This window comes from Pullulanibacillus camelliae, from assembly GCF_014642655.1.
Lineage (GTDB): Bacteria > Bacillota > Bacilli > Bacillales > Sporolactobacillaceae > Pullulanibacillus > Pullulanibacillus camelliae.
This window is the reverse complement of sequence record NZ_BMIR01000025.1, coordinates 1-51,014: the sequence shown is the minus strand read 5'-3', so window position 1 is coordinate 51,014 and position 51,014 is coordinate 1. Positions and strand designations below refer to the sequence as shown.

The window sequence follows — 51,014 nt, the reverse complement described above, 5'->3', positions numbered from 1 at the left end:
GTTGATGATCACTCATCAACCTTATGGTCAAAAGTTAAATCTTGGCGTCATTTAAAAGGTTTCCCTTTTTGCGCTTGGCTTTTGTTCAGTTTTAAAAGAACGATCACGCCGTTTTTTAACGACAGCTTAATTATTATACCAGATACAAAAATCGTTGTCAACAATTTTCTTGCTTCTAATTCGTTGTTTCTCAACAGCGACTTAAATAATATAGCATCTATTGAGCTTCATGTCAATGTTTTATTTCATTTAACACGTTTGTCGTCATTTATGCGACGCAAATAATATTACCATTTATAAAAATGACTGTCAATATCTTTTTATATTCTTTTTCTCATGACTAAATATATCCTATTAATTATGATTTATTATATATTCGAACCAAGAAAAACCGATATCGGCTATTTATAAGCCTATTAGCCGCATTGACCCTATACCCACTTGATCCCTTTTGAAGAGCGTTACTTTCTATTAAGGATATCTTTTGGTTAAAGAAGGGGTTGGGACACCTTATCAGAGTATAAACACGATGCAAAAGACTGAGATACTCTCACTAAACTTACATCGACATTTGGGCGTTCGCGTTTATTTTATTCTAAATAAAAAGAGGAGAGGCCGAACGCATTCACAAATTCGATGGCATGCGTTCGGCCTTTTGATTGAGTCATGAAGCACTCCGTCAAAATCCTTCTCTTTCCACGGGAACAGCCTCAGGTAAGAGGGTGATCTCTTTTAATTTTGTCTCACCCTCCTCTCCTAATACAACATTTATTCTCTATTTTTCATTTGCGGGAACAAGAGAACATCTCTAATAGATGGTGAATTGGTTAAAAGCATAACGAGGCGATCGATACCGATCCCTAGGCCACCAGTAGGAGGCATGCCATATTCCAAGGCCTCTAAGAAGTCCTCATCCATTAAATGCGCTTCATCGTTACCTTGAGCTCTTTCCTTTAATTGACCCTCAAAGCGTTCTCTTTGGTCAATAGGATCGTTTAATTCACTGAAGGCATTCGCATGCTCTCTGCCAACGATAAATAGTTCGAATCGATCCGTAAAACGGGGATCTTCTGTGTTTTTCTTTGCTAAAGGCGAGATAGCGACTGGATGACCATAAACAAACGTTGGTTGAATTAATGTTTCTTCTACCTTTTGTTCAAAAAATTCATTCACAACATGTCCATAGGTCATTTGATCAGTGATAGAAATATCATGCTTGCGAGCTAAGTCACGCGCTTCTTCGTCTGTCATCTGTTGCCAAAAATCCACACCCGTTGCTTCTTTTACGAGATCAACCATGTGGGCTCTTTTCCATTTGGGTTCAAGGTTTACTTCAACATCCCCATAGAGCACGGTGGTTTTTCCATAGATCCTTTTGGCGATATCGGCAATTAAATTCTCGGTAAGCGTCATAATATCCTGGAAATCTGCATACGCTTCATAGAGCTCAAGCATAGTGAACTCTGGATTGTGCCGAGTTGAAACACCCTCATTCCGGAACACCCGACCAATCTCATAAACCTTTTCTAGCCCACCAACAATGAGCCGCTTTAAATGAAGCTCAATTGCAATACGCATATAAAGTGGAATATCTAAAGCATTATGATGTGTAACAAACGGACGAGCAGCTGCTCCCCCAGGGATACTATGCATCATTGGCGTTTCCACTTCAAGGTAACCATGTTGATCTAGGTACTCCCGAATATAACGAAGGATTTTACTTCTCGTTATAAAGGTTTCCTTAGCTTCTTCATTCGTAATTAAGTCTAAATAACGCTGGCGGTAGCGTTGCTCAATATCCTTTAAGCCATGAAATTTATCAGGAAGCGGTCGAAGCGCCTTTGTTAATAGGGAGAAGTCTTGAACCTTAACAGAAAGCTCACCAACTTTCGTTTTGAACACAACGCCTTTTACCCCAACGATATCCCCAATATCAATACTTTGAAAAATAGCATATTGCTCATCTCCAACCGCATCCTTACGCACATAAATCTGAATGCGCCCGGTTAAATCTTGAATGTGAGCAAATCCTGCTTTCCCTTTTCCGCGTTTGGTCATAATCCGACCCGCAAGGATAACGGGAATTTCCTTTTCCTCTAACTCTTCTTTTGATAGCTCAGCGTATTCTTCATTCATTTTTTTAGCGGTCGATGTTCTTTCAAATCGGCCACCAAAAGGATTAATATCATTATCATATAAATTTTTTAGTTTTTCGCGACGGGCAAGGAGCAAATCATTCATTTCTACTTCCTGGCTCATATTGGTCATCTCCCTAGTATTCATTTTTGACATCCGATATAACTGTGTGATATTAACACCAAAAGCTTAATGCAACAAAGGCACTTCACATCACTAATAGAAATCTACTTAATCAAAAAGTACACGGCATCTCTCTTCTATGTAGGTCTATTGTATGGCTCTTCCTCAGACAAAGCAGAATAAAGCCAGACACTCCACTAGTAGTCAACTGCCGTTCTTATAGATAGTATGAAAAGACTGCTAGCTTTCACCAGCAGTCGACGTCTAGGTCGAATTATAGATAATGACAGCGTATATGTCAAACTATCAATAACGTTTCAAAGGCGAACTGTGTTTATAACTTCAATCATTAAACTTAATAAGCTCGTCAACAGTTATACCTAAAACCTGAGCAACTTGTTCGATAACCGTCTCATTGGGAAGGCGGTTTCCTCGCTCTATTTCACCTAAAATGGAAAGAGAGATGCCTAAGGATTCAGCAAGCTGCGCTTGTGTGTAGCCCTTTAACTTTCGAAAAGCCCGTATTCTCCTGCCCCATTCTTCCGCTTCCATAAACGCACTCCTTTTATTTCTTGAAACTCATTTAACAGATCCTTTACCCTCTGTTGTTTTCCCGGCACGATGATATCTGCATCCAATTCATGCAGCGGAACGAGGACGAATAACCGTTTTTCTATTTCTCGGTGTGGAATGACAAGTGATGCTGTGTCCATTTGAATGTCACCATAAAAAAGAATGTCAATATCAATCGTCCTCGGTCCCCAGTGAATGGTTCGTTCACGATTTAAACCCACTTCAACAGATTGAGTGTATTCTAATAATGCTTCAGGGACTAAGGTGGTCTCAATTTCAACGACCATATTTAAAAACTGTTCTTGCTCAACCGGTCCATAAGGATCTGTTTCATAGATGGAGGAGACATTTAAAATATTAATATCAGGGTGATCCTCAAGTGAATGGATGGCTTGTAATAAATACCCTTCACGATTCCCTATATTTGACCCCAATGCAAGGATACTCTTCACCATATTTAACGACCCCTCGTTAGTTCAATCGCCACAGAATCATAATGACCTGGAATAGGAGGGTCGGGTTTAATTACTTTCACTAGACATTCTTGCACCCGAGGAAAGGTTTTAAGCAATTGATCAGCAATTTCCTCTGCCACAGCTTCCACTAATTTTTTCGGCGGTCCTTCTATAATGCGCTTGGTTAAATTGTAAACATCCGCATAATTAATGGTTTTCTCTAAGTCGTCAGTCCTCCCAGCAGGGCGAAGATCAAGCTTTAAAATGATATCTGCATTAAAGCGTTGACCCAGTTTGTTTTCTTCTGAATAAACACCATGATAGCCATAGAAGGACATGCCATTAAGATAAATTTTGTCCATAGATACCTCTCTTACCTCCTGACCATTGCATCCATCATTTTCACCATTCTAGCAATCGGTTTGACATCATGAACACGCACCATTTGGCAACCCTTGGCAATCCCTAAACATACTGTGGCACCTGTCCCTTCCAGTCTATCCTGCACATCAAGACCGAGCGTTTCCCCTATAAATCTTTTCCGGGAGGTGGCTAATAGCATGGGATAACCGAGCTCATGCAGGCTTTCCAGATGTTGCATCACCTCAAGATTATGATCATGAGTTTTGGCAAAGCCAATTCCGGGGTCAATCCAAATCTGCTGATCGGTGACACCGGCAGCCTTGGCCATCTGAATGCTTTCAATCAAGTCACACTTCATATCCTCAAGTAAATCCGTATAATTCAAGTCATGCCGATTATGCATGAGAATAATAGGGACACGGTAAGCAGCAGCAACCTTGGCCATATCAGGATCGGCTTTAGCTCCCCAGACATCATTAATAACATCTGCACCTGCTTCAATGGCCTGCTTAGCTGTTTCCGCTTTATACGTATCAATGGATATGGGAATATCACTGACCTGGCGAATACCCTGAATAACCGGAAGCACACGCGCAAGCTCTATATCTACCGGAACAGGTGTATGACCCGGTCTTGTAGATTCTCCACCAATATCGATGATATCCGCACCTGCAGCACACATGTCCAAAGCATGCTCAACTGCTTTTTCAACATGATTATAGGCGCCTCCATCCGAAAATGAGTCTGGAGTAACATTAAGGATACCCATAATCAATGTTCTATCTCCAACTTTTATTTCCCGACTTCTTAATGGTAAAACTGTCGTCGGATGAACATGAACAGGCATGGACATTGCACCACCTTCTATTTTCTCTATCATAACAAAATTTCTAAGCCCGTGGGGAGGTTCCTATCACTTAATCGGTTAAGGATTGGTAGAGTTCTTTGAGCTCATCTTCCGAAAACTTATAGGTTTCATTGCAAAAGTGGCAGGTTGCCTCCGCCCCCTTATCTTCAGTGATCATTTTCTCAATCTCTTCTTTACCAAGCATGACAATTGCATTAGAAATAGCTTCCCTCGAACAGCGACATTGAAACTTAACATCTCCCTCATCAAGAAATTTAACATCGCTTTCGCCAAAAATAGCAATAAGCATCTCTTCAGGAGATAGACCTTGATCAATCATTTGTGATACAGTAGAAATTTCTGATAGACGTTTTTCAACCTTTGTGATGACCTCGTCTGAAACACCAGGCAACAGCTGAATTAAAAAGCCACCGGCTGCTTTTATTGAATTGTCAGGGTTAACCAAAACCCCCACACCTACAGCGGAAGGTACTTGTTCTGAATGCGCTAGATAATACGTAAAATCATCGCCAATTTCACCTGACACCAAAGGGACACGCCCTGTAAAATTTTCCTTCAAACCGAGGTCTTTAATAACGCTAAGATAGCCCTCTGTCCCAACAGCTCGGGCTACATCCAGTTTGCCCCATTTATTGAGATCAAAATGCACATGGGGATTGCTTAAATACCCCCTCGTCTCACCCTTAGCGTTAGCATCCACGATGATGGCACCGATCGGTCCTCCGCCCTCAATAGTGACCGTCATCTTATCTTCACCCTTAAGCTGAGCAGCAAGCATCGTCGTCGCTGTCATTGTGCGACCTAAAGCGGCAGAAGCTGTCGGCCAAACATTGTGCCGCCTCTGTGCTTCCCCAACCATATTTGTCGTACGAATCGCTTGCACGCGAATATTTCCATCATAAGCAAGCGCCTTTACAAGATAGTCCTTCATTCTGATGACTCTCCTTCAGAAACGTTTTTTTGATAAATGAGATAGAGTCCTTTTAAGGTTAAAAAAGGATCGAGATGGTCGAAAATATCTGTCTCCTTTGCTATAAACGACGCAAGGCCTCCGGTAGCGATCACTGTCGGCTGTTGCGTAGCAACGGCTTTCATGCGGTTAACAATCCCCTCAACCAGTCCAACATAACCATAAACAATGCCAGATTGCATAGCACCCACTGTGCTTGTCCCTACTACATGTTCAGGCGCTGTCAGTTCAATCCTCGGTAGCTTAGAGGCCTGTTTATATAATGCTTCTGTTGAAATGTTTACTCCCGGCGCAATGGCTCCACCCTTATAATACTCATTTTCATCAATATAGCAAAAAGTTGTCGCTGTCCCGAAATCAACTACAATTAATGGCGCTTTATATAACGCAGTTGCCGCTACGGCATTAACAATCCGATCGGCACCAATCTCTTGTGGATTATTGTATTTTAATTTTAAACCGGTGTTAATCTGAGGCGTAACCACAAGTGGTCGTTTGTGGAAATATTTTTCACATAACCTTTCTAAAGAAAACATAATTGAAGGAACGACTGAAGAAATACTGACTCCTTCAATATCCGAAAAACGCAATCCAACATCATTGAATAAATTTTTAATAATCATGGCATATTCATCTTCTGTTTTGTTGGCATTGGTTTCTAAGCGCCAATGGTGCTGCAAACGCTCTGATTTATAGACACCTAACACAATGTTAGTATTACCGACGTCACAAACAAAAATCATTTTATCACCGACCGTTCTATACATTTCAAACGTTTTTATCTTACCATAAAGCATGACATTCAATCATTATAATGCTCAGATGTTAATAAAGCAAAAAGCAATGGGTGCAGCCTTGTCACCATAAGAAAAACCGGGCGAAGAGCATGACCGGTCCTTTTTAAAACACGGAATAAGATTTTAATCCCAAAAGGCAGCGTCAGCAACCCAGTTGATCGGAATGGAAGGCGCTCTAGCTCCTTTGGGAACAGGGCCAGCGTTACTTCACGAATACACTTCGAGTTGTTCTGAGAAAGCTGACTTCGAAGCCATACTTGTAGACGCAGGAACAGGGGTTTTTATTCATAAATACTTGGAATACCATTCATCCATTCCAAAATGAGCTGAGGCCACTCAGGACGATCGGCTAAAAACGTCACGTCCTGTGACAACGCCGACCCTACCCACATCGTGTGGGCAATGTGGGAAGCGAGCGGCCTGGAGTGGAGATCCACACCGTTCTGCTGGCCAAAAATTTTATCTTACCTTTTAAGAAAACTTGGTTATCGCCAAGCCTCAGGTGGCGAAAGCCTAAGCCCGACTTATACTATCTTCCTTTGAGAGCATCAGCGAAGTCATAAATTCTGATAGTATAAAAAACGGATGCTCCACGAGGAGCATCCGTTTATATATAAATAAGCCTTATTCTTTTTTGTCATCTTCAGATGGGGCATCGGCTTCTGGAGCATCTGACGTTGTGCTCTCACTTGCCTGTTCACCTTCATCTTTTTTATTAATATTGACTTTAACATCATTTTCAAGCTGGCGGCGCTTTGACTTCGGCTCGATCAATTCACCCGTGTCCATCAAAGCGTGAATTTGATCGGCTTCCAGCGTTTCCACCTTAAGCAATGTTTGGGCCATGAGTTCTAGCTTATCGCGTTTTTCAGTAAGGATTTGCTTACAGCGTTCATAGCATTCCTTAATAATGCGTTGCACTTCAGAATCAATTTCATAAGCAATCGCATCGCTATAGTTAGGCTCATTCTGAATATCACGCCCAAGAAAGACTTGACTGTTTTGGCTCTGACCAAACTGCATCGGGCCGAGTTTTTTACTCATTCCAAATTCAGTCACCATTCGACGTGCTATACCCGTTGCCTTCTGGAAGTCATTCGATGCCCCTGTGCTCACATCGCCAAAAACAATTTCTTCGGCGACACGACCGCCGAGCAGCCCAATAATTTTTTCGAGCAATTCTGGCTCTGTTAAGAAGAAGCGATCTTCTTTAGGCAATTGTACAGCATAACCGCCGGCTTGACCTCTAGGAATAATCGTTACTTTATGCGTCGATTCTGCACTTGTTAAAGTAACACCGATAATCGCGTGACCAGATTCGTGATAAGCCACAATATCGCGTTCCTTCTTGGAAATCACTCGACCTTTTTTGGCCGGACCAGCGATGACGCGTTCAACAGCTTCATCAATATCTTCCATGTCAATGGCTTTTTTGTCTTGACGAGCTGCAACAAGCGCCGCTTCGTTCAATAGATTTTCCAGATCAGCACCTGAAAAACCAGGTGTTAAACGGGCAACTGTTGCGAGATCAACATCAGGAGATAACGGTTTATTTCGCGCATGGACCTTAAGGACATCTTCACGGCCTTTAACGTCTGGACGGTTGACAGGAATCTGTCTGTCAAAGCGGCCAGGTCTTAGAAGCGCCGGATCGAGAATGTCTGGTCTGTTGGTCGCTGCGATAATAATGATACCTTCATTGGCACCAAAACCATCCATTTCTACAAGCAATTGGTTCAGCGTTTGTTCACGCTCATCGTGACCACCACCAAGACCAGCGCCACGTTGACGACCAACCGCGTCGATTTCATCTATAAAGATAATACATGGAGCATTTTTCTTTGCATTTTCAAATAAATCTCTAACACGCGATGCACCGACACCGACAAACATTTCTACAAAATCAGAACCACTGATTGAGAAGAAAGGTACGCCAGCTTCACCAGCAACAGCTCGTGCCAATAAAGTCTTACCAGTTCCTGGAGGCCCGACTAAAAGCACACCTTTTGGAATGCGAGCTCCTAACGCTGAGAATTTGCGTGGATCTTTTAGGAATTCTACAACCTCAACAAGCTCTTGCTTTTCTTCGTCAGCTCCAGCTACATCTCTGAACTTGACCTTTTTCTTCTCCTCGGAATACAGGCGGGCCTTGCTTTTACCAAAATTCATCACACGGCCGCCGCCACCTTGGGCTTGATTGATCAAGAAGAATAGGAGGGCAAAGATGATAATGAATGGCAAAATAGAGATGATAGTACCTAACCATCCTCCAGATTGTTCAGGAGCAGAGAAATCTAAATCTGTTTTTTGATCGATAGCATCAAGAGTATTGTCTGTTCCAGGCACAAAGGTTTTAAACGCCTTTTCAGTTCCTTTTGTTTTGTACTGGCCATCTGCAGAGAAAACATTTCCACCCTGAGGCTGCAATTTAACGCTTGTAATTTCATTTTTATTTAAATGCGATTGAAATTGACTGTAGGTCATTTTTTCGACCTTACTATGCGAGCCATTCAGAAATGTAACAATACCTATAATGACTAAAAATATAAGTAACCATACTATGGTATTTCGAAAATATCGACTCATCCCTTACCTCCTCCCACGTTTAAAGGGGAACCATATTTTATAGTAACATAACAAATTTATGGGTCACAAGAAATTAGCCACGCTTAAATGGATATTCGTTCGATATAACTATACTCTTTCCAAAATTGGACTATCCATTATAAACTTCTGGTTTTAATATGCCTATATAGGGAAGGTTTCTATACCTTTCAGCATAATCTAATCCATAACCCACGAGAAAAGCGTCAGGCACCGTGAAACCTGTTAAATCTGGAACAAGGTCAACCTTGCGACCTGTCGGCTTATCTAAAAGCGTCACGATTTTAATGCTTTTCGCCTTTCTATATTTAAAAAGATCAACAAGATAACTCAATGTTAATCCGCTATCAATGATATCTTCTACGATAACGATGTCACGTCCCTCGACGGAAGTGTCCAAATCCTTAATGATTTTTACTTCACCTGAAGAGACCGTAGAATTACCGTAGCTTGAAACATCCATGAAATCAATTTCTAAGTGGACATCCACGCGTTTGATCAAATCAGCCATAAATGGCATGGCCCCTTTTAAAACACAAATCATTAACGGAAAACGTCCTTCATACTCTTTTGATAGTGACTCGCCAAGTTCTTTGATTTTCTTTTGCAGTACGTCTTCTGAATAAAGTATTTCCTGTAAATCGTCCTTCATGAATAGGTCCTCCCAAATGCACTTGCTTCAATTGTCAGCTTTAAAAAACACGTTGTTTCTGAGGTTGTCTTATAAATATCCGCACGACGTAAGTATGGAATCCACAGGATCGCATCGTTCTCATCAACGATCAGTGGCCAACGCTCTCTATCCATATGATTAATTTTATGATCTATAAAAAGATCTTTGACCTTTTTTGTTCCGTTCATTCCTAAAGGCTGAAAACGATCGCCCGGCCGCCTCAACCGGTAATAAATCGAACCCTTAAGCTGATGTAAATCACAAATGTATTCATTTGGCTTCAGAGCACGCGATGGATATGTATGTATAATCTCAGCTAATATATTCCCTATATCAGTAGGCGTCATTCCAGGAATCAGAAGCGGCACCCTTTGATTAAACTGTTGCACGATCATCCCTTTGTCAAAAGAAAATCGACAAAGATCATAAGAGCGTTTAACCAAAAGACCTTTAGGGAGATGCTTTTCACCAGAAGCCTTGGTTTCCCGAAGCCAATAGAGTAAATCTTCAATATGTATAGATTGGTGATCCGCATCGATATTAGCATGATTATATAGATAGTTTAATATTAGATGAATGATTCTCCTTTGTAAAGGAATGGGCGTGTCAATTAATCGACGAATTGAAATTGACACACGGTCATTATCATATTCGACAAGAACAGATTGGAAACGTTCCTTTGCCAGCTCATCTAAATAGAGCGCATCGTCGCGAATTTTCTCGCTATCTTCCTGAAATCTTAAGTGCACAAGAGGATTCTCTTTTTTCAAAAAAGGAAGGACATATTTTCTAAAACGGTTTCTTGTAAAGGCTTCAGAGCTATTACTTGGATCAATTCGCGGATCAATGCCTGCTCTTTTACAATAATCTAGAAGCTGCTCCTTCGTCACAGTTAAAAAAGGGCGGATGATTTGCCCACACGCGAAATCCCTTTTAACCGGAATACCAGCCTTAGCTGTGCCAAAACTCCCCCTGACCTGTCGCATGAGCATCGTCTCAATTTGATCGTCACCATGGTGAGCCAAAGCGAGGACATCGGCACGCCAGGTTTCCATGACCTCTTCAAATACCTGATAGCGCCCCTTCCTTGCAGCAACCTCTACACTTAGGCCCTCTTCCTTTTGAATGTGGGGAACATCGACACTTCTGCCCTCAAACTCAATGGCCTGCTGATCACAATAATGTCGCACATATAGAAGGTCGGCCTTTGCTTCTTCACCTCTGAGCTGATGATCAATACTACATGCTATAATTTTAATGTGCCAAAGGTATCGCCTTTGATGCAAAAAATGTAAAAGAGCCATGGAATCTGGCCCGCCAGATACACCAACGATTACGGTCGCACCTTTTTGGATCAGGGCATGCTTCTTAATAAATTGCTCCACCATGGTCTCCACGGTAGCTTCCACCTTTTTGTTTGAGACTTTCTATCCACCTAGAAGAATAGAAAAAGAAATCCTACATGTCAAACCATAGCCCTTGTAAAGTGTAGGGATATTGATTACATGATAAAAAGTGCGACATACAGGGTATAAGCCAATAATATGATACTGACTAAAAGAAATGTGCCTTTCCATTCTGCTTTCTTTTTTGACTTCCTTTTAGTCACCTGATTCTTTGTTATACGTTTAGCTTCACTTTGGGTTTCATTTATTTTTTTTAATAATGCCTTTCTCATTTGTTCAGCTGTTGAAAATTTCCCATACAGAGCTTGTGTAATCACATCGGCATAGGGGGCTAGTTTTCGGTGTGATTGAATATATCTGATTAAATTTTTTTCAGGATCCTGTCCCTTTTCCATCCTGCGCCCTTCAGCAGCATTAACAAAAATCATGGCGACCGCAAATAAATCATAAGAAGGCTCTGCCTTACGAGTGCCAAAGCCCCAATAGCCACGATCAAAAAACTCCGTATACTCTTTAATTGAACGCCCCATTTGCGTTGTGCCGCCAACGTCCAGCCAGCGGATTTTTAACGGAGGACCGGTCACTACTAAATTATCCGGCTTCAAATCCCCAAACACCCATCCAGCTTCATGTAATCTCCCGAGATCCTTTAACAGCTGCAAAACGAAAATTGCCGCCCATTCAAAGCCTCTCACGCGAATGCAGTCTAATAAAGGCGTCCCATTAATATATTCCATTGCATAAAAGGCATATGCCCCTTTTTTTGTTACCCAATCATCGACATCATATAAAGAAGGCCCTAGGGGTTCACCTTGGACCTTGGAAAATTTATTTAAGACATTGACCTCAGAAGTGACACCGGCATTATCAAAACCAAATTTCAAAGCCACTCTACCGTACTCTGAATGAGCAAGAAAAACTGTACCTCTCGCACCATAACCTAATGGCTTAATGATTTGATACTGCTTTTGATGCCACTTCCCAACAATGATGGTTCCAGGTGTGAACTTAATCGTTTGCTTCTTCGATAGGTGCTCCGTCATAAGCCGCTAAGTCCCTTCTCGATCGTTTGTCGAAGCTTTTTAAAGCCTCTTTAAGTGCTGGACCAGTTGGTGTAATGCCTCCAGAAGCCAGCTTAGAAAACACATGGCTAATTGAATCTATTTTAGGTGTCCAGGATAAAAGTTTATCAATGGGTTTGCGCTTACCGGGAAATGCATAGAGACAAAATTGATTGCTCCCCATCCTGGAATTAAGACTAATAGATAAATCAAGCAGTGCCTCATGAACTGTCGGCAGCTTCTTCTCCATACTGGCACTTGTATCAACGAGAATACAAACTTCTAGATTAACAGTTTCACCAAGCTCGTCCACCACTTCCATGACTTGACCTCGTTTTTCAGGTGGTAGGTCATCCATGGACTCGCTATCACCTAATATCTGTTGAAGCTCTTGATTAATCACACCCTGAATAGTCTGTGTCATCGCCTGTCTCGTTACCATTTGTACCGTTTGTGATAATTGCTTTGTGTGGACGATTTGACTGATGCCCCCTCCAGCTAAAGCAATATCCTCGACTTCCTGAATACCGCCGTCCATGGTTTGATCCTCACTGACAACTCCGATAACGTTCACTGCAATGCCTTGTTCTTTGGCTAGAGCTGCAATCGCTGATGGATCCTCACCTTGGTTAGAACACCCATCGGTTATTAATAGAATTTGTTTCAATCTACCCTTTTTCATTTCTGTCACCTCTCTTAGCTTCATCTTCGACAGAAATGTGCCATTGTATACGCATGACTTATTGCGCTTTAGACATCTTCTTATGATCGTGAGAATAGGTTGGAATGGCTGCCCATTTTGGCGTATGGTGTTGAATTCTAGAAACGACGATAGTCATATCATCCTCAATCGCTCCGTCGCTAGAACGAATTACTTCTTCTAACAATACATCAGCAATCTCTTGGGGATGCTCTGTTTTTAATTCTTTGATTTTACGCTTAATCCACATCTCCGTGTTCTCTACATGGCGTGGTGCCTCGAGTATGCCATCGCTCATCATAATCAACAAGTCTCCAGCCTTCAGCTGTTCGTCCACCACCTCGACATCAAAATCTTGGATAATCCCCATCGGAAGATTACCCGCTTCAATCATCATGACTTTGTTCCCTCGTTTAACAAAGCTTGGATTTGACCCTATTTTCAGAAATTTAGCCCGAGCATTTTGTAAATCAACCATGACCAGATCGAGCGTTGAAAAAATTTCATCCGTTGATCTTAATGAAAGGATGGAATTAATCGATTTGATTGCGATGGTCTCATCAATCCCTGATTTTAAAACCTTAGAAAGAAGCTTAAGCGTCTCATAGCTTTCCACGTGTGCTCTTTCACCATTGCCCATCCCATCACTAATGGCTAAAGCATACTTTCCACCACCGAGTTCAAATGTGGAATAATTATCACCTGAAATCCAGCTTCCTCCTTTTGCGGTATGTGCCACACCCGTTTCAATTTCATATGCTTTTGCAGAACCAAAGGTCACCAGTCCATAACCATTGACCACATCTGGTTCCACTCGTTTTTTTATAACAATAGATTCACCAAGAATATCAGATAAGATGGGCGCAATCACCTTCTCACTCTCTCCATGATCGTCCCTTGGTATTGTCATATCAATATCTACTGAGCCTTCCTCCAGGTTATAGATATCGACATTTTCAACATCTAACCCTATTTCTTGTAGCTTAAACAGGATCTGCTCCTCTTGCTGTTGATGAGTATCTCGCTCTCGCTGAATTTCCTTCGCAAAGTCTCCCATCACTTGTGAAACACCCATTAACTGATCAGCAACAAGTCGGCGGCTTTCTTGCATGGAGTGTTTGAATTTAATCTTTTCTTTAAAATGCTGCTGTTCCTCATAAATCACATCGACAACCTTTTCAGGTTTAATACAATGGTGCATCCAATCCCTGCGCAGCTTGGCACTCTTTATCATCGGCTCCTCCTTTGTTTCCTGCATGATAGCATTCATGTATCCATAGGTTTTATCAAAATTTTTTATCCAACAGTACTCTTTTTTAAAGCAGTGCTGACAGGTTTTTTCCGTAACATCACTCAAAAAGACGTCGACCTGATGCTCTTGATCTTCTGAATTGGTCGTCGGTTGATGATTAAAGCTCGTTGAGAGCGCTTGGAATAGACTAGAAAATTGCTCGACACGACTCGCCGTCACATCGCGAATCTTTTTCAAATATTGCTGCTGCTGTTGCTGATATTCTTTAGTGCCAGGAATAAATGAAGCCAACCGAGAAAGCAGCACTCGCGGCGTCAATAAAAAGAGAACAAAAGCAATTATAGATTCTGCGGTTGTATTAAATAATTGGTTATAGCCTTGTCCATATAAACCGATGAGAAGCGTCCCAATAATAAGACCAAATCCAACGCCCCACCTTTTCCCTTCTTTTAATAAGCCACCTAGTAAACCGGAGAAGGCGAGCAAACTCATTTGAAATAATCCCGCAACATTGGCCAAACTCATAATTAATCCGACAACGACACCAACTGTTGCCCCAATAGCTGCTCCACCGACATAAGCAAATACTAAAACAGAGTAGCGTGTTAAAACATGATCTAAAGCCACTCCGTGGTAGCTCAATCCCATCGTTCCAGTCAGTGTTGAAGCCAGTAAAATGATAAAGCAAATGATTTCTTCTGTTTTCAGCGCTCGTTTGCGTGTCTTTGTCGTAAAAAGGGGCATGCTCTGAAGAAAAATCAGACATAACAGGAAAGAAAGCCCGGCCTCTACAATGGCTAGCATTTCTTGTGTTGGAATAAGCGTGCCGTTTCTAAAGACATCAAAGCCGAGCCTACTGATAATCCCTGCAGCAAAAACAATGTAGGGCAGTAATCTGGCCTCTTCCCTGTTGGAAACCCTGACGACCCCTGCTCTTAAAATCATATAAACCACAAGGGAAAGGACAGTAAACAGCGTTTGCCAGCCGGATAAGGTGATCGCTCCTAAAAGTGTGGCAAAAAAGGCTAAAAATCTTCTTTTGGGTCTTAGCAAACCGACCGTGGCAAAAAAGGGGAGGATAAACGGTGTCAAATTCGTCAGGATCATCGCCCTTCCAAATAGAACACCGATCACAAGGCACATCGCTTCCCAGCTTGTCAGTCCCTGTACAATTTTTCTCATTGCCTTTTTGAAGAACCCCTGCTTCAAGGTGTCTTCCGACTTGGGACTCCCAATGACTCTTGGCTGTTGAATTGAACCATTCACATTACTCATTTTCCTCGCACCACCCATAATGTAATAGTGTATGTTCAATTTAAACACATCATGCCTTCGTATTTTGTCAAAAACACAGAGCCTGTCTTAAAAACTCTTCGACGGCTTTCTAGGCAGCTAAACAAATTATGCTAAAATCATGAAAGGGCTTTAATGCCAGCAGCAAAGCTTTGCTAAATGAAGGACAAATGAGCGCTCAGTGGATAGACTTACATTCTCCCGTCATTTCGCGACACGACAGGCGCTTTAATAAAAGGCTATGTTAAGACAAACCGAATCAATTATTGAGCTTGAGAGATTATTCAACCATGGATTAAAATTAAAGACATGTCATTTGCAATGCCCCTCCGAATAATTGCTTTATCCGCAATAAGAAAAACCGGGCGAAGAGCATGCCCGGTCCTTGTCCTTAGTATAGAGCATCAGCCAATATGAAAGAGGCTTCATTGCCTGGTCAAGTGGAATGGAGCGCAAGGCGCGAGATTCGGAACACTCTAACATCGTGTGTTCCTCGGGCGCCACTGACTCATGCTGCGGAGACTAGAGTCCTGCGGGAAGTGGGAGATCGGTAAGACCTTAGCAGTACGCAGGCGCGCGGGGGCTTACCACTCCCCCGCGGAAAGCGAGCGGCCTGGAGCGGAATCGCGCACCGTCCTCATGAACAGAATTTTTCTTATCTTTTTAGAAAACTTGGCTTGCACCACTTCGCTGGTACTCCTGATGTGATTTTTGCCAATCACACACTTAGGGTTCCCGCAAGCCTTAGAAGGCGAAAGCCAAAGCCCGCCTTATACTCTCTTCCTTTATGAGCGTCAGCGAAGTTATAAACTCTGATAAGTATAAAAAACACCTCATCCTCACGGATCAGGTGTTGAGCGTTAATTTATTATAATAATGGCAGCAAGCGGTTAGCCTCTTCTCGCACCGCGTCCTCCCCGTTTTGATTCTGTTTGTTTCTTTAACGTGGATAATCGATCTTCACTGTCTTTCAAAAACTTGCTCATCTTGTCCTCGAAAGTTAAATCCTTGCGAGGTCTTCTTCCTTTTGGAGGCTTGGGTGATCTTGTTGTCTTCGGACGATCAACAGCTTTACGAATGGATAATCCTATCTTCCCATCATCACCAACTTGAAGGACTTTGACTGTCACTTCATTCCCTACCTCTAAAACTTCTCGGATGTCCTCTACATACTTATCTGCTACTTCACTAATGTGAACAAGGCCCGTCTGACCTTCAGGGAGTTCCACAAATGCTCCAAAATTAGTAATGCCTGTGACCTTCCCTTGCAATTTGCTGCCTACTTCAATCGACATTAAAGATTGCTCCTCCTAGAAAATTGTATTTCCATTTCATTTTATTATACAAAAGAAAAAATGAGCAAGTCAATGTTTGTCCTTTTCAGGAGAAGCAAAAATAATTTCACCATTTTTTGACATATAATATTCTGAGCGAGCAATCTTGCTTAGATAGTCATCATCATGCAGCAATTTAACCTGTTGCGTCAAATGCTTCTGTTGCTTCTGAACATCTGTTAATTGTTGGTGCAATTGCTGGTTATTTGCTTCTACCTTTTCCTTCTGCTGAGATTGGGAATGAAAGACCGAAACAAAGCCGCTGATCATCAAGATTAAAAACACGGCAAAGACGACCAACCGTTTAATGAGGTTCCTTTTTCTTCTATTAAGTGCTTTATCATAAACTTCTTTAGATGCTATGTAATCCTTGCGGATAGTTGTCACACTGGACGCTCTCAAGCTATTCACCTACCTAAATTTTCCGATCAAAGCCTCTATTGTCTGTCTGAACGTTTGAATGAGTTGTCCTATTTTCCTTCTCCATGATGAAGGAATCACGAGCTTAAGGATGAATTTTATTGGGGTAATAATAACCGTCAAAATAAAGAGTAGCACAACGATAAAGATTCTACTTACCATCTTAAACAATTGATAGAGAAGCTTCAATAGGAATTTAGTCGGATGAACAAAAAAAATAAATATTATCCGTTTAATAAGACGTCCAATCCTGACAAAAAGTCGAATTATAAAATCTAAACACCGCTCGTAGATGGTCTCAAATAAGGCTTTATAAGCAGCAAAGCCACAAACCAAGGCCAGCAAAATATAAAAGCGAATCTCCCCTTGATTCACTGTTAATAGCACGTAAAAAATCAGGAGTCCTTGCACGACCCAAAAGAAGACGTCTGTAAGAAGGGTTACCCATTGCCATTTTTTCTCGGGTTGGATGAGACGATGGTAGGTGGATAGTGCCAGCCCAATCCATCCTCCCATCGCCGTCATCGCAAGCATCGTTGCAAATTGTTCTGAGAGTGTCATCTAAATAGTTTGCTAAGAAAACCCTTAGCCTGTTCTCCGTCTTGGTCATCAAGATAACTAATATCAAATATTCTTCCTTCAATGGCAACAAGACCCTGGTCTACACTGAGATTTTGCATTTTCAAGTTAACGCCTTTGATCGCGAGATATCCCATTACCGTCTCGAGCAGAAACTCTTCATGGTCAAAGCTTTCCACATGTTTGACGCCAGTGATCTCGATCTTCTTACGACCTCTCATTACAATATCATGATTGGGTTCTTGTCTTTTATTATTCAAATTATTTGAAGGATAGTATTGATTATCCATAGTCATCCCCCTCTCCTTGTCCTAATCCTATGAGGGAAAGATGCATTTTAGAACGCTTGAACAGACTTAAATCGCAAAAGGGGGGCCATGATTTGCTTAAAACAATAATGGCGCTTTCTTAGCGCAATAGCGAGTACACCTCATTTTTGTTAATGATTAATAGGCTCCTCACTTAAAACTTCATAGAGTGAATGCGCCTCTTCCTTTTTGGCAGCCTCTTGGATGTCCATAACTTTTACTTTCAAATGTCTCTGTCCAAACCGGATGGCTAATTCATCACCGATTTGCACCTCAGCACCAGCCTTTGCCGCGCGTCCGTTAATCATCACACGACCTTGATCGGCTAGCTCCTTTGCGACTGTTCGCCGCTTAATTAATCGTGAAACCTTTAAAAATTTATCTAAACGCATGTACTATTTCACTGCTTCCTTCAGTTTATTTCCAGCACGAAAAGCGGGAACAGTCGAAGCTGGGATATCAATTTCTTCACCTGTTTGAGGATTTCTACCTTTTCTACTTGACCGCTCTCTCGTTTCAAATGTACCAAAACCGACAAATTGGACCCTGTCCTTTTCCCGTAATGCTTCTGTTACCTCTTCAATGACACCATTGATTACTTTGTCTACATCACTTTTGCTCAGCCCTGTTTTCACAGAAATATTGTCGACGATTTGTTGTTTGTTCATTTGTATAGCCTCCTTCAGACTAAATGATTTTTTCTGAGTCTCTTTGACTCTACTCTTATCCAAATAGTTCTTCGACCATTGCTAAAAATCCTTTATTTCTATTCATTTTTCTTCACTTTTTCCCAAAGCTCATCCATTTCCTTTAAATTCATAGTAGATAAAGAGTGCCCCATTTCGACCGCCATGGTTTCCATCCCAGATAATCGCTTCATAAATTTTTGATTGGTTGCCTGTAAAGCTAGGGACGGATCGATCTTATAATGGCGCGATAAATTTACCAATGAAAATAAAACATCACCAAGCTCCTGTTCTAACTTTTGCTTGTCCTCATTCCGCACTTCTTGTTGAACCTCTTTCAATTCCTCAGCAACCTTTTCCCAAGCCACTTGGGGATCTGACCAATCGAAACCGATCTGAGCCGCTTGCTTTTGCAGTTCATTAGCCAGCATAAGAGGCGGCAAGCCCTTTTCAATAGAATCGAATAAATGCTCGGAAGCTGTTCCGCGCTCCTGCGCCTTGATAGCTTCCCACCTTGCACTGACTTCTTCCGCTGTCTCAGCTGTCTCTTCACCAAAAACATGAGGATGGCGGCGAATCATTTTTTCCGTTAAAACGCGCATCACATCTTTAATATCAAAGTAACCCTCATCTTCACCGATCTGAGCATGAAGCATCACTTGTAACAAAACATCCCCAAGCTCCTCAGCAAGATGATCATCGTCTCCTTCCTCAATGGCTCCAATCACTTCAAAGGCTTCTTCGATGAGATATTTCCGTAACGATTGATGCGTCTGCTTACGATTCCACGGACAGCCTTCAGGCCCTCGAAGCTGTTTAATCACCTTTCGAAGGGTGGAAAAGCGACCATAAAGAAGGGATTCATCTGTCACCGGCGGCACATAAACACTCGTCAAATTATCCACGGCATCGATACACCGATCAAGCTCAAATAAAGGCAGCTTAATGATTTGCTGATCGCTATTACCAACTGATCGAACAATCATAACCTCATAATCTGCAGGGAGTCTCTCCATTAACGACAGTTTAACCTCTGACGCCATAAAAGCGTCATAAACCTGACAAATAATCGTGTGATGAGTTAAAGGCAACTGGTCAGCATCTAAATCCAGTGCATCACAGAAATAAAAGCCATCAATGGGATCAATATTTAATGCGGTAAATAATGGATCAATGAAGCTTTGCCCGCCCTTAACATTGACCTTTACCCGTCCTTGCTCTGCAGCCTCTAAAAGCAACTGTACGGTTTTTTCTGCGACCATAGGATGCCCGGGCACTGCATAAACCACATCGCCTTCCTCCGACTCTAAAGCCAACCGGTCAACAATGGCTTGATAAACCGAGTCAAAATCCTCATGTTTTATATATAATTCATCAAAGGAATGGAACGAGAGCTCCTGTTTCAAATCTGAGATAACGGGATGTTCTGCCGTTCTAACAAACAGACGCTGACTTGTCTTTAGCTGATTATAAATCCCAACACTCAGTTGGTTGACATCTCCCGCGCCTAAACCTACTACGTTGATAACTCCAGTCATTAGTCAAATTCCCTCCTTTAATCTACTTCTTTAAAAATAACCGTCCTAACACTTTACCGCCAGGAAAATGCTGCAAATCTTTTTCATCTAGCAAGCCACCCCGCATCACCCATAATAAGAAAACGACCGCGCCCCATCCAACACTTGTAACGACAGTGACACCAGCCCCTAACCGACCGCCATCTGGAAGCCCCCAGAGATACAAGACGAATTTCCAAAGAAACACAACGATAAACATAGAGAGGAGCCCATAAATTAAAATGACATATTCCCTCGCGTAGAAAAAGCGAACCTGACAATAGATCTTCAAGCGCAGCATAATGATCAGCGCCAATCCCCCTAAACTTATGGCAGTGGCTAACGCTGCTCCGAAGATCCCTAAGGGTGGCACTAACAGTCCATTCAAGCCTAGCTTAATGGCCGCCATAATGATCAGGTAAATAATTGGCTCCCATACGCCTCGAATCCCTTGGAGCATCGTTGAGCCAATAATGACAATCGAGGCACTTAAAATATTGATACACATCACAGCAAGTGCCCATGTCCCTGAATGGTCTTCGAATAAAAAGAGATTGGTCTCTTTAATGATAAAGAGTAAGCCAAATGCCGCTGCTGCGCCAAAAATGATGGTCAACCGCATGGGCTGTTTTAACTGATCATTATAGTCGCCTCTACTGCCCATTCCCTTCAATTTGGCAAAAACCGGAACAGAAGATGTTGCCAAAGCGACTGCCGTTGACATCCCCATTTGTATAAAGGGAAATGACCGATCATAAACCCCTTTTAATGTTTTCGCAGAATGCCAATGTGTATGTAAGAATGGCACAAGACTAAGTGTATCAACAAACTGAAAAGTCACTAAAGCCAGTGATGCAATCGTGTAAGCAAAGCCCTCAGACAAAAGCCGCATAGCGACCTGACCATTCCATTGCCTTTTCACAGAAAATCTTAGCTGTTCCTTTTCTTTCAGAGCAAACCAAAACAAGATCAGTGTAGAAGCCAGTGGGGCGATCATCGATCCAAACGCTGCGGCTGAGCCAAAGACATAGGGTCCGGCACTTTGCCTAAAGAGCCAGAAAGATAACCCAAGAATCAGTCCTACTCTAAGCGTTTGTTCAGCAACCTGGGATACCCCTGTCGGCTTCATGTTCAATCGCCCACCTTGGAAATATCCTCTGAGAATGGCAATAAACGGTCCCCATAAAAAGATAAAAGATAAAATGCGCAAGGGACGGACGAGTTGTGTATCCTCCATCAATCGCGAGATGAAAGGTGCTCCAAGAAAGCTCACAAGAAACAGAAAACAAGCAAGTCCTGACAGTACCTTGATCGCCGTCGCAAGGATCACTTCTACCCCCTGCCTGTCCTGTCTACTCTGCGCCTCAGCTATGATTTTCGATAGCACAATAGGAAAACCAAACCCTGCCATAGTTGTTGCCAAAGCGTAAAAAGGATAAACTTGTTGATAAACATAAAACCCTACATCTCCCGCCAAATTTTGGTAGGGCAGACGATACACCGCACTCAACACTTTAATAATCAAGGCGGCAAACGCTAGTATAAACGTTCCACGCCAAATACTTCTTTCCATGTATCAATCACTCTCAATTCTAGAGTGATTATACCATATAAGAAACACATGCCTTCAGTATTTGGAAAACCAGGCATTATGAAAGGCAACTCTTTATAATCCCTAACTTATTTCTTTCTGATAGAATAAAGAAGCTGACCCCAAAGCGTCATGTATTTGACGTTGGTGTCAGCCTTGTTAATTTCTATGAATTAATGCTCCATTTGTCTTGCCAGAAAACCCGCTGCAGTCTCTGCCAACTTTGCCTCAACATCCCCGATATCTTCGTGATCTTTTGCAATAAGGAGGACCGCACCTATGGGGTCTCCTCCAGCGATAATCGGTGCAATAACATAGGCTCCAGGATCACTTAGATGATCAACCAGTTCACCTTTACCGCTGTTTTCTTTAATCGTTGTACGATTTTCCATCGCTTTTTCTACATCTGACCCAATGCTTTTCTGTAAATATTCCTTCTTGGGGCCACCGGAAACAGCAATGATTTCGTCACGATCGGCAATCAATACCAATCGGCCGGAGTTTTCTGCTAATGAATCCGCATACTCTTGAGCAAAATTGCCAAGCTCGCTAATTGGAGAATATTTCTTTAAAATCACTTCTCCATCGCGATCAACAAAAATTTCGAGTGGGTCCCCTTCGCGAATACGCAGAGTGCGTCGAATTTCTTTGGGAATAACGACACGACCTAAATCATCTATTCTTCGTACTATACCAGTTGCTTTCATCTCTGATGCCTCACTTTTTAAATGTATTAGGAAAGATGATTCCATTTTCTTCTGCTTTTAGTATTTGCGAAGTTATCCTTTCTATACACAAAAAGGCTCAACTGACACTCGCTATTTTTGTTTGGTTATTATAGATATCGTTTAATATTTTATAAAGCTGCTCCAATTGTTGGCTATTATCTTTCGTGGCGATATAACGCGTCACCTTGATTTTTTCGCCTTCTGTCCCTAAGCCCGCCTCACGACCATACTCACTAATGGCCTCAAAAAGCTTATAGTTATCCAACTGCTTAGAGCCTTCTTCAGAAAATAAAATGACGTAGCCCTTCTCGTTATCATCGATGCTCTCAATCATGAGCTCATTCGCTAATGCTTTGATCCTGGCTACCGTAAATAAATCACTTACTTCTCTCGGATAGTCACCAAACCGGTCGACAAGCTCTTCTTGAAGCTCCATCACTTCATCTAAGGAAGCAACCGTACGGAATTTTTTATACATATCAATTTTTTGTAAGGAATCGGAAATATAGGACTCCGGAATATAGGCATCAGCTTCAATATTTAAATTAACATCTTTTTGTACCGTTTCATCTGTTGTACCTTTTCTCTCTTCTACGGCTTCCTTCAGCATTTGTGTATAGAGATCAAAACCAACAGAGTCAATAAAGCCATGCTGCTGGGCACCAAGAAGGTTCCCTGCCCCCCGTATGGATAAGTCTCGCATCGCGATTTTAAAGCCTGAACCAAGCTCTGTGAATTCCTTAATAGCCTGTAGACGCTTTTCAGCCACTTCATTCATGACTTTATCCTTTTGGTACGTAAAGTAAGCATACGCCACGCGGTTCGATCGACCAACACGTCCCCTGAGCTGATAAAGCTGCGAGAGTCCCATTCGATCTGCGTCATAGACAATAAGGGTATTAACATTGGGAATGTCCACACCGGTCTCAATGATCGTCGTTGATACTAAAACATCGTAATTGCCTTCTAAGAAGTCAATCATCACGGCTTCAAGCTCATTTTCCTTCATCTGTCCGTGAGCATAGGCCACACGCGCATCAGGTATAATAGCATCAATTTGATTAGCCATTTGTTGGATGGACTCCACACGATTGTATAGCACATACACCTGTCCACCTCGAGCCAACTCGCGTTCGACGGCCTCACGGACCAGCGCTCCACTGTACTCTGTTACATACGTTTGAACAGGAAAACGATTTTCTGGTGGGGTTTCAATAACTGATAAATCCCTTACCCCTAACATTGACATATGAAGCGTTCTCGGTATCGGTGTAGCTGTAAGCGTCAACACATCGACATTGGCTTTCATCTTCTTAATCTTCTCTTTATGCGTGACACCAAAACGCTGTTCTTCATCGACGATCAGGAGCCCCAGATCCTTAAACACAACATCCTTTGAAAGCAAACGGTGTGTACCAATGACCATGTCCACCGTTCCTTTTTGCAAACCTTTGATCGTCTCCTGTTGCTCTTTGCGGCTTCTGAAGCGATTCAATACGCCAATATTAACAGCAAAATCGGAAAATCTTTCTGTCGCTGTTTCAAAATGCTGTTGAGCAAGAATCGTCGTTGGCACAAGAAAAGCAACCTGCTTGCCTTCACTAATCGCTTTAAAAGCCGCCCTTAAAGCAACCTCTGTTTTACCGTAGCCAACATCTCCACAGAGCAGGCGATCCATCGGACGAATTTTTTCCATATCTTTTTTGATCTCATCAATAGCTTTTAACTGATCCTCTGTTTCTTGATAAGGAAAAGCATTTTCGAACTCTATTTGTTCAGGACCATCAGGCTGAAACGCATGCCCTCTGCTTGCCTCGCGTTCTGCATAGAGCTTAATCAGATCATCAGCAATATCTTGAACAGAGGATTGGGTTTTTCTTTTGACACGCTTCCATTCACTGCCGCCCAATGCATATAGCTTCGGCTCTTTGCCTTCGGAGCCAACATACTTCTGCACCTGATCGATTTTCTCGACAGGAACATAAAGCTTGTCATTCCCCTTATAACGAATGTGTAGATAATCTTTATGGTTCCCACCGACCTCTAAGGTTTCAATACCAATATATCGTCCAATCCCGTGATCGATATGAACGACATAATCACCAACCTTAAGCTCATTGTAGCTTTTAAGACGCTCCGCATTCGATACCTTCTTAGGGCGTCGGCTTACTTTATGCGCTTTGTTTGCAAACACTTCTTTATCTGTAATAACAGCCAGCTTTTGTTGAGATAATTCAAACCCGCCACCAAGTGTACCCACTGTGACATTTAAAGTCCCTTGTGTTGGTCTGGTTTCTGGCTCTACATAATCAGCATCAATATCATAGTCCTTAAATACATTGACGATTTTCTTAGCACGTTCTTTATCATCCGCTAAAAAAACCACAGCATAATGCCCTTTTTGCCAGCGTACACACTCATTTTTAAGGACATTAATCTGACCATGAAAGCTCTGCATCGACCTGCAGGCAACATTCATGATATTTTCAGGTTGAATATAGGGACTATGACGAAGGAATAACGATAAAAATAAAGCCTTAAAGGGCGCGAAAGCATTAAGGTCCGTCCAGCTCTCAGATAAGGTCAAATCAGAGATCATTTCTCCCTTTTCGATCAGCGCTGTGAGCCACTCCGCCTCTTCCTTGTCCAATTGCTCAGCCACTTCTTGTACGCGGCTAATTTCATCGACAACGATTAAAGTCTCTCTTGGAATATAGTTTAGTAGAGTCGCCTTTGTATCAAAATAAAGGCGCATATACTTCATCATCCCTTGGAATGCTGTTTGTTCTTTTAAAGCCTCAATTTCTTGACCTACTGTTTCCGATAAGGTCTCTCTGATGCCCTTATTTTTGATCTTTTTAAGCGTATGGGCCAACCCATCCTCTAATCTTTGGGCAGCCACCTCATATTGCTCGGGAAATAATACGAGCTCTTTTGCTGGCCCTACCATAATATGGTCAATTTTTTCTAAAGAACGCTGCGTCTCACTATTAAACAAGCGAATCGAATCAATTTCATCATCAAACAATTCAATCCGTATTGGATCTGAGCTCGTGTGAGGGTAAATGTCTATAATGCCCCCACGCACGCTATATTGACCAGGCGCGCTAACCATAGCCTCTCTATTGTAGCCAGATGATGTAAGTGTTTTCATTACCTCATCTAAATCAACAGTTTCCCCGACTTGAAAATGCAGACTTGCTCGCTTCCAATAGTCCTTTGGTGACAGGAGCCGCTTGAGTCCAGCTATAGGAACGATGATTAATCCTCTTTTTCCTTGCGCTAAGTGATCTAATACCTCTAGACGCTGTGATAAGAGCTCGGGACTGGCGACAGCGATATCTGATGCAATCAAATCATTCACAGGATATAAGAAAACTTCGGTTTCCTTTTGAAGCCCAGATAGATCATCATAGAGCTTCTGTGCCTGAAATAAGTTATGTGTCACAACTAGAACGGATTGCTGACGCTCTTCATATAGCGAGGAAATATATAAGGATTTGGATGCATTCGTCAGACCAGCGACCAATTGTTGACGCATGCCACTTTTGAAGCCATCAAGTATTGTATTTAAATCCATAAGGTTATCTTGAAAAAATTGTTTTAACCCTAACATTATAGAACCCCCTCCCAGGAAAGCAGAAAATGCCTTGGTCTATAACCAAAGCGTTATTACTGTATAAATGAGTCAAACTGATGCAATTCAGGATTATTTTCTAAAGCCTCCTGACAGTCCTCACAAATAGTAGAAACATTGATATGACCTTGTTCATTATATTTTATAAGCTCTGCGCGCTCTTGATTATTCAACATATCAAAACCCAATTGCGAGGTATCAAACATACTATTTTTTATATGTCCGACTTGCGTGCCGCAATATCGACAATGGTAGAAAACATCCAATGTTTAGCCTCCTAACAATACAATAAGCTAGGAGTAGTATAAACATTACCATTCAATTTTATTCAACGGTTATATTTATTCATGACTTTGTCAAAGGGTTCGCTACACCATTCTCCACAAGCCATTGCTGCTTTTTCAATAACCTCAGCAATGATAGGCTCCTCTTCCTCTGAAAACTTTTGTAGGACATAGTCAATAACGGGCTGCCTTCCATCTGGTCGACCTATTCCTACTCTTGTCCGTTTAAACTCGCTTGTGCCAAGATGTTGAATAATGGATTTCATCCCATTGTGACCACCGGCACTTCCTTTTAAGCGCAGTCTGATTTTTCCTACAGCCAAGTCCATATCATCATAAATGATCATCATATCCTCGATTGGGATCTTAAAAAAATTCATGAATGGAGCAATCGCTTCACCTGACAAATTCATATATGTTAAAGGCTTAACTAAAAGAACCTCTTCTCCTTGAATCTCCCCTTTGCCGTACAGTGCATTGTACTTGGAACGTGACAAGGGGATATTTTCCTTATCAGCAAGCCTTTCTATAACCTCAAAACCTATATTATGCCGAGTATGCACATATTCAGAACCCGGATTGCCTAAACCGGCAATCAATTTCATCGTATTTCCTCCCCCCACAAGGCCAAGATAACACTCTAGACGCCTTATCATATGTTATGGATGTCATCATTACCACTTTATTTATATATAGTTAATATTTGGATGTAAGAGATGGTCTTCTTCCCTTAATAAGAAAACCATTGTCTTTCTCTTTGAAAAACAGGTGCTCCCTAAAAAAGGGTAGCACCTGCTTCAAAGCGATTACTCTTCTTCACCCTGATGAGCTGAGTCCCCTGCATCTGAAGGAGCTTCTGCTTCTGTTTCTTCCACTTCAGGCTCTTTATTAGGCGGTGTAATGGAGATCATAACCTCTTCCCCATCGTCCACTATCTCATAGTTACCGGAATGTTTAATATCCTTCACCTTAAGGACATCACCAATCTTAAGCTCTGAAATATCAATTTCAATCGCCGTGGGTATATCTGCTGGTAGAGCACTAACCGTGACTTCATTCACATTATGTTGAACAACGCCACCTTCTTTTTGCCCAACAGCTTCTCCCACAGTATGGAGAGGAACCACCGCATCTGTTTTGGCCTTCATATCCACCTCAAGAAAGTCTAAGTGGAGAATATTGCCTTTAAGAGAATCCGTTTGAATATCCTGAACCATTGCTGGAAAAGCTTGTCCATCTATTTGCAGTGTAATGACACCGTTTCTACCCACTTCTCGGAAGGTGCGAATCATTTCCCCTTCATCGACTACAATCCCTCGATTACCTACGCTCTTCCCATATACAACAGCCGGGATTTTTCCACTTTTTCTTAAATTCCTAGTGATTGAATGTCTTGAGTTGTCTCTTTCCTTTACATTTAATTCTGCTGGCAAAGCAGACACTCCCTTCTATTCTTCACTATTTCCCACTTTTAAAGATTTTAAAACCATAAACAGATGAGATCCCTTTTTTAATCAAAAAGCGTGCTTACAGATAACTTTTCATGTACCCTAATAATCGCCTCACCAAGTAGCGGTGCGACAGACAGGCTTGTAATTTTACTGATTTGTTTTTCTTTTGGAAGAGGAATGGTATTGGTAACCACTAATTCTTCAATACTTGATGCACTAATCCTTTCGATAGCAGGCCCAGATAATACTGGATGTGTACAACAAGCATAAACCTTTTTTGCCCCATTCTCAATTAATGCATTCGCAGCAAGTGTGATGGTTCCGGCCGTATCAATAATATCATCGATTAAAATGGCTGTCCTACCTTCAATGTTACCAACAATATTCATAACTTCTGCCACGTTAGGCTTAGGACGGTGTTTATCGATGATGGCAATGGGAGACTTTAAGCGATCAGCCATCTTTCTAGCACGAGTGACGCCACCGTGATCTGGTGAAACCACGACAATATCCTCAAGTTGCTTGGTTTTAAAGTAATCGGCAAGAATAGGAACACCGAGGAGCTGATCAACAGGGATGTCAAAGAATCCTTGAATTTGCGGTGCATGTAAATCTATAGCAATGACGCGGGTTGCTCCTGCCGTTTCTAATAAATTAGCAACGAGCTTGGCTGTAATCGGTTCTCTTGAACGGGCTTTACGATCCTGGCGCGCATAGCCGTAATAAGGTAAAACAATATTAATGGTGCGAGCCGATGCCCTTTTTAGAGCGTCAATCATGATGAGCAGCTCCATCAGATGTTTATTGACAGGATACGATGTTGATTGAATAACATAAACATCACAGCCACGAATACTCTCTTCGATATTAATTTGAATCTCGCCGTCACTAAAATTAGTGACTGAACTTTTTCCAAGATTAATTCCAATATGTTTGGCGATCTCTTCCGCAAGTGCTGGATTTGAATTCAGTGAAAAAACCTTTAAATTAGGGTCAAGATAACTAGGCATGCCGGTCCCTCCATTATTTTTTCTTATGATTTAGGTTATCTGCATAGTTTTGTTTCGTGGTTTGCCGATTTCGAGCAATGGCAAGCGCATTGGCTTCGACGTCATCTGTAATAGTTGAGCCAGCGGCAACAAAAGCATCTTTTCCGATGGTTACTGGAGCGATCAAATTGGCATTACAGCCAATAAATGCCCCATCCTCTATTTTCGTTAAATACTTATGAGTCCCATCGTAATTTACCGTGATAGAGCCACAACCCAAATTCACATCTTGACCAACTTCAGCATCGCCAATATAACTTAAGTGTGAGGCTTTACTTCCCTCACCAAAAACGGATTTTTTTATTTCAACAAAGTTTCCGACTTTGACGCGATCGCCTATCGTAGAAGCAGGTCTAATATGAGCAAAGGGACCAATATTCACTTCTTGACCAACTTCACTATCATTGACGACCGATTGCTGTACCTTTGTATTATTTCCAATTTTACTATCCCTTATTTCTGTATTTGGACCGATTTGACACGCTTCGCCAATGGTTGTCGTTCCAGAAAGGGTACATCCAGGATAGATCACAGTATCCATTCCTATCATAACATCCGCAGAGATATAAGTATGTTCGGGATCAATGAGGGTAACCCCTTCTCGCATATGATGGGCATTGATTCTTCTTCTCATAAGCTTCTCAGCCTCAGACAAAGCAATGCGGTCATTAACACCTAACGTTTCTTCAAAAGCGTCCGATTGAAACGCGGCAATCGTGTTCCCTTCCGCTTGCAATATTCCTAGGACATCTGGAAGATAATACTCCCCTTGAGCATTATCATTGGTCACTTTTTTCAAGGCCCTGAATAGCTTTTGGTTATCAAAACAATAGATACCGGAGTTAATCTCGGCAACTGCCTTTTCTTCAGGTGTCGCATCCTTTTCTTCAACAATGCGTTCTAGATGCCCCTTTGAAGAACGGATAACGCGCCCATACCCTTTGGGATTATCCGTATATGCAGTGAGTACCGTTGCAGCTGATTGTGCACGTTCATGATGTTCCAGTAAACCTGCAATCGTTTCCTTCGTAATTAAAGGTGTATCCCCACACAAAACAACGGTGGTTCCTTCTAAACTTTCTAAAACACCTGCTGCTTGTGAAACGGCATGCCCAGTTCCTAATTGCTCTTCTTGTAATGCATACTCACTTGTATCACCAAGCTGTGCTTTTACCTTCTCTGCACCATGACCAACAATTGTAATCCGTTTTTCGAAATCTAAAGCACACAACTGATCCATAATGTGTTGAATCATTGGTTTCCCACAAACCTGATGAAGCACTTTGTATAATTTTGATTTCATTCTTGTTCCTTGACCAGCAGCAAGAATCACCGCATATCTGTTTGTCATAGGTAACCTCCGTTATCCTTATCATCAATAAAAACTATAGCTCAATCGCTGAGGATTTTCAAGAAATCTTATGGAGTATCAAACCTACTAATTATAGCACATTTTAATAAGGACAATGCGGATAAATTCTTTAGAAAGCGGTAACAAAAAAGAAGACCCAATCCTCTGATCGGGTCCTTCAAGTCATTACGATGCGCCCGCTTCTTCATAAGCGGTCTCCGTTTCACCAACACGGTGGTATTCATCCAATACCGCACTTTGGATTTTCTCGCGCGTGCTAGAAGTGATCGGGTGGGCAATATCACGGAACTCACCATCGGGTGTCCTCTTACTTGGCATAGCAACGAACATTCCATTGTTACCATCAATGACACGAATGTCATGAATGACAAATTCATGGTCAATGGTTATAGAGGCAATGGCACGCATCCGACCATCCGTGTTCACTCGACGCAGTCTCACATCTGTCACTTCCATTATTCAGCACCACCTTTTTGTTTAGAAGATAAGAGACTATTATATCTTCTTCGACAAAAGGAGAAAAATCCCTTCAAGATTATTAAAAAAATCAAAAAAATTTGTTAATCTTATTTAATAAGTGCGATGACTTCAATCTCCACACGTGCATTTTTAGGCAATTTGGCGACTTCTACACACGAACGCGCTGGTAAGTGCTCTTTGAAATAAGTTCCGTAAATCTCATTAACCACTGGAAAGTCTTCCATATCTTGAATAAACACGGTCGTTTTCACAACGGTTGAAAGGGATGCTCCAGCACTTTCTAAAACAGCCTGCAAATTGGCAAACACCTGATGAACCTGAGCCTCGATCCCACCTTCTACAAGCTGTCCCTCTTTTGTCAACGGAATCTGACCAGAGCTATAAAACATATTATTTACAATCATTCCTTGAGAGTATGGTCCAATCGCTTCTGGTGCTTCTTGAGTAAATGTTGATTTCATTCGTGATGCGCCTCCTTAAAATAATTAAAATAATTGCCAATCCCTACAGCTATCTCTCCACTATCATCAATCTCATTCAGCTTTAGTAACGAGAGATAATCATTCACTAATTTGGGGCTTACTTCTTTTGTCTCAACCAGGACTGCACAACCGACAAGCTCGGCATCAAATTCATTAATTAGATTTTCCATGCCCTTCATCGTTCCACCGGCCTTCATAAAATCATCGATAACCAGTACTTTGGCCCCTGATTGTAATCCTCGTCTTGGAAGGACCATGGATTGAATGCGTTTAGATGATCCGGACACATAATTGATACTTACTGTTGAACCCTCAGTGACTTTGCTACTTCTACGGACAATAATCACTGGCACATTCAGCTGAGAGGCTGTTGCATAGGCTAACGGAATGCCTTTGGTCTCCATCGTCATAATCACATCAATGGATTGATGGAAGAAAGCTGAAGCGATCAAGCGTCCAATCTCATTAACGGTCAGTGGGTCCCCCAGAATATCCGTCATGTATAGGTACCCGCCTGGAAGCAAGCGATCTTTACTTGAAAGCTTCGTTATAAGTGTGGATAAAAACTGTTCAGCGGTTTCCCTTTTTATAAAAGGTAAAAACTTGACTCCACCTGAAGCACCCGGTACCGTCATAAGCATACCAATTCCTTGTGTTTCAAAGCTCTCTTTTATTATTACTAAATCCTCGCTTATTGAGGACTTGGCCGATCCATAACGTTCTGAAAAAAAAGTTAGGGAAACGAGTTCATGAGGGTGGGTCAACAAGTAATGTGTCATGTCAACCAACCGGCTGCTTCTTTTTAATTTCATACCCTTCCTCCATACCATCAATAGTATATGATAACATCTTATCGAATCGCTTCCCGCTATTCAAGACTAATGGGTGATCCTAACAAACGGACTCCAAATACATTTGGACAAAAGCCCTTCAAACTATTATAAATCCGATTTAATCTTGATTCATGTCGGATCAATCCAAATACCGTTGGACCGCTGCCGCTCATCAACACACCATCTGCACCCATTCTTACCATTAAAGACTTGATTTGCGCCACATCATGACGCTTTTTAACAGTTACAGATTCTAAAACGTTCCCTAAATGGTTACAAATACGATCAAAATCTTGGGTCATAATAGCTTGAATCATGCCATCAACATTAGGGTGGGTGACATTGTCTAGCCGCAAATCTCGATACGTTTCCGCTGTGGATACCGATACATTTGGCTTAGCGAGTATCACCCAACACGGAGGTGGCGCTGGGAGCCTCTCAATTTTTTCACCTCGTCCAGTCGCTATGGCTGTCCCTCCTTGAATGCAAAAAGGAACATCTGAACCAATTTTTTCACCTATGGCCATGAGCTCTCTAGTTGACAGCCTCAGGTTCCACAAGCGATTAAGACCGCGAATAGTGGCTGCTGCATCACTTGAGCCTCCAGCAAGACCAGCAGCTACGGGGATTTCCTTTATGATTTTAATACTGACACCTGAATCTATCCCAAATTGCTTCTTCATAACCTCTGCTGCTTGATAGGCGAGATTTCTCTGATCCTCTGGAATATAGGAGGACGTCGAATGGACAATGATATGATCTTCTTGTAGATGCTCTAATTCAATCCGATCGGCAAGATCTACAGTGGTCATGACCATACGCACTTCATGATAGCCGTCTGGTCGTTTATTTAATACATCTAATGCCAAATTAATTTTTGCGGGTGCTTTTTCAATTATTTTCACCATATTTTCCCTCGTTTCCGAATAGAGGCCTATCGACGTTTTATGTATAGTTTAAAACGAAAAAAACCGGAGTACAAGACTCCGGTTACTCAACCTTACTTTTCTTGGTTATTCATCATTTGATTTTGTGCCATCTCGATCGCTCTTTTGACCATGTTTCCGGCATCTCGGGCTCTGATTCCGCCCCAACCCTCTTGTTGGACGGTATCATAAAATCCCAACTCTTTAGCGATCTCTTCCTTCAATTGATCAGACATAATGCCTCTACGTCGTCCCATGATGAACCCCCTTGTATTCGCTTGAGCCTTCTTATTTTTTACGATCCAAAGAGGTTTTATAATCGTTGATTATAGGAAATGAACGCATGATATGGAAAAAACATAAACAAAAAAGCAGTCAGACATAAATGTCTACTGCCCACTTGCTGCTGCTTCTTCAGCAAAAGTTATTTGAACTGTTTCTGTTAATACATCTGTGTAGCTATAAGAGACGCGCTCGTAGGCATTGGTCTCTTGGTCGAGTTTGACAATAAACACGGACGGATACGTTTCTTCTAAAACACCGATGCGTTGAATCGTTTTTCTCCGACCACCGTTAGCCTTCAGCGTCAAACGTTTCCCGATTCTTTCATCTAGAGCATCCTTGATGTCCTTGATTGTATTTCCCATTGCGCAACCCACCTCGCTTAGTCAAATTATAACACGATTCGAGTACATTTGTCAAACTTACAAAAAGATTTTATTATAGCAGTCGAGAAAGACTATTGTCAACTTTTTTTGTTTGACAGGCAGAAATTCATTTCTAAGCAGGCATCAAAATTAACTCCCTTACAGAGGGTAGCGATGAATGCTTTTGATGAATAATTATATATAGCATGCGACAAATCATAGGTAAATATGTAAACTTTTTAAGGTTTGTTATAGGGCATGCCTGTTCTTAAGATCCCTTTTGTTTCAACGCCTCCTATCCCTTCAGAACCAGCCAGTGTATTTCTCAAGACATCCCATACGTTCACCCGATCCATAAAGGAGGTAAAACAGATCTTGGAAACCAAATAGACTGGATCCAGAGCATGGATGTTAATCCGAGTAGGGGAACTGGCAAAATTAGCGCCGGCACGAATCAAAAGCTCAAAATGAGATTGGCAAGCACCAGCAAAAATAACCAATTGATCAAGATGGGGGATAAGGTAGCGCACTTCTTTAACCGTACGCACAAAATGACCCGAATGGCGATAAGCCTTCAGCTCATCTTCTGAGCCCTTATTTTTCATATAAGCATCGTGCCCGGTTAATACTAAAATATCTGGACGGACATGGCGAACAAGATTAGGCACTACCTCTGGCATCTCATCTTCTTTTACATATTTGCCCAATACAGGAACCCCTAATTTTTCATAAACTCGTAAGCATTTTTTTAAATAATAAGGATCCCCATCAATGTGCAGGACACGGCCTGGCATTTCGAAATAAGCCATCTGTTGCCGATAACCATTGGTCGATGTATATTCTCTTTTCTCCTTTAATACTTGGTAATCCTGACGAAACAGTCGGGTAGAATGGTCCTCCAACCGTTTCTGTTCCTTTTCGTTGTCTTCACGCTCCGTGTTAGAGACCTCTACGAGATCAGATAGGGGGGCATCCGCATATAAACGTAAATCCTCACCCGATAGTTCGGCAATCCCTTTATCTTCATTAATCGTCTCCACCCTGAAAAACACATCGCAACCATATGATTTTCTTGTGACTAGATCTCCCTCTCTGATTGTCATAGCTTCGCTCCTTCAAAAAATCAGGCAATAAACAAGCAAATGACCTCGTTTCAGTATATGCATCAAAGTAAAAAAATGAACCTCTCTTTATGAAATCCGCAAGAGCTTAACCGCTTCTTTTAACCCAGTATATAGCTATAAAGGCCTTCTGAAGGCTTCATTTTATAATTCCGATAAAACTCGCCACATTTCATAATGAATAAGGACAGATGCCTTGCAGAAAAATAAAAAGGCACAAGCCCGATCCCGTATCGTGCTCATGCCTAACAAGCTGCCTGCGACATTATATATGTGTAAAATGTTAACCTTTAGAATGGTTTAAGATTATAACGATTGTAGGGCTTCGCTCAATTTAGCATATTCTTCAATAGAGAGCGTTTCTCCTCGTCTCTGTGGATCAATGGCAATACTATCTAATAAAGCGACGATCGTTTCTTTTTTATCTTTACCAAAGGTATGAAGCAGATTATTTATCAATGTTTTCCGTCTTTGCGCAAATGCCGCCTTCACCACTTTGAAGAAAAAGGCCTCATTATGAACATGCACTTTTTTTTCACTTCGTATATCTAGCCGAATCACAGCAGAATCTACATTAGGCTGGGGTATAAACACGGTTTTCGGTACGGTCATGACAATCTCAGCCACTGAGGTATATTGCACAGCAATCGACAATGATCCATAACTCTTTTGACCAGGGTCTGCACTAAGGCGCTCGGCAACCTCTTTCTGTATCATCACAACAATCGTGTTAATGTATGAAGCGTGGGATAGAAAACGCATTAATATTGGGGTGGTCACATAATAAGGAAGATTCGCAACCACAGCGACACGCTCACCGTCTTTGACGTATGTTTTAATAAGCGCATCAATATCTGTCTCTAGAATATCCTGAAATAAAATCTCAACGTTCGGGACATCTCCAAACCGCTCCTTTAATGCAGGTTCTAAGCGGCGATCGATCTCGATAGCTACGACCTGCTTTGCTTCTTGGGCTAACTTATAGGTCAACGCGCCTAAGCCTGGTCCTACTTCAAAGACAATGGTATCCTCATCCACTTCAGCAGCGTTTACAATATTGTTTAAAATATTATCATCAATTAAAAAGTTTTGTCCGAGACTTTTTTTGGCTTTCAAATCATATTTTTTTAATAAGCGTTGCGTCTGTTTTGACGTGGATGGATTAGTCATCTTGTTCCTCCTGAATAACGTCACTGAATGCTTGTTCAAAGGTTTCAGGACTGATCTGAAACATTAATAAGCGTTTATATAATTGTTTTCCATTGGTATAACCAATATTCAGTTTTTCACAAAGGGCTTCTCTTCTCGCCCTGGCATGCGGCCCACCTATCAAGCCTTTATCCAGTAATTCAGCGCGTGAGATTTGCTCGGTTTGTTCCTCTGCTACTGTATAAACCTGTTCAAGCGCCTCTAAGATCGCTTCAGGGGTAGCATGTTCTATGCCTAAGCTGCGGTGCTTCCCACCAAATGCATCCTTTTTCTTTAAAAAGGCATGACGACACTCAGGCACATATTGGCTCACCTTTTTTCGAATTTGTTCACCGGGCACATCCGGATCAGTGAACACAATGACACCACGAACAGCTTGGGCATGGCGGATGGCTTCGAGTGTACGCCGATTCACCGCTGACCCATTGGTTTCAATTGTATCCGCATCTACTGCACGATTGATTGCCAGTGTGTCACTTTTTCCTTCAACCACTATGACTTCTTTAATTTTCATCATGATCCCCTTAACTACTTAATCTCTTCTAGTATAAAGAACATTGAACAAAAAAGAAAACTTGCCTAATTGGCAAGCCTTAATAAAGATGCAAAGGCATCTTATATTTTTAAATTTTTTTCCGTTTTTTTGAAACATTTTTGTAACATAAAACGTCTATATAAGTGAAAAGAAAAAGGAAGTGCAAAGACCTCCCCCTGCACTTCAATTTAGAATTTTTACTTTAACTGTCCTTAGTCCCCAGCCATGTGCTTGGGACTGGGATGGGAAAAAGACATCAATTTTATTTCCATGGATTCCGCCACCAGTATCACCAGCGATGGCATAACCATAGCCTTCAACCCAAACCTTTGAACCTAAAGGAATAACATTCGGGTCCACTGCAATCACTTTGGTACCCGGGTGACTCTTCAAGTTAATGCCTAAGGATGTAATACCTCTACAGCCCTTGCAATTTGCTGTAAAAGCGGTGCTTTTAACATATAGTACTTTCCCACCCTCACCTGATGTGCCTCTGTAAGCTTGTTCGCTAGGCGTAGGTGATTGAACAACCTTGGTTCCGACAGCGATAATTTTTTTCTTTGGCTCTTTTGTCACCGTCGATTGAATAAGATCCTTTTGTTCATGTGTCCCTTGTTGATCTGTCATGGTTGTTACTTTATACGTTTTCGCCATGGCGCCTTCCTGACCCGACTGAAGGACTCTTGTTTGTCCCTTTTCAAGACTGCTGTCATCTTGTTGGACAACATCATAATCGATCGGTTCAGTAATCGTTTTTTGAGAGACTCTATGAATGTAAATCTTGTCGTTGTTCTTTAACACTTGATTACTATCTTTAGGCACTAGCTTGTCATTCAATTGGAGTTTGTCATCTTTATTGAGTTGAATGTGTTGCTGTTTAACAAATTGATCAAGTGTTGTCTCAGCTTTTGTATTCACATCTTGCTTAGCTTGATTATACACCGTCACCTTTATACCATTCTTGATGGTGACATTCATGCTGCCATCAATTTTGGTGTCTGCATTGGGTGTGATCGTATCATATTGACCGATCGTAATTCCCTTGTCATCAAGCATTTCAGCAAGTGTAGCTGCTGTTGTCCAGATGGCTTGTTTACTTCCAGCTTCTGAAACAACAACCTTATGCGCTGGCTTCCATTTTACTGTCATCTTATCCTCAAGCGCTGTTTCTAGGCTTGGTTGCACAGCATCATGCTGCTTATCAAGATGAATGTTTTGTTCCTGTAATAATTCTTGAACTGTATTTGCACGTGTTGTGATAACACTTTCTTTACCGTCTTTGATGAATGTTAAAGTCTTTTGCCCAGATGCATAAGCTGTATATGCAAAGAAAGTTGCTATGCTGAGGATCACAACAGTGAGGAGCGTTGTCACGATCTTCATTCTGTGCGCCTGCAGCATCCTTTTGGTTGCATTGGGTAACATTAAACCCCTCCCCTAAATCTAGCAATCTATATCTAGTATTTCCTAAATAAGCATAAAATATAATATTTTTTAAAAAATCTATATTAATAGAATAATAGCTGATCAATTGCTTATCAGCCTTATCTATTTAAGCGAAAAAGCGTCTTTGCATTATTTGAGGTAATCTCGGCAATCTCTTCAAAGGATTTATCCCTAAGCACTGCGATTTGCTCCGCCACCAGCTGCACACGTGCAGGTTCATTGCGTTTCCCTCTAAAAGGATGTGGACTTAAATAAGGACAATCGGTCTCAATCAATAGCCTGTCCAACGGCACTTGACTGGCGACCTCTTTCGCTAAATGACCATTTTTAAAAGTAACAGGTCCACCAAAGGAAATGTAAAAATTCATATCTAGGCAACGTTTGGCATGCTCCCAATCGCTGCTATAGCAATGCATAATGCCACCAACGGCACTGGCACGCTCTTCTTCAAGAATGGCAACAATATCTTCGGTAGCTTCACGATTATGTATAATAATCGGCATGTCCATTTCCTTTGCAAGATGAATTTGTTTCCTGAAGACCTCTTTTTGTATTTCCGCTGGAGACTTGTCCCAGTGATAATCGAGACCCATTTCACCGACAGCAACGACTTTAGGATCCTTGAGCAGAGCTCTGATCCAATCAAGATCCTCATCGGTCATATCGATGGCGTCAACAGGATGCCAGCCAACGGCTGCATACATATCCTCATGCTCTTTCACAATTGCCATTGCTGCTTCAATCGTTGGACGATCAAAACCAACCACGACCATATTGGATACGCCTGCCTCATGGGCACGAGTGATGACTTCATCCCGATCCTCATTAAATTCTTCTGCATTAATATGGGTATGTGTGTCAAATAGCATAGTATCCCTCTACTTTTCAAAAGTCCTTTGATAGTGTAACACGGATTAATATTAAACATACAACAGAGCCATTTCAACATTGTTAAAAGTATGTTACATGAGGGACCTTTCGACAAAAACGCCTATTTTATTCCAGTGATAGCCATCATTTTTAAGGCTGACAGACAAAATCTTCATGTTTTATATTAGAAATATATAGATCCTTTTCCATATATAAGATTAAACATTTCCTTTAATTGTATAATATGCTGATGAATGCGCCTGTTTCCTAGTCTATGGTTACCACAGTCTATCTTTTGTAACATTTGTAACAAAACCTGCGAAAAGGGACATAGATAGAGCTTATCAAAGGATTTAATGTCATTGATACATAAGCCCGCTCTTTTAAAAAGGACATAAAGAGAACCGGACAAAGCATGCCCGGTTCTTGTCCTTAGTATAGAGCATCATCAGATATGGAAGGTGCTTCATTGCATGACCAAGTGGATTAGAGCGTAAGGCGTGAGATCCGGAACACTCTAAAATCGTGTGTTCCTCGGACGCCGCTGACTCATGATGCGGAGACTAAAGTCCAGCGGGAAATGGGAGATCGGTAAGACCTTAGCAATGTGCAGCGCGAGGAGGCTTACCACTCCCCCGTGGCAGAAAGCAAGCGGCCTGAAGCGGAAATCCGCACCGTCCTCATGACCAGAAATTTTATACTCTCTTTTCTTTTTAAAAAACTTGGCTTGCACCACTTCGCTGGGACTCTTGATGTGATTTTTTGCACATCACACACTTAGGGTGCCCGCAAGCCTCAGGTGGCGAAAGTCAAAGTTACACTTATACTCTCTTCCTTTATGAGCGTCAGCGAAGTTATACATTCTGATAGTACAAAAAAGATAGGGCCTATACTAATGCCCTATCTTTTAAAGACTACTTTTTATTTAACTTTTGCCCCATTTGGCAGGGATTGATCAACCTCTGCTAGCTTTAAAATCCCTTGCTCTTGCCCTGCCAAGATCATTCCTTTTGATATTTCACCGCGTAACTTAACCGGCTTTAGGTTGGCAACTACAATAACTTTTTGACCTTCTAATTCTTCAGGCGTGTAATATTGAGCGATCCCTGAAACAACTTGTCTCTGTTCATAGCCCAAGTCGAGCTGTAATTTCAAGAGCTTATCCGCTTTTTTAACTTTCTCCGCCTTGATAACCTGAGCCACACGTAAGTCTATTTTGGCAAAGTCATCTATTGTAATCTCAGCACTCTTTTCTTCAGCACTATCTTTATTAGATTCTTTCTTTACCTCATCGATTGCAGGTGCCGTGCTTCGCATTTGGCTAAGAATGTATTGCACTTCTTCCTCTTTATCTAAACGCGGGAAGATGGGCTCCCCTTTTGTCACCGTCCATTGCCCCTTGCTCACACCTATTCTCTTCATGCTCTCCCAAGTTGTTTCATCATTAATTCCTAATTGTGTAAAAATCCTTTGAGGTGTTGAAGTTAAAAAGGGTTGTAACAGAATAGTGATCGTTCGCAAGGATTCAACAAGGTGGACCATTACTGATGCGAGTTCATCACGCTTGGCTTCCTCTTTTGCCAACAGCCAAGGTGCTGTCTCATCAATATACTTATTTGTCCGACTGACGAGTTGTCCAATAGCTGTCAACGCTACAGAAAACTGTAGGTTTTCCATTTCATTTTCAACCTTGGTTATGGTTTGTAAAATCATCTCTTCTAGAGATTGATCATAGGCCGTTACTTGCCCTGCATAAGCTGGAACCTTGCTGTCAAAATACTTTCCAATCATAGCAACTGTGCGGTTTAACAGGTTGCCTAAATCATTCGCCAAGTCAAAGTTCAGTCTGTCAATAAAGGCTTCAGGCGTAAATACACCATCGAACCCAAACGGAACCTCTCTTAACAGATAATATCTTAAGGCATCTAAACCATAACGATCAATAATCGGTTCTGGATCAACAACATTACCTTTGGATTTCGACATTTTACCATCTTTCATCAGCAACCAACCGTGAGCAAACACTTTTTTCGGTAGTGGCAAATCCAATGCCATCAAAATGATCGGCCAATATATTGTGTGGAAGCGTACGATTTCTTTACCAACAAGGTGAACATCCGCTGGCCAAAACTTTTTAAATCGTTCATCATGATCAGTGCCATAGCCTAAAGCAGTGATATAGTTCGATAAAGCATCAATCCACACGTAGACGACATGCTTCGGATTACTCGGAACCTTTATCCCCCATTCAAAGGCCGTCCGTGAAACAGCCAAATCCTCTAAGCCCGGCTTGATAAAGTTATTAATCATTTCATTTTTTCTAGATTCAGGTTGAATAAATTCCGGATTCTCTTCATAAAAAGCGAGTAAGCGATCCGCATACTTGCTCATCTTAAAAAAGTAAGACTCTTCTTTGACAAGTTCAACAGGGTGCCCACTGTCAGGACTTTTCCCCCCAATGACCTCCCCTTTTTCATTTTTCTCTACATCTACCAATTGAGTCTCTGTATAATAGGTTTCATCGGGAATACTGTACCAGCCCTCATATTTGCCCAAATAAATATCGCCCTGATCAACTAATCTTTGAAAGATCTTTTCAACCGAACGTTTATGGCGATCTTCTGTTGTACGAATGAAATCGTCATAGCTGATATCTAACTTATCCCATAGTGTTTGAATATCCTTAACCATGCCGTCAACATATACTTGAGGCGATATTCCTTTTTCTTCAGCCTTCCTTTGAATCTTTTGACCGTGCTCGTCTGTGCCCGTTAAGTACATGACCTCGTATCCACGCAACCGCTTATAACGCGCCATTGCATCTCCTGCAACAGTCGTATAAGCATGACCAATATGTAAACGACCGCTAGGATAATAAATGGGTGTGGTGATATAAAACGTCTTTGTCTCCGACATTATAAATCCTCCTAAATAGCTTCTTCAAAATCCTTAGCCCTGAGCCAAGTTTTTCGATATGGAAATCATTACAAATACACTATGTAAATTCTCTCATTCTTATTATAACGTGTTCTAAAAAGGTTATCATGGTCATACATATTCATTTTATAGAGAAATACAAAAAAATTAAAGCCTTCTATGGAATAAAGTTGTTTCCAATTCAGAGGTGAATATACCCCCTTCTTCTTACCGAATACCGTAATAGTGAGGAAAAATAACAAAATTGTCAAATCTATTAAAAATGTCACAAAACCGTTGACATGTTTGGGAAACGCTGGTACCATTATTTAGAAATATAAAAAAAACTTGTCGATCATATAACTAAGGAGGAGAACCCGAAAAATGAAGTCAACTGGTATTGTGAGAAAAGTAGACGAGCTCGGTCGTGTAGTTATTCCTATTGAACTACGCCGTACACTCGGCATCAATGAGAAGGATGCCCTTGAAATCTATGTGGACGACGAACGTATCATTCTAAAAAAATATAAGCCTAGCATGACATGCCAAGTTACTGGCGAAATTTCCGATGACAACCTTTCAATTGCTGGCGGAAAATTAGTATTAAGCAAAGAAGGCGCTGAAATGGTGCTGAATGAAATCAAGGACTATCTAGCAAAATAATAGATTGACTATACACCCCCTTAACACCACAAGGGGGTATTTTTATACTTTAGTAAAGCATAACATCTGTTACCACACTAAATGGTTTAAGAATTAACAGCTGAGATCAGGCTTCTGACTCATGGTAGATATTATAAACCTCTCTTTTGGGGCGTTCTCGATCCATCGCGGTTTGTTTGATTGCTTGCTTTTTATCCATCTCTTTAATCTTTATGTAATGATTGACATGCTCAATAATGCTAAGAGAAGCCCACCAAACATTCTCAGTGTCCTCTTGGCCTATCCCACCCTCAACAACCAAACAGCACTCACCCTTTATCTCATTTGCAGCAGTCCATAGTAAAAGCTCATCCAGCGACCCCCTGACAAAGGTTTCATATCTTTTTGTTAGTTCTCTTGCTAGAGTGACCTGTCGGTTGCCAAATACATCCTTTAATGCCTCCACTGTTTGCTTTAAACGATGTGGTGCTTCATAAAAAATCAGCGTATATGGGAAAGCGCGCAGCCCTTCAAGCGCCTCCGTTCTTTCCTTTTTTTGTCTTGGTAAGAAGCCATAAAACAGAAAATGATCGGTATCTAGTCCAGAGGCAATTAAAGCGGGCAGAACAGCATTAGCACCTGGCAAAGGAATCACCTTTATCTCCTGTTCAATACAAGCAGCCACCAAGTCCGCACCCGGATCTGAGATTCCAGGCGTCCCTGCATCCGTTACCAATCCGATTGATTTTCCTTCTAGCATTGCTTTAATGAGCTTTTCACCACTGGCTTTTTTATTATGCTCGTGATAGCTGAATAAAGGCTTCTGAATGTCAAAATGGCGACATAGCTTCATCGTATGACGCGTATCCTCTGCAGCAATCACATCCACCTCTTTTAAAATAGCGATGGATCGGAAGCTCATGTCTTCTAAATTCCCAATCGGTGTAGGAATGAGAAAGAGTTGTCCCTGCTTAGCGCCTTGAAAGCTCACTTGTTCTTTCATTGCCTTCTCCTCCTTCAACTAAGGATCGCTTCTGTTCTTTTGATAACTGTTTAATCGCATATTCTCGTTTCATGGCTTCTTCCTTCGTTGAGTAGGCTTCTGAGTATATGAGTGCAACCGGCCCTCTACCGCGCGTATACTTTGCCCCTTTTCCACTTTGATGTGCAGCAAGGCGCTTTTCTAAATGATTTGTGTACCCCGTATAATAGCTGCCATCCGAGCATTCTAGAATATAGACAAAATGATGATCAGTCTCTGTGGCTGGCAAGGGTTAACAGCTCCTTTGTATAACATCCCTCTTCATCATAAATATAAAGGGGTGGTAAAACCTTTATACCCGGCCTGCCATCTTTAGTCGCCTCGATGAGCATGATGTTGGCCTCTTTCCCTCTTTTAGGATAAACGAAGAGAAGCCGCTTTGGGAATAAGCGATATTGGGGCATTAATGCTAGGATTTCTCCTAACCGTTCTGGGCGATGAACAAAAGCCACCTTCCCTTTTTGCCTAACCAATTGGCTGGAGACCTGAATGGCTTCCTCCAGCGTCAAATGAATTTCATGGCGGGCAATAGCTAAGGAGGGGTTAGGATTTCGCTTGACCGTCTGCTGGTTAGAGAAATAAGGCGGGTTACAAGTTACCACATCACACTGATGGATGCTATCGAATGCGGGCAACGCCTTAATATCGCTACAAATAATGTTGACCTGTTCATCTAATTGATTGAGCGTCACGCTTCTTTTAGCCATATCCGCCAGGCGTTCTTGTAGCTCTACCCCTGTGATCTGTGCTTTTGTTCTTAGCGCCATCATTAATGCGACTGCACCGTTTCCAGTACATAAATCAATAATGCTCCCCTTTCTAAGAGGAAGTGAAACAAATTTAGCCAGCAAAACAGCATCAATTGAAAATGAAAAAACATCCTTGCTCTGAATGATTTTATACTCACTGTCAAATAAATAATCAATGCGTTCATTCTTCTCACTAATGATCACTTTCAAACCCCTACCCATATAACATGATTGAGACATTGCCGTGCCCGCGGAAGGCGAGCAACCTGCAGTGGAAATCTACACTATCCACTCCATTAGCACCCAAAACCTTATACTTTCCTACTAAACTTGGCTTTTCGCCAAACTTTAATGGAGACAGTCGAAGCCCTAACTTATAAGGTCCTCCGTAAAGTTATAAATTCTGGTGTTATAAATAAAAGACCTCTCCATATGGAAAGGCCTATTTTTTATTCAAAAAGGATAGGCAAAAAAGACAGTCGCCTTCTTTGCGGATGCTTCCATAATGTATATTACAAATATGAAACCCTTCTTGGTAAAGGCGCGCTAGGTTATCATATCCTTCGCCTATGTCTGGCTTGGTCAGATGCTCGTCAGGCTCAGCTACATCTTCTTTCCCTGTTTCCTGCGTCGTCTCTTTCCATTGTCGCAAATTATGATTTTCCATATTAAGACGCTGATTTTCTTCAAGAACTGCTGCAAGCTGGGCCTTGAGATCACCAAGATCACTATATAATTTTCCTATTTGTTCCTCAAGTCGAATTACTTGTGAAAAAATATCCTTTTTCTCCAAGTCATCCACCTCTTATTTAGTGGCTTACGAAGAAATCGCACCCTCTTCAATGAGCTCATCTAAAGTATATTCTAAAACACGTGCCTCCTCTTCAAGCTCCACTTGTACTAATCTTGAGAGGATATTAATGCCGACAACCTTCGCTTTACCATTATGGAGCTCGATGCGTTCCCCAATATCGGGAAGCTCTTGCTTTGCTGCCTCATAGTGATCGTTTTCGTATTTCAAGCAACACATGAGACGGCCACAAACGCCGGAAATCTTTGCTGGATTTAGTGATAAATTTTGATCCTTAGCCATTTTAATAGAAACAGGCTCAAAATCACCTAAGAAGGTAGAGCAGCAAAGCAATCGGCCGCACGGACCAATCCCACCTAAAAGCTTGGCCTCATCTCTTACTCCGATTTGTCTCAGCTCAATCCTTGTTCTAAAGATAGCCGCGAGATCCTTCACAAGTTCTCGGAAGTCCACCCGTCCATCGGCTGTGAAATAAAAAATAATTTTATTTCTATCAAACGTGTATTCGACATCAACAAGCTTCATTTCCAATTCATGCTCTTGGATCTTCTCTGTGCATATCATCAAAGCTTCTTGTGCATCCTTTTTATTTTGGTTAACTTGTATGCTATCCTCTTCTGTCGCTGCTCTTAAAACCTTTTTTAAAGGGAGGACAACATCATTATCGTCAACCGAACGCCTGCCGATGGCTACCTTACCATATTCTACACCTCGTGTGGTTTCCACAATGACGAAGCTATTTTCTTGAAGATCCCATTCACCAGGATCAAAATAATATATTTTACCCGCCTTTTTAAAGCGGACACCTACTACCTCATACATAACTTCCTGCCCCCTCTTGCAATCTAAGTGCAAGCTGTTCAATAACACTTATCGGTTGGCTATTCGAGTCCAAGCGCCTTTTCGCATCTAATATAATGGACAAGGCGCCGGCTACATGATCCACAGAAAGGATTAAGGCCTGTTTTTTCAGCGTTTCTATCTGATCACTAAATATCACAGCGTCTCCTCTATCCATATGAATATTCAGTACATCTCTCATCCATATTACCATGAGATCAAGACCCGTCTGCGCCTTAGCACTATCATTTAAAACCAATGATACCTGCTCATATAAAGTTATTATAGCATGATTTGACTGATTATATAGGTCTTCCATAAAGTGTATCACGCTGGAACGTGCATTAGCAAACCATTCATCTCCACATAATGCTCTCGCTTCATTGATGTCACCTGTCAGGGCCGTCACTGTCCGCGCAAGGGCCTTAGCAAATCCTTCTTCAATTAACTGACTTTCGATAGCTTCAGGGGATAAAGGTGCAAATTGAATAAGCTGACATCTCGATATAATGGTATCCAACAGCTTGTGACGATTCTCAGCACATAAAATAGCAATGGTTTGGCTTTGGGGCTCTTCAATAAATTTCAAGAGACTATTTGCTGCAGAAGCTGTTAATTCATCAGCCTGCTCTATAATAAAGAATTTTTTATTCGATTCAACGCCACGATATGTAAACTCCTTAATCAGCGTTGCTACTTGTTCCTTTTTTATTGAGCGTCCGTCTGGTTTGACAACCATCAAATCTGGATGATTACCTGATAAAATTCTTTTACATTCAGAGCATTGACCACAAGGATCAATGCCCTGTTTATTTTGGCAGAAATAACTGCAGGCAAACAGCTGAGCCACATCTTTTTTTCCCGTACCACGGTCTCCTATAAAAAGATAGGCATGAACGAGTCGGTCGCTTTTCAATCCATTTGTTAATATTTTTGCTACCTTTTTTTGTTTGGCTTCAACATCTTGCCATTTCATGGCACTCACGCTTTCCATTACAGATATAAGTTGATCAAAAGCCCTTTGATTTCTCCAATAGTCTCAAGAATAAGCAAAGAATCGGCACCGTTTTTGAGGACTTCCTCCGTCAGCTCCATGACATGCTGATCAATAGTACGTATGATTGTTTGAACCTGGCCTCTTGCATATTGCCAATTATGACTTTGACTTAAGCCAAGTCCATGAGAAACAGCTTTTTCTACAAACTGCTGAACCAAACGTTTATAGGCTTGAAGATCTTTGATCGTTTTAAATCTTGACAAGCGCTTGCCTTGCTCATCAATCGTCGCTAACAGCCCCTCAAACAAAGCAGCTATTTCAGCGGTCTCTGTTTGATTTCTGACAAAGCTCTTAAAAGTGCCTGCTCCTTGCTCTAATGGTTTCATTTGCGGCTGGCGATCTCGTATCGCAGGCCATTCCTTATCGACATTAATTTTCACATGATTACCCCATTAAAATTGGTTAAATTGATCGATAGATAGGACAAAGACTGTCGCGCCGCCAACTTCCACCTCTACTGGATGGGGGACATAAGAATCAGCATTTCCACCCATTGGGGAAATTGGTGCAATCATTTGATCCCGACTTTCACAGTTTTCCTTAATAACATCTAATAATTTATTCACACGATGATCCTCTGTTCCAATAATAAAAGTGGTGTTACCAGATCGTAAAAATCCACCGGTACTTGCCAATTTTGTCGCTTTAAAATTGGATTCAACAAGCGCTGTAGACAAACGATTACTGTCCTTATCTTGTACGACCGCCATGATTAATTTCACCTATACCACCTCATTTTATTTTTTGTAATACATTTTGGAAATCCTCCACAATATCCTGAAATACTTCCTCAATATTACGGCTTCCATCAATTAAACAGATACGCTGTTTATTTTCTTCATAAATGCGATGAAATCCTTCACGTACTCTCTGGTGATACGTTAGATGTTTTTGCTCAATTCGGTCAAGCTCATAGCTTACATTAGGATCTTGGCGTTTCATCATTCTTTGTCTACCCTCAGTTGGTGGTAAATCAATCAGATAGGTACGATCAGGCTCTACTCCACTTACAGCAAACTGGTTGATAGCCATGACCTCTTCTACAGATAGTTCAAGCCCGTAGCCTTGATATGCAATGGATGCATCGACAAAACGATCACATAGCACAATATTCCCACCTTTAAGTGCTGGAACAATCGTTTCTTGAACATGCTGTGCCCGCGATGCCGCATAAAGCAAAACCTCCGCTTTTTGAGTCATCACATCATTTGCCGGGTCTAACAGAATTGAGCGGATAGCGTTCCCAATCTCTGTACCACCAGGCTCTCTCGTCATAATAAAGGGAATGTGTTGTTCCTTTAAAAACTCTGCTAATTTCTTAAGTTGTGTTGATTTTCCTGCACCATCTGGTCCTTCAAATGTTATAAATAAACCTTTCACAGTGTATCCCCTTTATCTTTAGTTACTCATTATAAACCTTCATCGTTAATCTTGTTTTTGACACATCCATGCCTTGAAAACTTGCCCCAGCATTGCGCCAATTGATAATAGACTTGATCTGATCTTCTGTGATGCGCTCGCCTGCAATAGTAATAGGGATCCCCGGTGGATAAGGAATGACCATTTGTGCAGCAATACATCCCGCAGCTTTACTTAAAGGAACCTCTTTTAGAGGCAGGCCTTCCAATACATCATACGATACGTCTAGAGGCCGATCGGTTTGAGCACCCTCATCCAAGGCCCAACGACTCCCTGTCCCAGCACTATCTTCACTTTGCTCGACCCGCCATTTTTCTTGTCCATTTTCTAAGTGATGAAGAATAGCCGCATAATCACTTTCATCATCTAATCCTAAGGTAAAAAGAACATGCTGAGGATCAGCCATTTCTGGATATATACCCATTGTATGCAAATGCTCTTTTAATTGGAAACCTGTTTGATTTCCTGACGATTTGATCACAACTTTTAATAAATCATAGGTATAGCGTTCATCCTGCTTGGCCAATTCGATTGTACTCAACCGCCCTAATCCCTTTTTAAATTGATAAATTGTCTCTAGGATGCTTGTCACTTTTTCTTCATGGATTGATGCCAAATAAGCACGGGCCAAATCCAATGAAGCCATAATAGGATAGGAGGGACTTGAGCTTTGCAGCATCCCTAAAACATCCTCAATTTTTTCAATAGATACTCGGGTTGAATTGACATGAAGGTAAGAGCCCATTGTCATAGCTGGCAGCGTTTTGTGTGCGGAATGCACCACGATATCCGCTCCCATCGCCAGAGTGCTTTTTGGAAAAGGGGACCCGAGTAGAAAATGAGAACCATGCGCTTCATCTACAAGAACCTTTATGCCTTTTCTCCTCGCGTAAGTGATCGCTTCCTCAATATCCGCGGTAACACCATAGTAATTAGGATAGGTTAAAATCAAGGCTTTTGTACCAGGATACTTATCAATGGCTTTCATCAAGGCTTCTGAGCTGGGTGAGACAGCCATTCCTGTCTCATAATCAATATCTGGAGAAATAAAAATAGGTGAAACCCTTGCCAATCTTAATGCATTAAAGATGGATTTATGACTGTTACGCTGCACGATAACCTGGTCTCCAGGTCGACAAACTGCTTTAACCATCACCAAATTGCCAACCGTTGAGCCATTAACTAAGAAATAGCTTTGCTTGGTGCCATAGAGATCAGATAACAGCCGTAGCGCATCAGCAATCGGACCCGTTGGATGATAAAGGTCATCTAAACCCGCTATTTCTGTTGCGTCAATTTTAAGTAATTCTTGAAATGGCTGACGACCCGTCTTCCAAAAAATCTCTCCATCTTTATGACCAGGGACATGAAAGGAATAATACTGTTCCTTTTGGTATTTACATAAGGCATCGAATAATGGCGTTTGCTTTTGATCCATTCTATAATCCTTAAAATATGATTTTCTATTATTGTATCATATGACTGAAATTTCATCATTGAACCTTTGAAAAAAGATCCTTCTATTTCAGTTAAATCATAGCAATTTTAAACGATCATCACTGCCCTCTACTCGCCCTCTCTTGCTAAGCATGTTCAATTCAAATGGCAGTTGCGCTGCATTAATATGCAAAAAAATAAGGCAAATGCTCAATTAACATTTGCCAGCAATCTTAGGTTCTTTAATTTTGACACTTAATTTCCCTAATTTTTCAATGAAAAATTTATATCTATCATCATTCACATCGGTTTCTATTAATTCGTTTTGACAGTTTTCACATATTAATTGATTGCATATATGTATACCCACAGTAGTTGTCTTTTCACAAATAATACAGGTTTCTTTATTCTTCAAGTTCACTACATTTCCCATATAAATCGCCTCCCTTAATTCTAAGCCTTACCCTTAATCTTTGATTTTATTCAAATAAAGAGAATTTTTTTATCTTATACTAATTACTTGAATGACACCATCTGAAATCAGTATATGCATCGCACTTTAAATGTGTTAATTACTGAACGCTCATATATAAAATCAAAGTTTTTAAAACCCCTCACTTATAGGTCAGGGAAGGGGTGAGCTCTTTATTCGATTCATTATAGAAATTGTGGTGTTAAATTCGAATACCATTGTGTGGATTGCCGCCACAGATGAACGCTTTCCGTAGGCACAACCTCTGACGTGCAGGATGCGTTAGCTTCGTTCGTTCATTTTACTGGCTCTATACTAAATGTGGTGATACCCCTTATAAGGGTGCGACCTTTCAGCGGTGAAAAATAAGCAAAAAAATACACCCATATTCTCTTATCCGATAACCTTTAATTTGCGGAAAAAAGGAGATAGGAGAGAAGAATATAGATGTTCAAACATTTAATCACACAATTTCTAGGAATTAAAGAAGGATATGTGGAAGTCGACCCTGTTGAGGAAACAGAACAGGGCTTCTTAATTGAACTGAGCACACGAGCAAGAAGATTGACTTGCCCAGGGTGTGTAAGTCCAAAACAAAAATGCTACACAATTATCGCGTTCAACCCATTAAGGGGTGGTCATTGAGGAGAAACCTGTGCTCTTGTCCCTTCGAAAACGGTGCTATAAGAAAAAAACACAGCCAAATTGACTGTGTTTTTTAGTGCCCGGCAGCGTCCTACTCTCACAGGGGGAAGCCCCCAATTACCATCGGCGCAGAAGAGCTTAACGGCCGTGTTCGGGATGGGAACGG

Annotated in this window: 54 protein-coding genes and 1 rRNA gene; 3 read left to right on the top strand and 52 right to left on the bottom strand. The window is 41.5% G+C overall.

Features of this window, described 5'->3' with window-relative positions:
• The coding region (locus IEW82_RS20115) for a hypothetical protein (protein WP_229672755.1) at positions 1 to 285 on the top strand (285 nt) is incomplete at its 5' end.
• Positions 286 to 768: 483 nt separating this feature from the next.
• On the opposite strand, the gene lysS is transcribed toward IEW82_RS20115, so the two are convergent.
• The 40 genes from lysS to metG all read right to left on the bottom strand — a co-directional run bounded on the left by lysS (position 769) and on the right by metG (position 41,737).
• Positions 769 to 2,259, bottom strand: coding sequence for a lysine--tRNA ligase (gene lysS, locus IEW82_RS17880; RefSeq protein WP_188698079.1), 1,491 nt, complete (start codon positions 2,257 to 2,259; stop codon positions 769 to 771).
• A 342-nt stretch (positions 2,260 to 2,601) separates the two neighbouring features.
• On the bottom strand, positions 2,602 to 2,811 hold the full coding sequence (locus tag IEW82_RS17875; protein ID WP_188698072.1) for a helix-turn-helix domain-containing protein: 210 nt from the start codon (positions 2,809 to 2,811) through the stop codon (positions 2,602 to 2,604).
• Entirely contained in the window at positions 2,763 to 3,287 is a 525-nt protein-coding gene (folK, locus tag IEW82_RS17870; RefSeq protein ID WP_188698069.1) for a 2-amino-4-hydroxy-6-hydroxymethyldihydropteridine diphosphokinase, read from the bottom strand. Before folK ends, IEW82_RS17875 begins: the two co-directional genes overlap by 49 nt.
• Before the next feature lie 2 nt (positions 3,288 to 3,289).
• Positions 3,290 to 3,649 carry a dihydroneopterin aldolase gene (gene folB, locus IEW82_RS17865; protein WP_188698066.1) on the bottom strand — a complete coding sequence of 120 codons (360 nt, stop codon included), beginning with the start codon at positions 3,647 to 3,649 and terminating at the stop codon, positions 3,290 to 3,292.
• An 11-nt stretch (positions 3,650 to 3,660) separates the two neighbouring features.
• On the bottom strand, positions 3,661 to 4,497 hold the full coding sequence (folP, locus tag IEW82_RS17860; RefSeq protein WP_188698092.1) for a dihydropteroate synthase: 837 nt from the start codon (positions 4,495 to 4,497) through the stop codon (positions 3,661 to 3,663).
• Positions 4,498 to 4,567: 70 nt separating this feature from the next.
• Entirely contained in the window at positions 4,568 to 5,449 is an 882-nt protein-coding gene (gene hslO, locus IEW82_RS17855; RefSeq protein WP_188698064.1) for an Hsp33 family molecular chaperone HslO, read from the bottom strand.
• On the bottom strand, positions 5,446 to 6,231 hold the full coding sequence (locus tag IEW82_RS17850; protein WP_188698090.1) for a type III pantothenate kinase: 786 nt from the start codon (positions 6,229 to 6,231) through the stop codon (positions 5,446 to 5,448). The genes hslO and IEW82_RS17850 overlap by 4 nt, the downstream gene beginning before the upstream one ends.
• A gap of 678 nt (positions 6,232 to 6,909) precedes the next feature.
• Positions 6,910 to 8,871, bottom strand: coding sequence for an ATP-dependent zinc metalloprotease FtsH (gene ftsH, locus IEW82_RS17845; RefSeq protein WP_188698061.1), 1,962 nt, complete (start codon positions 8,869 to 8,871; stop codon positions 6,910 to 6,912).
• A gap of 130 nt (positions 8,872 to 9,001) precedes the next feature.
• Positions 9,002 to 9,541, bottom strand: coding sequence for a hypoxanthine phosphoribosyltransferase (gene hpt / locus IEW82_RS17840; protein WP_188698042.1), 540 nt, complete (start codon positions 9,539 to 9,541; stop codon positions 9,002 to 9,004).
• Positions 9,538 to 10,950, bottom strand: a complete 1,413-nt coding sequence (tilS, locus tag IEW82_RS17835; RefSeq protein WP_229672760.1) for a tRNA lysidine(34) synthetase TilS — start codon at positions 10,948 to 10,950, stop codon at positions 9,538 to 9,540. The genes hpt and tilS overlap by 4 nt, the downstream gene beginning before the upstream one ends.
• A gap of 113 nt (positions 10,951 to 11,063) precedes the next feature.
• Positions 11,064 to 12,011 (bottom strand): serine/threonine protein kinase PrkT, encoded by a 948-nt coding sequence (gene prkT / locus IEW82_RS17830; RefSeq protein ID WP_188698024.1) that lies wholly within the window; start codon positions 12,009 to 12,011, stop codon positions 11,064 to 11,066.
• Entirely contained in the window at positions 11,977 to 12,711 is a 735-nt protein-coding gene (locus IEW82_RS17825; RefSeq protein WP_188698021.1) for a vWA domain-containing protein, read from the bottom strand. The genes prkT and IEW82_RS17825 overlap by 35 nt, the downstream gene beginning before the upstream one ends.
• Positions 12,712 to 12,769: 58 nt before the next feature.
• Positions 12,770 to 15,256 carry a stage II sporulation protein E gene (gene spoIIE, locus IEW82_RS17820; protein ID WP_188698017.1) on the bottom strand — a complete coding sequence of 829 codons (2,487 nt, stop codon included), beginning with the start codon at positions 15,254 to 15,256 and terminating at the stop codon, positions 12,770 to 12,772.
• Between the two features lie 908 nt (positions 15,257 to 16,164).
• Entirely contained in the window at positions 16,165 to 16,569 is a 405-nt protein-coding gene (locus IEW82_RS17815; protein WP_188698014.1) for a S1 domain-containing RNA-binding protein, read from the bottom strand.
• Positions 16,570 to 16,638: 69 nt separating this feature from the next.
• Positions 16,639 to 16,995: an FtsB family cell division protein gene (locus IEW82_RS17810; protein WP_188698010.1), complete on the bottom strand. Its 357-nt coding sequence runs from the start codon at positions 16,993 to 16,995 to the stop codon at positions 16,639 to 16,641.
• A gap of 24 nt (positions 16,996 to 17,019) precedes the next feature.
• Positions 17,020 to 17,589 carry a spore cortex biosynthesis protein YabQ gene (yabQ, locus tag IEW82_RS17805; protein ID WP_188698006.1) on the bottom strand — a complete coding sequence of 190 codons (570 nt, stop codon included), beginning with the start codon at positions 17,587 to 17,589 and terminating at the stop codon, positions 17,020 to 17,022.
• The gene (gene yabP, locus IEW82_RS17800) at positions 17,586 to 17,897 is read right to left on the bottom strand and encodes a sporulation protein YabP (protein ID WP_229672754.1); all 312 of its coding nucleotides are present in this window, start codon (positions 17,895 to 17,897) and stop codon (positions 17,586 to 17,588) included. Before yabP ends, yabQ begins: the two co-directional genes overlap by 4 nt.
• Positions 17,898 to 18,046: 149 nt before the next feature.
• Positions 18,047 to 18,307, bottom strand: a complete 261-nt coding sequence (locus IEW82_RS17795) for an RNA-binding S4 domain-containing protein (RefSeq protein ID WP_188698000.1) — start codon at positions 18,305 to 18,307, stop codon at positions 18,047 to 18,049.
• A 3-nt stretch (positions 18,308 to 18,310) separates the two neighbouring features.
• On the bottom strand, positions 18,311 to 18,646 hold the full coding sequence (locus IEW82_RS17790) for an HU family DNA-binding protein (RefSeq protein WP_268237407.1): 336 nt from the start codon (positions 18,644 to 18,646) through the stop codon (positions 18,311 to 18,313).
• A 35-nt stretch (positions 18,647 to 18,681) separates the two neighbouring features.
• Positions 18,682 to 20,139, bottom strand: a complete 1,458-nt coding sequence (gene yabN / locus IEW82_RS17785) for a bifunctional methyltransferase/pyrophosphohydrolase YabN (protein WP_188697994.1) — start codon at positions 20,137 to 20,139, stop codon at positions 18,682 to 18,684.
• A 22-nt stretch (positions 20,140 to 20,161) separates the two neighbouring features.
• Positions 20,162 to 21,730: a putative polysaccharide biosynthesis protein gene (locus IEW82_RS17780; protein WP_188697990.1), complete on the bottom strand. Its 1,569-nt coding sequence runs from the start codon at positions 21,728 to 21,730 to the stop codon at positions 20,162 to 20,164.
• Positions 21,731 to 21,921: 191 nt separating this feature from the next.
• Positions 21,922 to 22,455: a stage V sporulation protein T gene (gene spoVT / locus IEW82_RS17775; RefSeq protein WP_188697987.1), complete on the bottom strand. Its 534-nt coding sequence runs from the start codon at positions 22,453 to 22,455 to the stop codon at positions 21,922 to 21,924.
• A 97-nt stretch (positions 22,456 to 22,552) separates the two neighbouring features.
• Entirely contained in the window at positions 22,553 to 26,092 is a 3,540-nt protein-coding gene (gene mfd / locus IEW82_RS17770; protein WP_188697984.1) for a transcription-repair coupling factor, read from the bottom strand.
• A 56-nt stretch (positions 26,093 to 26,148) separates the two neighbouring features.
• Positions 26,149 to 26,379 (bottom strand): anti-sigma-F factor Fin, encoded by a 231-nt coding sequence (fin, locus tag IEW82_RS17765; protein ID WP_188697981.1) that lies wholly within the window; start codon positions 26,377 to 26,379, stop codon positions 26,149 to 26,151.
• Between the two features lie 62 nt (positions 26,380 to 26,441).
• The gene (gene pth, locus IEW82_RS17760) at positions 26,442 to 27,002 is read right to left on the bottom strand and encodes an aminoacyl-tRNA hydrolase (protein ID WP_188697978.1); all 561 of its coding nucleotides are present in this window, start codon (positions 27,000 to 27,002) and stop codon (positions 26,442 to 26,444) included.
• A gap of 201 nt (positions 27,003 to 27,203) precedes the next feature.
• Positions 27,204 to 27,830 carry a 50S ribosomal protein L25/general stress protein Ctc gene (locus IEW82_RS17755; RefSeq protein WP_188697973.1) on the bottom strand — a complete coding sequence of 209 codons (627 nt, stop codon included), beginning with the start codon at positions 27,828 to 27,830 and terminating at the stop codon, positions 27,204 to 27,206.
• A 77-nt stretch (positions 27,831 to 27,907) separates the two neighbouring features.
• Complete coding sequence (locus IEW82_RS17750) at positions 27,908 to 28,858, bottom strand: ribose-phosphate diphosphokinase (protein ID WP_188697970.1); 951 nt, start codon at positions 28,856 to 28,858, stop codon at positions 27,908 to 27,910.
• 13 nt (positions 28,859 to 28,871) lie between these two features.
• Positions 28,872 to 30,248: a bifunctional UDP-N-acetylglucosamine diphosphorylase/glucosamine-1-phosphate N-acetyltransferase GlmU gene (gene glmU, locus IEW82_RS17745; RefSeq protein WP_188697967.1), complete on the bottom strand. Its 1,377-nt coding sequence runs from the start codon at positions 30,246 to 30,248 to the stop codon at positions 28,872 to 28,874.
• 186 nt (positions 30,249 to 30,434) lie between these two features.
• Positions 30,435 to 30,725: a septation regulator SpoVG gene (spoVG, locus tag IEW82_RS17740; protein ID WP_188697951.1), complete on the bottom strand. Its 291-nt coding sequence runs from the start codon at positions 30,723 to 30,725 to the stop codon at positions 30,435 to 30,437.
• Between the two features lie 110 nt (positions 30,726 to 30,835).
• Positions 30,836 to 31,210 (bottom strand): RidA family protein, encoded by a 375-nt coding sequence (locus IEW82_RS17735; RefSeq protein ID WP_188697940.1) that lies wholly within the window; start codon positions 31,208 to 31,210, stop codon positions 30,836 to 30,838.
• Positions 31,207 to 32,043 (bottom strand): pur operon repressor, encoded by an 837-nt coding sequence (gene purR, locus IEW82_RS17730; protein WP_188697935.1) that lies wholly within the window; start codon positions 32,041 to 32,043, stop codon positions 31,207 to 31,209. Before purR ends, IEW82_RS17735 begins: the two co-directional genes overlap by 4 nt.
• Positions 32,044 to 32,099: 56 nt before the next feature.
• Positions 32,100 to 32,969: a 4-(cytidine 5'-diphospho)-2-C-methyl-D-erythritol kinase gene (gene ispE / locus IEW82_RS17725; protein WP_188698088.1), complete on the bottom strand. Its 870-nt coding sequence runs from the start codon at positions 32,967 to 32,969 to the stop codon at positions 32,100 to 32,102.
• Positions 32,970 to 33,064: 95 nt separating this feature from the next.
• Entirely contained in the window at positions 33,065 to 33,247 is a 183-nt protein-coding gene (locus tag IEW82_RS17720) for a small, acid-soluble spore protein, alpha/beta type (protein WP_188697933.1), read from the bottom strand.
• A gap of 132 nt (positions 33,248 to 33,379) precedes the next feature.
• Positions 33,380 to 33,637, bottom strand: a complete 258-nt coding sequence (veg, locus tag IEW82_RS17715; RefSeq protein WP_188697931.1) for a biofilm formation stimulator Veg — start codon at positions 33,635 to 33,637, stop codon at positions 33,380 to 33,382.
• A 239-nt stretch (positions 33,638 to 33,876) separates the two neighbouring features.
• Positions 33,877 to 34,740, bottom strand: coding sequence for a sporulation peptidase YabG (gene yabG / locus IEW82_RS17710; RefSeq protein WP_188697928.1), 864 nt, complete (start codon positions 34,738 to 34,740; stop codon positions 33,877 to 33,879).
• Positions 34,741 to 35,064: 324 nt separating this feature from the next.
• Positions 35,065 to 35,928: a 16S rRNA (adenine(1518)-N(6)/adenine(1519)-N(6))-dimethyltransferase RsmA gene (gene rsmA / locus IEW82_RS17705; protein ID WP_188697925.1), complete on the bottom strand. Its 864-nt coding sequence runs from the start codon at positions 35,926 to 35,928 to the stop codon at positions 35,065 to 35,067.
• Positions 35,921 to 36,481, bottom strand: coding sequence for a ribonuclease M5 (gene rnmV, locus IEW82_RS17700; protein WP_188698085.1), 561 nt, complete (start codon positions 36,479 to 36,481; stop codon positions 35,921 to 35,923). The genes rsmA and rnmV overlap by 8 nt, the downstream gene beginning before the upstream one ends.
• Before the next feature lie 204 nt (positions 36,482 to 36,685).
• A complete protein-coding gene (locus IEW82_RS17695) occupies positions 36,686 to 37,927 on the bottom strand; it encodes a resuscitation-promoting factor (protein ID WP_188697920.1) in 1,242 nt (413 codons plus the stop codon).
• A gap of 119 nt (positions 37,928 to 38,046) precedes the next feature.
• Positions 38,047 to 38,817 (bottom strand): TatD family hydrolase, encoded by a 771-nt coding sequence (locus IEW82_RS17690; protein ID WP_188697902.1) that lies wholly within the window; start codon positions 38,815 to 38,817, stop codon positions 38,047 to 38,049.
• A 922-nt stretch (positions 38,818 to 39,739) separates the two neighbouring features.
• Entirely contained in the window at positions 39,740 to 41,737 is a 1,998-nt protein-coding gene (metG, locus tag IEW82_RS17685; protein ID WP_188698082.1) for a methionine--tRNA ligase, read from the bottom strand.
• Positions 41,738 to 42,118: 381 nt separating this feature from the next.
• Here metG and abrB point away from each other — a divergent pair, with 381 nt between their 5' ends.
• Positions 42,119 to 42,397: a transition state genes transcriptional regulator AbrB gene (gene abrB, locus IEW82_RS17680; RefSeq protein WP_188697899.1), complete on the top strand. Its 279-nt coding sequence runs from the start codon at positions 42,119 to 42,121 to the stop codon at positions 42,395 to 42,397.
• 106 nt (positions 42,398 to 42,503) lie between these two features.
• On the opposite strand, the gene rsmI is transcribed toward abrB, so the two are convergent.
• The 11 genes from rsmI to IEW82_RS17625 all read right to left on the bottom strand — a co-directional run bounded on the left by rsmI (position 42,504) and on the right by IEW82_RS17625 (position 50,164).
• Entirely contained in the window at positions 42,504 to 43,379 is an 876-nt protein-coding gene (gene rsmI / locus IEW82_RS17675; protein ID WP_188697885.1) for a 16S rRNA (cytidine(1402)-2'-O)-methyltransferase, read from the bottom strand.
• Positions 43,348 to 43,647: a GIY-YIG nuclease family protein gene (locus IEW82_RS17670; RefSeq protein ID WP_188697882.1), complete on the bottom strand. Its 300-nt coding sequence runs from the start codon at positions 43,645 to 43,647 to the stop codon at positions 43,348 to 43,350. The genes rsmI and IEW82_RS17670 overlap by 32 nt, the downstream gene beginning before the upstream one ends.
• Positions 43,628 to 44,371: a tRNA1(Val) (adenine(37)-N6)-methyltransferase gene (locus IEW82_RS17665; protein ID WP_308422174.1), complete on the bottom strand. Its 744-nt coding sequence runs from the start codon at positions 44,369 to 44,371 to the stop codon at positions 43,628 to 43,630. The genes IEW82_RS17670 and IEW82_RS17665 overlap by 20 nt, the downstream gene beginning before the upstream one ends.
• Positions 44,372 to 44,609: 238 nt before the next feature.
• A complete protein-coding gene (gene yabA / locus IEW82_RS17660) occupies positions 44,610 to 44,960 on the bottom strand; it encodes a DNA replication initiation control protein YabA (protein WP_188697876.1) in 351 nt (116 codons plus the stop codon).
• Between the two features lie 24 nt (positions 44,961 to 44,984).
• Positions 44,985 to 45,800 (bottom strand): PSP1 domain-containing protein, encoded by an 816-nt coding sequence (locus IEW82_RS17655; protein ID WP_188697873.1) that lies wholly within the window; start codon positions 45,798 to 45,800, stop codon positions 44,985 to 44,987.
• A complete protein-coding gene (gene holB / locus IEW82_RS17650; RefSeq protein ID WP_188697870.1) occupies positions 45,793 to 46,794 on the bottom strand; it encodes a DNA polymerase III subunit delta' in 1,002 nt (333 codons plus the stop codon). The genes IEW82_RS17655 and holB overlap by 8 nt, the downstream gene beginning before the upstream one ends.
• 17 nt (positions 46,795 to 46,811) lie before the next feature.
• A complete protein-coding gene (locus tag IEW82_RS17645) occupies positions 46,812 to 47,255 on the bottom strand; it encodes a YaaR family protein (protein ID WP_188697867.1) in 444 nt (147 codons plus the stop codon).
• A 12-nt stretch (positions 47,256 to 47,267) separates the two neighbouring features.
• Positions 47,268 to 47,597: a cyclic di-AMP receptor DarA gene (gene darA / locus IEW82_RS17640; protein ID WP_188697864.1), complete on the bottom strand. Its 330-nt coding sequence runs from the start codon at positions 47,595 to 47,597 to the stop codon at positions 47,268 to 47,270.
• A 10-nt stretch (positions 47,598 to 47,607) separates the two neighbouring features.
• Positions 47,608 to 48,255, bottom strand: a complete 648-nt coding sequence (tmk, locus tag IEW82_RS17635; protein WP_188697861.1) for a dTMP kinase — start codon at positions 48,253 to 48,255, stop codon at positions 47,608 to 47,610.
• 22 nt (positions 48,256 to 48,277) lie between these two features.
• Positions 48,278 to 49,732 (bottom strand): aminotransferase class I/II-fold pyridoxal phosphate-dependent enzyme, encoded by a 1,455-nt coding sequence (locus tag IEW82_RS17630; RefSeq protein WP_188697858.1) that lies wholly within the window; start codon positions 49,730 to 49,732, stop codon positions 48,278 to 48,280.
• A gap of 213 nt (positions 49,733 to 49,945) precedes the next feature.
• The gene (locus tag IEW82_RS17625; RefSeq protein WP_188697856.1) at positions 49,946 to 50,164 is read right to left on the bottom strand and encodes a sigma factor G inhibitor Gin; all 219 of its coding nucleotides are present in this window, start codon (positions 50,162 to 50,164) and stop codon (positions 49,946 to 49,948) included.
• Positions 50,165 to 50,650: 486 nt separating this feature from the next.
• Between IEW82_RS17625 and IEW82_RS17620 the strand changes: the two genes are divergently transcribed.
• Positions 50,651 to 50,848, top strand: a complete 198-nt coding sequence (locus IEW82_RS17620) for a hypothetical protein (RefSeq protein WP_188697852.1) — start codon at positions 50,651 to 50,653, stop codon at positions 50,846 to 50,848.
• Positions 50,849 to 50,926: 78 nt separating this feature from the next.
• Here IEW82_RS17620 and rrf read toward each other — a convergent pair.
• Positions 50,927 to 51,014 (bottom strand): 5S ribosomal RNA (rrf, locus tag IEW82_RS17615); the annotation flags it as partial.

Bases quoted from the DNA above. Each gene is read 5' to 3' on its own strand.
- lysS (WP_188698079.1), bottom strand. From the start codon at position 2,259: ATGAGCCAGGAAGTAGAAATGAATGATTTGCTCCTTGCCCGTCGCGAA.
- IEW82_RS17875 (WP_188698072.1), bottom strand. From the start codon at position 2,811: ATGGAAGCGGAAGAATGGGGCAGGAGAATACGGGCTTTTCGAAAGTTA.
- folK (WP_188698069.1), bottom strand. From the start codon at position 3,287: ATGGTGAAGAGTATCCTTGCATTGGGGTCAAATATAGGGAATCGTGAA.
- folB (WP_188698066.1), bottom strand. From the start codon at position 3,649: ATGGACAAAATTTATCTTAATGGCATGTCCTTCTATGGCTATCATGGT.
- folP (WP_188698092.1), bottom strand. From the start codon at position 4,497: ATGCCTGTTCATGTTCATCCGACGACAGTTTTACCATTAAGAAGTCGG.
- hslO (WP_188698064.1), bottom strand. From the start codon at position 5,449: ATGAAGGACTATCTTGTAAAGGCGCTTGCTTATGATGGAAATATTCGC.
- IEW82_RS17850 (WP_188698090.1), bottom strand. From the start codon at position 6,231: ATGATTTTTGTTTGTGACGTCGGTAATACTAACATTGTGTTAGGTGTC.
- ftsH (WP_188698061.1), bottom strand. From the start codon at position 8,871: ATGAGTCGATATTTTCGAAATACCATAGTATGGTTACTTATATTTTTA.
- hpt (WP_188698042.1), bottom strand. From the start codon at position 9,541: ATGAAGGACGATTTACAGGAAATACTTTATTCAGAAGACGTACTGCAA.
- tilS (WP_229672760.1), bottom strand. From the start codon at position 10,950: ATGGTGGAGCAATTTATTAAGAAGCATGCCCTGATCCAAAAAGGTGCG.
- prkT (WP_188698024.1), bottom strand. From the start codon at position 12,011: ATGACGGAGCACCTATCGAAGAAGCAAACGATTAAGTTCACACCTGGA.
- IEW82_RS17825 (WP_188698021.1), bottom strand. From the start codon at position 12,711: ATGAAAAAGGGTAGATTGAAACAAATTCTATTAATAACCGATGGGTGT.
- spoIIE (WP_188698017.1), bottom strand. From the start codon at position 15,256: ATGAGTAATGTGAATGGTTCAATTCAACAGCCAAGAGTCATTGGGAGT.
- IEW82_RS17815 (WP_188698014.1), bottom strand. From the start codon at position 16,569: ATGTCGATTGAAGTAGGCAGCAAATTGCAAGGGAAGGTCACAGGCATT.
- yabQ (WP_188698006.1), bottom strand. From the start codon at position 17,589: ATGACACTCTCAGAACAATTTGCAACGATGCTTGCGATGACGGCGATG.
- yabP (WP_229672754.1), bottom strand. From the start codon at position 17,897: ATGGATAATCAATACTATCCTTCAAATAATTTGAATAATAAAAGACAA.
- IEW82_RS17795 (WP_188698000.1), bottom strand. From the start codon at position 18,307: ATGCGTTTAGATAAATTTTTAAAGGTTTCACGATTAATTAAGCGGCGA.
- yabN (WP_188697994.1), bottom strand. From the start codon at position 20,139: ATGACTGGAGTTATCAACGTAGTAGGTTTAGGCGCGGGAGATGTCAAC.
- IEW82_RS17780 (WP_188697990.1), bottom strand. From the start codon at position 21,730: ATGGAAAGAAGTATTTGGCGTGGAACGTTTATACTAGCGTTTGCCGCC.
- spoVT (WP_188697987.1), bottom strand. From the start codon at position 22,455: ATGAAAGCAACTGGTATAGTACGAAGAATAGATGATTTAGGTCGTGTC.
- mfd (WP_188697984.1), bottom strand. From the start codon at position 26,092: ATGTTAGGGTTAAAACAATTTTTTCAAGATAACCTTATGGATTTAAAT.
- pth (WP_188697978.1), bottom strand. From the start codon at position 27,002: ATGAAATTGATTGCCGGTTTAGGCAATCCGGGTTCTGAATATGTGCAT.
- IEW82_RS17750 (WP_188697970.1), bottom strand. From the start codon at position 28,858: ATGCCTAGTTATCTTGACCCTAATTTAAAGGTTTTTTCACTGAATTCA.
- glmU (WP_188697967.1), bottom strand. From the start codon at position 30,248: ATGACAAACAGATATGCGGTGATTCTTGCTGCTGGTCAAGGAACAAGA.
- spoVG (WP_188697951.1), bottom strand. From the start codon at position 30,725: ATGGAAGTGACAGATGTGAGACTGCGTCGAGTGAACACGGATGGTCGG.
- IEW82_RS17735 (WP_188697940.1), bottom strand. From the start codon at position 31,210: ATGAAATCAACATTTACTCAAGAAGCACCAGAAGCGATTGGACCATAC.
- purR (WP_188697935.1), bottom strand. From the start codon at position 32,043: ATGAAATTAAAAAGAAGCAGCCGGTTGGTTGACATGACACATTACTTG.
- IEW82_RS17720 (WP_188697933.1), bottom strand. From the start codon at position 33,247: ATGGGACGACGTAGAGGCATTATGTCTGATCAATTGAAGGAAGAGATC.
- veg (WP_188697931.1), bottom strand. From the start codon at position 33,637: ATGGGAAATACAATCAAGGACATCAAGGATGCTCTAGATGAAAGAATC.
- yabG (WP_188697928.1), bottom strand. From the start codon at position 34,740: ATGACAATCAGAGAGGGAGATCTAGTCACAAGAAAATCATATGGTTGC.
- rsmA (WP_188697925.1), bottom strand. From the start codon at position 35,928: ATGACTAATCCATCCACGTCAAAACAGACGCAACGCTTATTAAAAAAA.
- rnmV (WP_188698085.1), bottom strand. From the start codon at position 36,481: ATGAAAATTAAAGAAGTCATAGTGGTTGAAGGAAAAAGTGACACACTG.
- IEW82_RS17695 (WP_188697920.1), bottom strand. From the start codon at position 37,927: ATGTTACCCAATGCAACCAAAAGGATGCTGCAGGCGCACAGAATGAAG.
- IEW82_RS17690 (WP_188697902.1), bottom strand. From the start codon at position 38,817: ATGCTATTTGACACACATACCCATATTAATGCAGAAGAATTTAATGAG.
- abrB (WP_188697899.1), top strand. From the start codon at position 42,119: ATGAAGTCAACTGGTATTGTGAGAAAAGTAGACGAGCTCGGTCGTGTA.
- rsmI (WP_188697885.1), bottom strand. From the start codon at position 43,379: ATGAAAGAACAAGTGAGCTTTCAAGGCGCTAAGCAGGGACAACTCTTT.
- IEW82_RS17655 (WP_188697873.1), bottom strand. From the start codon at position 45,800: ATGTATGAGGTAGTAGGTGTCCGCTTTAAAAAGGCGGGTAAAATATAT.
- holB (WP_188697870.1), bottom strand. From the start codon at position 46,794: ATGAAATGGCAAGATGTTGAAGCCAAACAAAAAAAGGTAGCAAAAATA.
- IEW82_RS17630 (WP_188697858.1), bottom strand. From the start codon at position 49,732: ATGGATCAAAAGCAAACGCCATTATTCGATGCCTTATGTAAATACCAA.
- IEW82_RS17625 (WP_188697856.1), bottom strand. From the start codon at position 50,164: ATGGGAAATGTAGTGAACTTGAAGAATAAAGAAACCTGTATTATTTGT.
- IEW82_RS17620 (WP_188697852.1), top strand. From the start codon at position 50,651: ATGTTCAAACATTTAATCACACAATTTCTAGGAATTAAAGAAGGATAT.